54 protein-coding genes and 2 pseudogenes (1 of these 56 only partly in view) are annotated in these 55,533 nt (G+C 66.2%); 32 read left to right on the top strand and 24 right to left on the bottom strand.

Annotation, left to right across the window (positions count from 1 at the left end; genetic code table 11):
* From ACIOSY_RS14045 to ACIOSY_RS14000, 10 genes and pseudogenes are all read left to right on the top strand, one after another.
* Positions 1-310, top strand: a pseudogene (locus ACIOSY_RS14045) (hypothetical protein); the annotation flags it as partial.
* Between the two features lie 125 nt (positions 311-435).
* A complete protein-coding gene (locus tag ACIOSY_RS14040; RefSeq protein WP_400854294.1) occupies positions 436-1,569 on the top strand; it encodes a hypothetical protein in 1,134 nt (377 codons plus the stop codon).
* A gap of 26 nt (positions 1,570-1,595) precedes the next feature.
* Complete coding sequence (locus tag ACIOSY_RS14035) at positions 1,596-2,141, top strand: hypothetical protein (RefSeq protein WP_400854292.1); 546 nt, start codon at positions 1,596-1,598, stop codon at positions 2,139-2,141.
* Positions 2,138-2,719, top strand: a complete 582-nt coding sequence (locus ACIOSY_RS14030) for a hypothetical protein (protein WP_400854290.1) — start codon at positions 2,138-2,140, stop codon at positions 2,717-2,719. Before ACIOSY_RS14035 ends, ACIOSY_RS14030 begins: the two co-directional genes overlap by 4 nt.
* Positions 2,716-3,336, top strand: a complete 621-nt coding sequence (locus tag ACIOSY_RS14025; protein ID WP_400854288.1) for a hypothetical protein — start codon at positions 2,716-2,718, stop codon at positions 3,334-3,336. Before ACIOSY_RS14030 ends, ACIOSY_RS14025 begins: the two co-directional genes overlap by 4 nt.
* A 40-nt stretch (positions 3,337-3,376) precedes the next feature.
* Positions 3,377-3,697 (top strand): hypothetical protein, encoded by a 321-nt coding sequence (locus tag ACIOSY_RS14020; protein ID WP_400854286.1) that lies wholly within the window; start codon positions 3,377-3,379, stop codon positions 3,695-3,697.
* Positions 3,694-5,694 (top strand): hypothetical protein, encoded by a 2,001-nt coding sequence (locus tag ACIOSY_RS14015; protein ID WP_400854284.1) that lies wholly within the window; start codon positions 3,694-3,696, stop codon positions 5,692-5,694. Before ACIOSY_RS14020 ends, ACIOSY_RS14015 begins: the two co-directional genes overlap by 4 nt.
* Positions 5,691-6,065 (top strand): DUF6984 family protein, encoded by a 375-nt coding sequence (locus ACIOSY_RS14010; RefSeq protein WP_400854282.1) that lies wholly within the window; start codon positions 5,691-5,693, stop codon positions 6,063-6,065. The genes ACIOSY_RS14015 and ACIOSY_RS14010 overlap by 4 nt, the downstream gene beginning before the upstream one ends.
* A gap of 67 nt (positions 6,066-6,132) precedes the next feature.
* Positions 6,133-6,285, top strand: a complete 153-nt coding sequence (locus ACIOSY_RS14005; RefSeq protein ID WP_400854280.1) for a hypothetical protein — start codon at positions 6,133-6,135, stop codon at positions 6,283-6,285.
* 204 nt (positions 6,286-6,489) lie between these two features.
* A complete protein-coding gene (locus tag ACIOSY_RS14000; protein ID WP_400854278.1) occupies positions 6,490-7,074 on the top strand; it encodes a hypothetical protein in 585 nt (194 codons plus the stop codon).
* Between the two features lie 70 nt (positions 7,075-7,144).
* On the opposite strand, the gene ACIOSY_RS13995 is transcribed toward ACIOSY_RS14000, so the two are convergent.
* A complete protein-coding gene (locus ACIOSY_RS13995) occupies positions 7,145-8,086 on the bottom strand; it encodes a LysR family transcriptional regulator (RefSeq protein ID WP_400854276.1) in 942 nt (313 codons plus the stop codon).
* 71 nt (positions 8,087-8,157) lie between these two features.
* Here ACIOSY_RS13995 and ACIOSY_RS13990 point away from each other — a divergent pair, with 71 nt between their 5' ends.
* Positions 8,158-9,888: an L-aspartate oxidase gene (locus ACIOSY_RS13990; protein WP_400854274.1), complete on the top strand. Its 1,731-nt coding sequence runs from the start codon at positions 8,158-8,160 to the stop codon at positions 9,886-9,888.
* A gap of 125 nt (positions 9,889-10,013) precedes the next feature.
* Here ACIOSY_RS13990 and ACIOSY_RS13985 read toward each other — a convergent pair whose 3' ends face one another.
* A complete protein-coding gene (locus tag ACIOSY_RS13985) occupies positions 10,014-10,310 on the bottom strand; it encodes a hypothetical protein (RefSeq protein ID WP_400854272.1) in 297 nt (98 codons plus the stop codon).
* Positions 10,311-10,426: 116 nt separating this feature from the next.
* Entirely contained in the window at positions 10,427-11,059 is a 633-nt protein-coding gene (locus ACIOSY_RS13980) for a hypothetical protein (RefSeq protein WP_400854270.1), read from the bottom strand.
* Positions 11,060-11,129: 70 nt separating this feature from the next.
* On the opposite strand from ACIOSY_RS13980, the gene ACIOSY_RS13975 reads away from it, so the two are divergent.
* The 3 genes from ACIOSY_RS13975 to ACIOSY_RS13965 are packed head-to-tail and all read left to right on the top strand — an operon-like array spanning position 11,130 to position 14,207.
* Positions 11,130-12,626 (top strand): L-serine ammonia-lyase, iron-sulfur-dependent, subunit alpha, encoded by a 1,497-nt coding sequence (locus ACIOSY_RS13975; protein WP_400854268.1) that lies wholly within the window; start codon positions 11,130-11,132, stop codon positions 12,624-12,626.
* 55 nt (positions 12,627-12,681) lie between these two features.
* Positions 12,682-13,476 (top strand): ABC transporter ATP-binding protein, encoded by a 795-nt coding sequence (locus tag ACIOSY_RS13970; RefSeq protein WP_400854266.1) that lies wholly within the window; start codon positions 12,682-12,684, stop codon positions 13,474-13,476.
* Complete coding sequence (locus ACIOSY_RS13965; RefSeq protein ID WP_400854264.1) at positions 13,473-14,207, top strand: ABC transporter permease; 735 nt, start codon at positions 13,473-13,475, stop codon at positions 14,205-14,207. Before ACIOSY_RS13970 ends, ACIOSY_RS13965 begins: the two co-directional genes overlap by 4 nt.
* A 31-nt stretch (positions 14,208-14,238) precedes the next feature.
* On the opposite strand, the gene hrpB is transcribed toward ACIOSY_RS13965, so the two are convergent.
* The 7 genes from hrpB to ACIOSY_RS13930 form a co-directional block, all read right to left on the bottom strand.
* Entirely contained in the window at positions 14,239-16,791 is a 2,553-nt protein-coding gene (gene hrpB, locus ACIOSY_RS13960; protein WP_400854262.1) for an ATP-dependent helicase HrpB, read from the bottom strand.
* Between the two features lie 317 nt (positions 16,792-17,108).
* Positions 17,109-18,722, bottom strand: a complete 1,614-nt coding sequence (locus ACIOSY_RS13955) for an SPFH domain-containing protein (protein ID WP_400854260.1) — start codon at positions 18,720-18,722, stop codon at positions 17,109-17,111.
* 116 nt (positions 18,723-18,838) lie between these two features.
* Positions 18,839-19,267, bottom strand: coding sequence for a MarR family winged helix-turn-helix transcriptional regulator (locus ACIOSY_RS13950; RefSeq protein WP_400854257.1), 429 nt, complete (start codon positions 19,265-19,267; stop codon positions 18,839-18,841).
* Between the two features lie 312 nt (positions 19,268-19,579).
* Positions 19,580-20,260 (bottom strand): hypothetical protein, encoded by a 681-nt coding sequence (locus ACIOSY_RS13945; RefSeq protein WP_400854255.1) that lies wholly within the window; start codon positions 20,258-20,260, stop codon positions 19,580-19,582.
* Positions 20,261-20,286: 26 nt separating this feature from the next.
* Entirely contained in the window at positions 20,287-20,736 is a 450-nt protein-coding gene (locus ACIOSY_RS13940) for a hypothetical protein (RefSeq protein WP_400854253.1), read from the bottom strand.
* Positions 20,733-21,956 carry an Acg family FMN-binding oxidoreductase gene (locus ACIOSY_RS13935; protein WP_400854251.1) on the bottom strand — a complete coding sequence of 408 codons (1,224 nt, stop codon included), beginning with the start codon at positions 21,954-21,956 and terminating at the stop codon, positions 20,733-20,735. Before ACIOSY_RS13935 ends, ACIOSY_RS13940 begins: the two co-directional genes overlap by 4 nt.
* Entirely contained in the window at positions 21,956-22,411 is a 456-nt protein-coding gene (locus ACIOSY_RS13930) for a universal stress protein (RefSeq protein ID WP_400854249.1), read from the bottom strand. Before ACIOSY_RS13930 ends, ACIOSY_RS13935 begins: the two co-directional genes overlap by 1 nt.
* Positions 22,412-22,595: 184 nt before the next feature.
* On the opposite strand from ACIOSY_RS13930, the gene ACIOSY_RS13925 reads away from it, so the two are divergent.
* The gene (locus ACIOSY_RS13925) at positions 22,596-23,297 is read left to right on the top strand and encodes a BON domain-containing protein (RefSeq protein WP_400854247.1); all 702 of its coding nucleotides are present in this window, start codon (positions 22,596-22,598) and stop codon (positions 23,295-23,297) included.
* A 64-nt stretch (positions 23,298-23,361) separates the two neighbouring features.
* Here the strand turns inward: ACIOSY_RS13925 and ACIOSY_RS13920 are convergent, their stop codons facing one another.
* Both ACIOSY_RS13920 and ACIOSY_RS13915 read right to left on the bottom strand, forming a co-directional pair.
* Positions 23,362-23,679: a DUF1003 domain-containing protein gene (locus tag ACIOSY_RS13920; RefSeq protein WP_400854245.1), complete on the bottom strand. Its 318-nt coding sequence runs from the start codon at positions 23,677-23,679 to the stop codon at positions 23,362-23,364.
* 150 nt (positions 23,680-23,829) lie between these two features.
* Complete coding sequence (locus ACIOSY_RS13915; RefSeq protein WP_400854243.1) at positions 23,830-24,687, bottom strand: 3-hydroxyacyl-CoA dehydrogenase; 858 nt, start codon at positions 24,685-24,687, stop codon at positions 23,830-23,832.
* A 373-nt stretch (positions 24,688-25,060) separates the two neighbouring features.
* On the opposite strand from ACIOSY_RS13915, the gene ACIOSY_RS13910 reads away from it, so the two are divergent.
* Positions 25,061-26,116 (top strand): polymer-forming cytoskeletal protein, encoded by a 1,056-nt coding sequence (locus tag ACIOSY_RS13910; RefSeq protein ID WP_400854241.1) that lies wholly within the window; start codon positions 25,061-25,063, stop codon positions 26,114-26,116.
* A 66-nt stretch (positions 26,117-26,182) separates the two neighbouring features.
* Positions 26,183-26,917 (top strand): VIT family protein, encoded by a 735-nt coding sequence (locus ACIOSY_RS13905; RefSeq protein WP_400854239.1) that lies wholly within the window; start codon positions 26,183-26,185, stop codon positions 26,915-26,917.
* Positions 26,918-26,995: 78 nt separating this feature from the next.
* Here the strand turns inward: ACIOSY_RS13905 and ACIOSY_RS13900 are convergent, their stop codons facing one another.
* Both ACIOSY_RS13900 and ACIOSY_RS13895 read right to left on the bottom strand, forming a co-directional pair.
* Entirely contained in the window at positions 26,996-27,220 is a 225-nt protein-coding gene (locus ACIOSY_RS13900; protein WP_400854237.1) for a hypothetical protein, read from the bottom strand.
* 126 nt (positions 27,221-27,346) lie between these two features.
* The gene (locus tag ACIOSY_RS13895) at positions 27,347-29,197 is read right to left on the bottom strand and encodes a heavy metal translocating P-type ATPase (protein ID WP_400854235.1); all 1,851 of its coding nucleotides are present in this window, start codon (positions 29,195-29,197) and stop codon (positions 27,347-27,349) included.
* 466 nt (positions 29,198-29,663) lie between these two features.
* Here ACIOSY_RS13895 and ACIOSY_RS13890 point away from each other — a divergent pair, with 466 nt between their 5' ends.
* The 8 genes and pseudogenes from ACIOSY_RS13890 to ACIOSY_RS13855 all read left to right on the top strand — a co-directional run bounded on the left by ACIOSY_RS13890 (position 29,664) and on the right by ACIOSY_RS13855 (position 39,432).
* Positions 29,664-30,170: a DoxX family protein gene (locus tag ACIOSY_RS13890; protein WP_400854233.1), complete on the top strand. Its 507-nt coding sequence runs from the start codon at positions 29,664-29,666 to the stop codon at positions 30,168-30,170.
* Positions 30,171-30,212: 42 nt separating this feature from the next.
* A complete protein-coding gene (locus tag ACIOSY_RS13885) occupies positions 30,213-31,040 on the top strand; it encodes a universal stress protein (protein WP_400854231.1) in 828 nt (275 codons plus the stop codon).
* Between the two features lie 61 nt (positions 31,041-31,101).
* Positions 31,102-32,751 (top strand): GAF domain-containing protein, encoded by a 1,650-nt coding sequence (locus ACIOSY_RS13880; RefSeq protein WP_400854229.1) that lies wholly within the window; start codon positions 31,102-31,104, stop codon positions 32,749-32,751.
* A complete protein-coding gene (locus ACIOSY_RS13875) occupies positions 32,748-33,389 on the top strand; it encodes a response regulator (RefSeq protein WP_400854304.1) in 642 nt (213 codons plus the stop codon). Before ACIOSY_RS13880 ends, ACIOSY_RS13875 begins: the two co-directional genes overlap by 4 nt.
* Positions 33,390-33,472: 83 nt before the next feature.
* Positions 33,473-34,006 (top strand): flavodoxin family protein, encoded by a 534-nt coding sequence (locus ACIOSY_RS13870; protein WP_400854227.1) that lies wholly within the window; start codon positions 33,473-33,475, stop codon positions 34,004-34,006.
* Between the two features lie 59 nt (positions 34,007-34,065).
* Positions 34,066-36,576, top strand: coding sequence for a phosphoketolase (locus ACIOSY_RS13865; RefSeq protein ID WP_400854225.1), 2,511 nt, complete (start codon positions 34,066-34,068; stop codon positions 36,574-36,576).
* A 1-nt stretch (position 36,577) separates the two neighbouring features.
* Positions 36,578-37,614, top strand: a pseudogene (locus ACIOSY_RS13860) (HAD-IC family P-type ATPase); the annotation flags it as partial.
* A 30-nt stretch (positions 37,615-37,644) separates the two neighbouring features.
* On the top strand, positions 37,645-39,432 hold the full coding sequence (locus tag ACIOSY_RS13855; RefSeq protein ID WP_400854302.1) for a cation-translocating P-type ATPase: 1,788 nt from the start codon (positions 37,645-37,647) through the stop codon (positions 39,430-39,432).
* On the opposite strand, the gene ACIOSY_RS13850 is transcribed toward ACIOSY_RS13855, so the two are convergent.
* Both ACIOSY_RS13850 and ACIOSY_RS13845 read right to left on the bottom strand, forming a co-directional pair.
* Entirely contained in the window at positions 39,407-40,003 is a 597-nt protein-coding gene (locus tag ACIOSY_RS13850; RefSeq protein ID WP_400854223.1) for a pyridoxamine 5'-phosphate oxidase family protein, read from the bottom strand. The genes ACIOSY_RS13855 and ACIOSY_RS13850 overlap by 26 nt on opposite strands.
* Positions 40,004-40,352: 349 nt before the next feature.
* Complete coding sequence (locus ACIOSY_RS13845; RefSeq protein ID WP_400854221.1) at positions 40,353-40,541, bottom strand: hypothetical protein; 189 nt, start codon at positions 40,539-40,541, stop codon at positions 40,353-40,355.
* Between the two features lie 209 nt (positions 40,542-40,750).
* On the opposite strand from ACIOSY_RS13845, the gene ACIOSY_RS13840 reads away from it, so the two are divergent.
* Genes ACIOSY_RS13840 through ACIOSY_RS13830 form a run of 3 tightly spaced genes read left to right on the top strand, consistent with a single transcriptional unit; the run spans position 40,751 to position 43,505 of the window.
* On the top strand, positions 40,751-42,172 hold the full coding sequence (locus tag ACIOSY_RS13840) for a ferric reductase-like transmembrane domain-containing protein (protein ID WP_400854219.1): 1,422 nt from the start codon (positions 40,751-40,753) through the stop codon (positions 42,170-42,172).
* Positions 42,173-42,186: 14 nt separating this feature from the next.
* Positions 42,187-42,669 carry an FMN-binding protein gene (locus ACIOSY_RS13835; protein WP_400854217.1) on the top strand — a complete coding sequence of 161 codons (483 nt, stop codon included), beginning with the start codon at positions 42,187-42,189 and terminating at the stop codon, positions 42,667-42,669.
* A complete protein-coding gene (locus ACIOSY_RS13830; protein ID WP_400854215.1) occupies positions 42,669-43,505 on the top strand; it encodes an FAD:protein FMN transferase in 837 nt (278 codons plus the stop codon). The genes ACIOSY_RS13835 and ACIOSY_RS13830 overlap by 1 nt, the downstream gene beginning before the upstream one ends.
* Here the strand turns inward: ACIOSY_RS13830 and ACIOSY_RS13825 are convergent.
* Both ACIOSY_RS13825 and ACIOSY_RS13820 read right to left on the bottom strand, forming a co-directional pair.
* Positions 43,496-44,479 (bottom strand): sensor histidine kinase, encoded by a 984-nt coding sequence (locus ACIOSY_RS13825; protein WP_400854213.1) that lies wholly within the window; start codon positions 44,477-44,479, stop codon positions 43,496-43,498. The two genes, ACIOSY_RS13830 and ACIOSY_RS13825, sit on opposite strands and share 10 nt — an antisense overlap.
* Entirely contained in the window at positions 44,476-45,156 is a 681-nt protein-coding gene (locus ACIOSY_RS13820) for a response regulator transcription factor (RefSeq protein WP_400854211.1), read from the bottom strand. The genes ACIOSY_RS13825 and ACIOSY_RS13820 overlap by 4 nt, the downstream gene beginning before the upstream one ends.
* A 421-nt stretch (positions 45,157-45,577) precedes the next feature.
* Between ACIOSY_RS13820 and ACIOSY_RS13815 the strand changes: the two genes are divergently transcribed.
* Positions 45,578-47,899, top strand: coding sequence for an ATP-dependent nuclease (locus ACIOSY_RS13815; protein ID WP_400854209.1), 2,322 nt, complete (start codon positions 45,578-45,580; stop codon positions 47,897-47,899).
* Between the two features lie 164 nt (positions 47,900-48,063).
* Here ACIOSY_RS13815 and ACIOSY_RS13810 read toward each other — a convergent pair whose 3' ends face one another.
* Genes ACIOSY_RS13810 through ACIOSY_RS13800 form a run of 3 tightly spaced genes read right to left on the bottom strand, consistent with a single transcriptional unit; the run spans position 48,064 to position 51,328 of the window.
* Positions 48,064-49,419 (bottom strand): hypothetical protein, encoded by a 1,356-nt coding sequence (locus ACIOSY_RS13810; protein ID WP_400854207.1) that lies wholly within the window; start codon positions 49,417-49,419, stop codon positions 48,064-48,066.
* Positions 49,416-50,477 (bottom strand): NAD-dependent epimerase/dehydratase family protein, encoded by a 1,062-nt coding sequence (locus tag ACIOSY_RS13805; protein WP_400854205.1) that lies wholly within the window; start codon positions 50,475-50,477, stop codon positions 49,416-49,418. The genes ACIOSY_RS13810 and ACIOSY_RS13805 overlap by 4 nt, the downstream gene beginning before the upstream one ends.
* A complete protein-coding gene (locus ACIOSY_RS13800) occupies positions 50,474-51,328 on the bottom strand; it encodes an MTAP family purine nucleoside phosphorylase (RefSeq protein WP_400854203.1) in 855 nt (284 codons plus the stop codon). The genes ACIOSY_RS13805 and ACIOSY_RS13800 overlap by 4 nt, the downstream gene beginning before the upstream one ends.
* Positions 51,329-51,470: 142 nt before the next feature.
* On the opposite strand from ACIOSY_RS13800, the gene ACIOSY_RS13795 reads away from it, so the two are divergent.
* Both ACIOSY_RS13795 and ACIOSY_RS13790 read left to right on the top strand, forming a co-directional pair.
* Positions 51,471-52,664 (top strand): molybdopterin-dependent oxidoreductase, encoded by a 1,194-nt coding sequence (locus tag ACIOSY_RS13795; protein ID WP_400854201.1) that lies wholly within the window; start codon positions 51,471-51,473, stop codon positions 52,662-52,664.
* On the top strand, positions 52,664-52,888 hold the full coding sequence (locus tag ACIOSY_RS13790; protein ID WP_400854199.1) for a hypothetical protein: 225 nt from the start codon (positions 52,664-52,666) through the stop codon (positions 52,886-52,888). The genes ACIOSY_RS13795 and ACIOSY_RS13790 overlap by 1 nt, the downstream gene beginning before the upstream one ends.
* Here ACIOSY_RS13790 and ACIOSY_RS13785 read toward each other — a convergent pair.
* From ACIOSY_RS13785 to ACIOSY_RS13775, 3 genes are read right to left on the bottom strand one after another with little or no spacing between them, the layout of a single operon-like run.
* Positions 52,850-53,518 (bottom strand): class I SAM-dependent methyltransferase, encoded by a 669-nt coding sequence (locus ACIOSY_RS13785; protein ID WP_400854197.1) that lies wholly within the window; start codon positions 53,516-53,518, stop codon positions 52,850-52,852. The genes ACIOSY_RS13790 and ACIOSY_RS13785 overlap by 39 nt on opposite strands.
* Positions 53,515-54,189, bottom strand: a complete 675-nt coding sequence (locus ACIOSY_RS13780; RefSeq protein ID WP_400854195.1) for a DUF2064 domain-containing protein — start codon at positions 54,187-54,189, stop codon at positions 53,515-53,517. The genes ACIOSY_RS13785 and ACIOSY_RS13780 overlap by 4 nt, the downstream gene beginning before the upstream one ends.
* A complete protein-coding gene (locus ACIOSY_RS13775) occupies positions 54,186-54,848 on the bottom strand; it encodes a glycosyltransferase family 2 protein (RefSeq protein ID WP_400854193.1) in 663 nt (220 codons plus the stop codon). Before ACIOSY_RS13775 ends, ACIOSY_RS13780 begins: the two co-directional genes overlap by 4 nt.
* A 121-nt stretch (positions 54,849-54,969) precedes the next feature.
* Here ACIOSY_RS13775 and ACIOSY_RS13770 point away from each other — a divergent pair, with 121 nt between their 5' ends.
* Positions 54,970-55,533, top strand: partial view of a response regulator transcription factor gene (locus tag ACIOSY_RS13770; RefSeq protein WP_400854191.1) — the 5' portion only. Its footprint extends 156 nt past the window's final position; 564 of the gene's 720 nt are visible here — the first part of the coding sequence; it begins with the start codon at positions 54,970-54,972; its stop codon lies beyond the right edge, outside the window.

Below are 55,533 nucleotides of genomic sequence, written 5' to 3'. Positions count from 1 at the left end.
TCACCCCAATCGAGTTCGAGATAATCAACTCAGAGGCCGCTCACGCGGCCTGAAAACCCCAAACAAGACGAGTCAACCAAACCGTCAGCAGTCCCCTACGACCCTCGTCGCCGGTGTGATGGGGGCAGCTCAAGTGCTGGCGGCGGGAGCGATGTTTCAGGTCTGGTGGAGGCTGATGCGGAAGGACCCGGCTCCACGTGGCGGTGTTTCTGCATACACGCGCTTGAAGACCAGCGCGATCCTCGTCGGGTCGTGTGGAGTCCTCACGATCACCGGCCTCGTCGTCCTGCACACGCTGACTCCAGGTTGAGTGCGTTCGGTGAGGGCGCAAACGTTCGCTCGCGCACCGCGTCTCGTCACTTTCCCGTAACGCATGACCAAACAGCGTGATATTTCGGCGCGATCATCGTCTATCTCAGTAGGAGGGTGTGACGGATGGAATCTGAGGGTGCGGGCGCGAGCCATGCGTTGATGACGGCGCGCCGAGCCTTCGAGGTGGCCGGCGAGTTCGTGTGGCGCTTCGCGAAGCGTGCCGAAGGCAACGATCTGATCCGGCTCATCAGCGACACGTCTCTTGGGGAGAGCTCGGGGCCGCACGACCCTGCCGCCTGGTGGGACTGGGTCTCGAGCGCGGATTGGGTCGACGCGGGCAACGAACCGCAGACCGGAGCCGACCCGGCGGATTCATGGATGAGCGACGACCGCGTGTTCGTGATGCCCGAGCCGCGCGAGGTCGAATACGAAGAACAGGGGTCGACCGAGCTGTCGCTCGCGGAGGCGTTCGTCGTGATGACGGAGTTCGTCGGGCGGTTCATGAGTCGATACGAGCAGAACAGCATCGACGACCTTCTGGAGGTACTGAAAGTCGGGGCAGACGACGAGGTGGATGCTGTCGCCTGGCGCAACTGGGTGTCATCGGTCGGCTGGGTTCTGCACGGCAACACCTTGCGCAAGTGCACGTGGAGTGACGTGCTGAGCTTCTCGCTCTACGTCTTCATGCCTCCGGAGCTCGCTGTACCGAAGTCGTTCTACGAGGTCGACCCGGAGAGCAACGAAGGGGGATACCGTGATGTCCGCGCGCAGTGGGTGCATCTGCCCCAAAAGCGAGGGGTGAGCGATCTCGGGTTGGCACTCGCTCCCTTATTGCCCGATCTGCACGCGTTGTCTGCCGTCGACGGCGTCATCATCGATCTCGTCGTGTGGCTCGACTCTGTGGGCGATCCGGTCGGAATCACAGCGGATGCCGAGGCGCTGTCGGAACTCGTCCCGCTGATCCGCGACATCTGGATCGAGTCAGAGCCGCGTAACGAGCGTGACAAGTCGCTGGTCGACGAGATCGTGGTGCGTTCGAGCATCCGTGGTCTTGCCTCGTTCTTGTCGAACGACGCCGGCGAACGACAGGACATGCTCATCGCCAGCGTGCGGGAGGTCGCCGCGGAGTCGACCGGGGGAGTGATCGAGATCGAGCTGATCCCGCGGTCGGGGAAGGCAGGGCTCGTCGTCTACCGCTCGATCCTGGAAGACGTCGTGGCCGCGGGGCACAGCGTGCGGATGGTGAGTCGGGGATGAGTCAGGTCCCTCCGGATGCAGAACCGATGCGCGGGGCACCTGGGAACGGAGCCGCGCGACGCTTCACACCCGGCATCCGTCTGGCTGCGCGGCAGGTGTTCGCCGTAGTGCTGACGGCGTTCGCGTATCTGGGGTTCGTCTTTTTCGCGCTGACGGTGTCCGTCGCTTCATGGACGCCAGCGCTCGCAGCCGTCTGGGATCAGGTAGAAGAAGAGCAGCGTCAGGCGTTGACACGCAACATCGCAGGGTTCCCGCGTACGTTCCTCGTCGTCGCCGTCTGCATGATCGCGCGGTTCGTTCTTCGAGCCAGCGGAATCCCCTGGCACCTGTTCGCGGGCGGGGTCGTGATCGCGTCGTGTGGCGGATTCACCGTGTGGGCCTCATACCTCGTAGGGGAGCTCCAGCTCCAGGGGTGGGCCGTGGGCGTACCGACCTGCCTGTCCGTCGTGAGTCCCGTGCTCGTGGTGGTCGGTGCGATCTGGCTCGTCATCCGTCGCATTGGAAGGCCCGAGGTGCCGCCATCCGTGTCGTCCGGTGCAGAAGAAGGGATGCTGCCGCGATGGAACCAATGATCTTCGTCGGGTTGGCGATCGGGCTCAGCTCGGCAATCGTCGCTGTCATGCTGCGGCTTCCTCGCGAGTCTCCGGCGCTGCGGACCCATGAGTACGAGCTCGAGCCCCATATGCATCGCGTGCTGCTCGATGGGGTCGGGCGAATACTGGACGAGGCTGCGCACTACCTTCCCGCCGAGAGCCTTGTGCTCGCTCGGCAGATCTTCGAGCGTGGCGAGGGTTCGAACACCCTCGACGAACTTGCGTGGGTGATCGTGCGGCATGAGCAGCCCGTTCCTTCGAGCCTGATCCGGAGCCTTCGAGCCTGCTTCGTTGAACTGGCACCGACTGACGTGCTTCCCGCGGCGCTGGATAAATTCGCGATCGAACGCGCAGACGGCGAAGCCGATGACTCCGCCGCGCTCGTCGAACTCGGAGCCCTCGTCGAGTTCTCTTCAAAGAGCATGATTGCGGTTGACGCACGAGACCAGCCCCACGCGCAGATCGTTGCCGACTATCTCCTCGCCGCCGAGCGTGACTTCGGTGTGGTCTACGAAACGTCGCGGTCTGGCTCGGAATCGGGCGGAGGAGCACGATGACTAAGAATGCTCGAAACCAGGCTGGCTTGCTGGCGGAGTTGGCGCACGCGGGCTATCCAGTCTCCTCGCTCGATGAGCTGCGCACGTCCGGCTGTCGGTATGTCGAAGCCGTGCCCATCCTTCTCCGGGAGCTTGAGCGCGAAACTGAACCTCGTACGAAAGAGTGGATCGTCCGGGCGCTGAGCGTGCCGTGGGCAAAGCCCGCAGCGATTGAGCCGATGCTGCGCGAGTTCCGTGACCATCCGCTGGGGCCCGACCGGCTTGATGGCTATCGATGGGCGGTCGGTAATGCGCTCTGGGTTCTTTGGGATGACAAGTATTTCGATGAGTACATGCGCCTTGGTGCCGACGAACAATTCGGTAGGGCGAGGGAGATGCTCATCCTCGGGTTCGAGCGATCCAAACGTCGTGCCGAGGCGAGTGAGTTTCTGCTCGGCCTCCTGAGCGACGCGGACGTCGAAGGCCACGCGATCTCCGCTCTCGCGAAATTGGCGCAGTCCGCTGCTCGCCCAGCCCTCGAGGAGGCATCCGTTCACCATCCGAAGACGTGGGTGCGCAACGCAGCCAAGCGAGGAGTCGCGAAGATCGATCGATTGGCGGAGGGCAAGAGCAGATGACGGTTATCAACGACCTCCCATTGGAATTCGGGCGCGCAGAATGACGTACGAACTCGAGATTCCGATCGCGACGCTGAGGCGCGCTTCTCGGATACTCCTGCAGCACCTCGAAGATCTTGTGGGCGATTCGGTGACGGTCGGCGACGACTATTTCTGGTCAATCCCAGCGTCCGAGCAGTACGACGTCTCTCGCAGCCCGCAAGAGCTCACGATCGGGCAGCTCTCCGAAACGATGGGGAATCTCGATTCGTTCGTCGCCGACCCGGATTCCTCGATCACCTACGGGCTGGTCTGGCTCTCCGACGTCCTTCGTGCGGTCGGGCAGAAGAGTGGCGAGGCTGCTCCAGGGGGTGCGGGATGATCGACCGCCTCGCGTCACTACGAGCACTCATCGCCCTGCAAGGACCTGTTCCCCAGCTGCTCACCGACGCACACACCTACGACCTTGAGCCCGGCGCTCTGGTCGATCTGACTCTCGCCGATGTGCGGCGAGCGCTCGCCCTCTACGCGTCGAAAGATGTTTCGGCGCGCGAACTCGAGGACTGGGCCGAGGCGATCCACACGGCCGAAGACATCGAGCTCGACGAGACGCATCGGGCGGAACTCGCTCAGATTCTGTTCGAGCTCTCGACGCCGGCGCTGTTCGGTGGGATGGCGGAAGCGGTCGAGTCGATCGGCTGGCGGCTCTCACCCGAACTCCGCTTCTTCGACGCGATCGTGCGGGCGGTCATGCTGGAGGGCGAGGAGTGGAGCACCCGCATCATCAATGCCGCCGTGGATGCTCTCGTCGACGGTCTCGACAGCCCGAGTCTGGCTGAGCTCGCGGGGCAATCCGCCGACGACGACCAGGCAGCGACCGAACGGCTGCTCGTCGCCGCCTGCGAAGAGCGGGGCATTCCCTACCCTCCGCGCCGGGAGCACTGGGAACCCCGTGAGATCGACGGTCGGCGTTGGGCGCGGATTGCCCGCGACAGCATCCGCTTCTCCGTCGAGCCGTCGGAAGACACCCTCAACGATTTCGAGCTGTACATCTTCGTCAATGAGGTCGATGTCACGCTTGGTCTCGGCGCGGGGCTCGCCCCGATCACCGCATTCTGGCCGTCGAACCCGTTCGACGTATCTGATCAGCCTCGCCGTGTTCCGATCGCGATGTGCCCCGGATGCGGTGATATCGGCTGCGACTCGACCTGGGTCGACATTCGGCGCGATGGCGAGGCTGTGCACTGGGACTGGGTCGACTTCATCCCTTACGGAACTGATGCCGGCGCATCCTTCAGCGCCGCGGACTATGATGCGGAGGTCGCACGCATCCGTGTCGACCGTTCGTGGGAACGGCCGCAAGACACCGTCGCGCGCCTTGTTTATGAATCCGTCGACCTCGAACTTCTGCGTCAGAGAGGTCTGAGGCTCAGCTGGGTGGCCGAGCTCTACACAGACCCGACGAAGATCAGCGTGAGCCTGTCATCGCCGCACAGCAGGGGCGAAGCGGAGCATCCGTTTCAGGTGTTCCTGCGCTTCCCGTGGAACCAGGTCGACGCTGAACCGGTGGCCCGCGCGATCCTGCGCACGCTGGCACAGTCGCCGGAGCTGTGGCGCGCGACGTACTCGATGAACCGGCCGGACGACGCGACCTACGTGCCGCCGATCGCCGGAGCGGGGTGGCGACGACGGGGAAGTGCGGATGTTCCCCCAGAGACCGGGACGGAGGAGGCAGTGAGCGCGGCCAAGACGGAGGAGGCAGTGAGCGCGGCCGAGACCGAGGAGCGGTGGGCCCCGTGGCTGAGCGCGTATGTCTTCAACCCCTCCTCGCGGGATGCGACTCTCCGCGAGATCGAGAACGTGGAAATTCGCGCCGACAACGCGAAGATCATCGCGCGTACTGTCGCCACAACGGCGATCGTCGCACTCGGCGCGGGCATACTTCTCGGCGTTGTCGCACTCTCGAACCAGATGGAGGATTCATCCGGGTGGATGCGCCTGCTTTTGCTCACATTCGGACTGCTCGCAATCCTTGGGCTCGGACTGTCCGTGTGGCGAGAGGGCGGCCGGCACGTCGAGGGCGTGGAGGTGACTCGGGCGCGAGCTATGGACGCGCTCGAGAACGACCGCACGAAGATGCTGCCCCGGTCGATCTTCCGCGAGCTCTACGTGTCGAGCCGAGCGAGCGACGAAGACGTGTGGAGTGCGGCGCAGCAACTCCACGCGCTCAACGAGGCATGGGTCGAGTACGCCGAACTCAGCGGCAGCCCCAACCTCACGCTGTGGCAGGAGATCCAGATTCTCGACGCCGAGGAGTCGGCGCGGGCAGTGCTCGACGCGGTGGGCGAGCTGTTGAATCCGGGATCGACGACGTCATGAGGATCGATTTCTGGGATTCCGCGATGCGGGAACGGACGCCCTCAAAGCTGCGCGTGGTCGAAGACCTGGTGAGTCAGAATTTCGCGGGCTCCGCAGAACTCGCGGGTCAGATCGAGGGCTTACGCGTTGCGAGCATCGACTCGAACGGCAGCCTGCGCCTCGCAGTCAGCGGTGGCCCCCCTGCACAGGTGCGATTCCGCGTGCCCGTCGAGGCAGAGTACGACGATCGCGATGGCGTCGTGGTTCATGTGCTCGTGCACGTCGTCAACGGGTATCTCGATGAACTCGAGGTCTATCGCGAAGACGGCGGCAGGGTGGTGATTCCTGTCGTGGATCACCAGGACTGGAGGATTGATTGTGTCTCACGCTAGACATCCCGCACCCGCCTTCCCCGGCTTTCGGCTCATGCTCGCAAGTTCGGTGGGCATACGAGATGGCATGGCGCTGGAACTGTCGCGCGTCGACGGACCCTGCGTCGCCGAGGTCTTCGAAGACAGCGACACGCTCCAGCGTACGGTGACGCTCTTCGAGCCGGGTGTTCCGCTCGACGCAATCGAGTGGCTCTTGGACGAGGCGAGGCGGGGGCTGTGAACGATCGGAGGGGCATCTCCTGCCGCGCACCGGTTCCCCTGTCGTTCTAGCTGAGCCGTCGGCATCGGAAGGCACTCGATGAAGGCTGGCGACGCTGTTCCTGAAGCGCGCATCGTCGACAGCATGCGTCGTGCGGTTGATCGGTTGGGCGTGTGATGGAGCGAAGCCGCAGATGCGGCCAATGGTGAGTATAGGAGAACAACAATGAATGATCAGACGTGGAGTGCTCCAGCGCAGCCGGGGCATCCGGTCGGATACCCGACTGGGAGTCCGACACCGCCTCGCACGTTCCCGCGCGTCGCGGCCGAAACCGACTCCCGTACCATCTGGGTGTGGCTGCTCATCGCGGTATCCGTGCTGGGTCTCGTGCCGTCGATCTGGGTCTTTTACGAGTTCATGCGTGTGATGCTTGCGAGCGCTTCGCTGTCCCCGACTGGCGCGAATTCTGCGGCGATCGATCCTGCGCTCGCCGACGGCTTTGCTCAATGGTTCGTGCTATCGATCGTTCTCGGGTGGGCATCTGTCGCGGTCGTGGCATGGTTCGCTGCGCTGGATGCCCGTGTGCTCAGGCAGCGCGGATTCGTACGACCCTTCCACTGGGCGTGGAGCCTGCTCACGCCGCTCGTCTATGTGATCGGGCGGCACGTCGTCGTCCGTCGACGCGGGGGGAGCGGGGCGGCGCCTCTGGTCGCGACGATCGCGTCTCAGGCGGCGGTCTTTATCGGCGGTAACGTGCTGTTGATGAGCATGATGGCGCGCTTCTTCGCCGACACCATCCCTCAGGGCTAGCTGCCCTCGACGAGGCTGGTGATCAGGTAAATGAGCCCGTGTCCCACGACGGGAAGTGCGCGCATGGCGATCATCCCTCCACGAGACTGGTGATCGCCGGGTCGCGTCGCGCGACCTCGACCGCCGTCGCAACGATCACGCGACGCATCGCCGATACGGCGACCGCGGGGGTCACATCCGACCGGTGCGCGAGGCTGACCGTGCGGGTCATCATCGGGTGCGACAGGCGCATCGACCGCAGCTCCGGGCGATCGAGCAGCACCATGGCGGGCACGACGGCGACGCCGAGACCGCGTTCGACGAACCGCAGCACCGCATCCATCTCCGCGCCGGCGAGCACGGGCACGGGTTCGAGGCCCTCGCTGCGGAACGCGGCATCCGTCGTCGCACGCAGTTCGTAGGTCTCGTCGAAGGTGATCAGCGGCAGGGTCGCGAGCTCGTCGAGACCGATGGCGGATGCCGTCGACAGGGGTGGCTGCGCCGCAGACGACACCACGACGAGTTCTTCGGTGAGCAGGGGCATGCGCGTCAGGCTGACGCCCGCGGGAGGTGGGCCGGCCGACTCGGTGATGAGTGCCATGTCGACGGCGCCGATGGCGACCTGTTCGACCAGTGCGCGAGACCCGGCCTCGGCGAGTTGCAGCTCGATGCCGGGGTGGGCGACGTGGAACGCCGCGAGCGCTTCGGCGACGAGGCTCATGCAGAGCGTGGGCGGTGCTCCCAGACGCACGCGTCCGCGGCGGATGCCGGCGAGTTCGCCCATCTCCTCACGGATCGCATCGGCCTCGGCGAGCATGCGCTGGGCGCGGGGGAGCAGGGTCTCTCCCGCGGAGGTGAGAGCGATGTGCCCGCGCGCCCGGTGGAACAGCTCGGCGCCCAACTCGCGTTCGAGCGTCGAGATCTGGCGGCTCAGCGAAGGCTGCGCCAGATGCAGGTACTCAGACGCTCGCGTGAAGTGGCCGAGGCGAGCGACCTCGACGAAACCGCGGAGCTGCTCGAGGTTCATGGTCATAGCGTACCTACATGGTTCGAAGAGAAACTATGCATTGGAGTTATTAGGATCACCTAACTAGCGTCGAATTCATGAGTACTCGCGAACGTCAGATCTCCACCACGGTCCTCGTCATCGGCACCGGAGGATCCGGGCTGCGGGCGGCGATCGAGGTCGCCGAACACGGCATCGACGTGCTCGCCGTCGGCAAACGTCCGAGGCAGGATGCCCACACCTCTCTGGCCGCCGGCGGCATCAACGCCGCCCTCGGCACCATGGACGCCGAAGACAGCTGGCAGCAGCACGCCGCCGACACCATCAAAGAGAGCTACCTGCTCGCCAACCCCCACACGGTCGAGATCGTCACCCAGGGCGCCGAGCGCGGCATCCGCGACCTCGAACGCTGGGGCATGGACTTCGCCCGCGAAGACGACGGCCGCATCTCGCAGCGCTTCTTCGGTGCGCACACCTTCCGCCGCACCGCCTTCGTGGGCGACTACACGGGACTCGAGATCCAGCGCACGCTGGTCGCCCGCGCCGAGCAGCTCGACGTGCCCATCCTCGACAACGTCTACATCACCCGTCTGCTCGTGCGCGACAACGTGATCTTCGGTGCCTACGGCTTCGACCAGGCCGACGGCACGCGCTACCTGATCCACGCGGATGCCGTCATCCTCGCCGCGGGTGGACACAACCGCATCTGGCGCCGCACGTCGTCTCGCCGCGACGAGAACACCGGTGACTCGTTCCGCCTCGCCGTCGACGCGGGTGCCCGTCTGCGGGACCCCGAGCTGGTGCAGTTCCACCCGTCCGGCATCATCGAGCCTGAGAACGCCGCCGGCACGCTCATCTCCGAAGCAGCACGCGGAGAAGGCGGCATCCTGCGCAACGCCCTCGGCGAGCGCTTCATGCCCAAGTACGACCCCGAGCGCCTGGAGCTGTCGACCCGCGACCGCGTCGCGCTCGCCGCGTACACCGAGATCAAGGAAGGACGCGGCACCCCGAACGGCGGCGTCTGGCTCGACGTGTCGCACCTGCCGCGCGAGACGATCATGAGCCGTCTGCCCCGCGTCTACCAGACGATGATGGAGCTGCAGATGCTCGACATCACCACCGACCCGATCGAGATCGCGCCCACCGCGCACTACTCGATGGGCGGCGTATGGGTGCGACCCGAAGACCACCAGACCGACGTCGACGGCCTCTACGCGATCGGTGAGGCATCGAGCGGCCTGCACGGCGCCAACCGCCTCGGCGGCAACTCGCTCATCGAACTGCTCGTCTACGGACGCATCGTCGGGCAGGCGGCGATGGCGCACGCCGCAGCCCTCGACGCGCAGAAGCGGTCAGCGGATGCCGTCGGCCAGGCGCGAGCCGAGATCGACGACCTGCTCTCCGCCGACGGACGCGAGAACGTGCGCGCCCTGCAGCGCGCCATCCGCAACACCATGACCGAGCACGCCGGAGTCGTGCGCTCGGAGGAGGGGCTGCTGGCCGGCCTCGCCGAACTCGACATGATCGAGGGGCGCACGGAAGACATCGGCATCCACCCCGACATCGCCGGGTTCCAAGACCTCGCGCACGCCTTCGACCTCAAGGCGTCGGCGCTCGCGGCCCGCGCGACCATGGAAGCGGCGCTCGAACGACGCGAGACCCGCGGATGCCACAACCGCAGCGACTTCCCCGACACCGACCCGACGCTGCAGGTGAACCTCGTCTGGTCGCCGACCGAGGGCGTGACGCGAGAGTCGATCCCCGAGATCCCCGAGGAGATCGCCGAGCTCATGCGCGAGGTCGACACCGAGGGCAAGCTCGTCGAGTAGCAGCATCCGCTCGTCGGGCTGTGGCGCCAGCCACGCACCGTGAGGGGTCAAGACACGCCGCAGAGCGGCTTCCAGTGAAGGCGTGTCTTGACCCCTCACATGAGTGGCGAGGGTGACGGAGCGCCTCAGTCGGCCTGCGGCTCCTCGGTGTCGATGACGCCGATGCCGACCGCCTCATGGTCGGGCTCGGGCTCGTCGCGCTTCGGGGCCTTGGGCTCTTCGCCCGGGTCTTTCTCGGTGCTCGGCTCTTCGAGCTCGTCGTTGCTGGGGATCTCGCTCGGGTCGGCGTCTTCGGGTGATTCCGCCTCGGCGGGCGTCGTCACCTCGCCCTCGGAGGTGTCCGACGCCGGCGTGGGAGTGGGCGCCTGCGCCTCGGGCGACAGGTCGTCGGTCGGTTCCGGCTCGGGGGTGCTGTTCGTCATGATCGTCCCTTTCGGCAGTTGTCGAGTCGGCAGTTGTCGAGTCGACAGTGGCGGTTTCGGCGTTGTCGATCAGGATGCCGTGACCGCGGGCCGGTTTGAAGGGGCTTGACGAGCGGTCAGAAGTGCATCTGCTTGAGGGTGCCGTACTTGATGACGATCTCTTCGAGGTCGGAACCGTTCGTGTACTCGAACCGGATGTTCTTGCCACTGCCGTTGGCGAGCACGATGTCGGGCCCGTTCGAGAACAGCAGGGTGGTCCACGGCGAAGTCCAGACGCTCGCGCCCGCAGCATCCCGAGCGGTCACGTCCTGAGCATCCATCGCGATCTCGACGATCTTGTCGGATCCCTTCACGCGGAAACTCGCGGGGAACTCGCTGTTCTCCCACTCGCGGAAGTACGCGGTCATGCCACGCTTCGCCTGCGGCCAGCCCGCCCGAAGGCTCTGTCCGATGCGCGACACGTGCACCTCGTGCGGTGCCGGCTCGCCACTCTCGTCGATCTCGGTGATCGTGAGGCTGCCGCCGATCGGGTACGTCTGCCGGAACAGTTCCTGTTGGCGCTTGTCGTCGGCGGCGAGGTCGGTGCTCGCGAGAAACGGCTGCTCGCCGATCCAGTCGGTGCGCACTGTCCAGGTGCGGGTCGTCGCATTCTTCTTGCGGCGTGAGCTGAGCACACCGAACACGACGATGCCGATCAGCACGAGAACGCCCACGCCGAGGAAGATCAGGATTCCGGTGTCATCGCTCACCCGCTCAGAATAGTGGGCCACTGGTTAACGGCAGTGAACCGGGATCGCGAATCCGGCGTAGCCTGGACGGGTGACAGCGTACGTCTCGGCCTTCGACCTCTTCTCCATCGGAGTGGGGCCCTCGAGCTCCCACACGGTCGGACCGATGCGGGCCGCCCTCGACTTCGCCCAGCGGCTCAGCGCTTCGGGTTCGCTCGGGTCCATCGCCCGCGTGACGTGCACCCTGTACGGCTCTCTCGGCGCCACCGGCATCGGGCACGGCACCCCGGATGCCGTCGTCGCCGGGCTTCGCGGACTCTCGCCCGAGACCTGCGACCCCGCCGACGTGCGCTCGGCCTGGACGACCTATCCCGCAGGGACGCCGCTGCTCATCGCGGGTGAGCACGAGGTGGCGTTCGCGAAGGAAGACATCGTCTTCGCCCCGCGCACCCGCCTGCCGGGGCATCCGAATGCGATGACGCTCACGGCCTCCGGGGTCGACGGTGCCGTTGTCGCCGAGGAGACCTACTATTCGGTCGGTGGCGGGTTCATCCGGCGCGACGGCGAAGAGGCGGCGGTCTCGACCGGCGGGTTCCCCTATTCCTACGCGGATGCCGCGTCGCTGCTCGCACTCTGCGACGAGCACGGACTGTCGATCGCCGAGGTCGCGCGCCTCAATGAGACCTCCCTCCGCAGCGAAGCCGAGGTCGCGGCCGGGCTCGACGCCATCTGGGATGCGATGGCGAGCTGCGTCGAAGCGGGGCTGCACGCCGACGGTGTTCTGCCGGGCATGCTCAAGGTGAAGCGGCGGGCCGGCATGATCCGCGGACAGCTCGATGCTTCGGAAGCTGACGGACACCGCGAGCTGCCGGGCGAGTGGCTCGGCGCCTTCGCGCTCGCGGTCAATGAAGAGAACGCCGCCGGTGGACGCGTGGTCACCGCGCCCACGAACGGGGCCGCCGGCATCCTCCCCGCCGTCGCCATGTACTGGTGGCGGTTCCTCGCCGACTCGGGACTCGGCGCGGGCAACGCGGTCACCCCCTACGGCGAGCTGGTCGGCAGCGCACTGCTCGGATTCGGACCGGATGCCGTCGCCTCCGACATCGCGAGCGGGCTCGACGAAGAGCACACCGCCGAAGCGAACCGCCGCCGCGGCATCCGTCGTTTCCTCTTGACGGCCACCGCGCTCGGATCGCTGTTCAAAGCCAACGCCTCGATCTCGGGAGCCGAAGGCGGATGCCAGGCCGAGGTCGGATCGGCCTGTGCGATGGCCGCGGGCGGACTCACCGCCGTGATGGGCGGCACCAACCGCCAGATCGAGAACGCCGCCGAGATCGCGATGGAGCACCACCTCGGACTCACCTGCGACCCGATCGGCGGACTCGTGCAGATCCCCTGCATCGAACGCAACGCGATCGCCGCCTCGACGGCCGTCACCGCCACGCGGCTCGCCCTGCGCGGCGACGGCAGCCACTACGTCTCGCTCGACGCGGTCGTCGAGACCATGCGCCAGACCGGCCTCGACATGTCGACCAAGTACAAGGAGACCAGCGAGGGCGGCCTCGCGGTCAACGTCATCGAGTGCTGAGGCTGCCCGCTCGAGAGGCCTGTCTTCGGCCGTCGGGCGGGAGCATAATCACTGCATGGGCGACGACATCGCGGTCGAGATCGCGCAGCTTCGCGTGCGGCGTGGTGCGGCGCAGGTCTTCGACGGGATAGATCTCACGATCCCTCGCGGTCAGATCACTGGTCTTCTCGGGCCGTCGGGATGCGGCAAGACCACGCTCATGCGCTCGATCGTCGGCGTGCAGCAGATCGCGTCGGGTGACGTCACCGTGCTGGGAGAGCCGAGCGGGTCGCCCCGACTGCGCCGCCGCGTCGCCTACGGAACGCAGGGCGCGGCCGTCTATCCCGACCTCAGCGTGCGGCAGAACCTCGCGTACTTCGCCGCGCTGCTGCAGGCGCCGAAGGGCGATGTCGAGCGCGTGCTCGGCGAGGTCGGGCTGCAGGCGCAGGCCGCGCAACGCGTCGAATCGCTCAGCGGCGGGCAGCTGAACCGGGTGTCGCTCGCGATCGCGCTGATCGGATCACCGGAAGTCGTGGTGCTCGACGAACCGACGGTCGGGCTCGACCCGGTGCTGCGCGCTGAACTGTGGGAACTCTTCCGCGCACTCGCCGACCGCGGGGTCACCCTCATCGTCTCGAGTCACGTCATGGACGAAGCCCTGCGCTGCGACCGACTCCTGCTCATGCGCGACGGACGCATCATCGCCGACACCACCCCGCGCGGTCTGCTCGCCGACACCGGCACCGACGACGCCGAGGCCGCCTTCCTCGCGGTGATCGAACGTGACACGGCGGCGACGGCATCCGCCCCTCCTCCCGTCGGCGAGACGCGACGTTCCCGACGCGCGCACCGCGCGGAGGCGGCCGAATGAACGGGCGACGGATGCTGGCGACCGCGGGCCGCGTGCTCGGTCAGCTGCGCCACGACCCGCGCTCGATCGCCCTGATGCTCGTGGCGCCGAGCTTGCTCGTGGGCCTGTTCGCCTGGCTGTTCAGCGATCAGAGCGGGGTGTTCGACCAGTTCGGCGGGGCGATCCTCGCGCTTTTCCCGTTCATCGTGATGTTCCTGATCACCTCGATCACCACGCTGCGCGAGCGCCGGTCGGGCACCCTCGAACGTCTCATGACGACGCCGCTCGGCAAGGCGGACTTCATCGTCGGATACGCGCTCGCGTTCGGACTCATGGCGGTGCTGCAGGCCGTCGTGACCGTGGCCTTCGCGGTGGGCGTGTGCGGGCTCGATGTCGAAGGGGCGCTGTGGCAACTCGGACTCGTCGCCGTCGTCGACGCCCTGCTCGGCACGGCGCTGGGGCTGCTGGCGAGCGCGTTCGCACAGACCGAGTTTCAAGCGGTGCAGTTCATGCCGCTGCTGGTGTTTCCGCAGATCATCCTCGGCGGGCTCTTCATGCCGCGCGACCAGATGCCCGATGTTCTCTTCGCGATATCGGACTGGTTGCCTCTCAGTCACGCGATCGATGCGATCAACGCCGTGACGGCGGGCGACGAGGGGTGGGACGTGTTCGGCCCGCTGCTCATCGTCGTCGCGTTCGCCATGGGAGCGCTGGTTCTCGCGTCGCTGACGCTGCGCCGGCGCACGCGCTGACCGGCGCGGCGCTGACCGGGGCGGGGTGAGCTCAGCGCGCGGCGCGGTTCTTGGTGTGCCGGGTCGGTGCCGTGGCCCAGGGATCTTCCGGCCACGGATGCTTCGGGTAACGGCCCCGCATCTCGGCCCGCACCTGCGCATAGGGTCCTGACCAGAACGAGGTGAGGTCATCGGTGACGGCGAGCGGGCGTCCGGCGGGGGAGAGCAGGTGGAAGAGCACGGGCACACGGCCGTCGACCAGCCGGGGAGTCTCGGCCCAGCCGAAGCACTCCTGCAGCTTCACGGCGACGACGGGCCGGGCATCCGGATCGTCGGGGTCCGGATACGCGATGCGGATGCGGGAACCGCTGGGCACCTCGAGTCGCTCGGGCACGAGCTCATCGAGGTGCGCCGCCTCGGGCCACGGCAGCAGCCGCCGCAGCGCGGAGGACAGGTCGAGCCGTGACGCGGGGGTGCCGCCCGCCAGAGCATCGAGCTCCGGTGCGAGCCAGGTGTCGAGGGCGGAGAGGAGTCCGGCATCCGAGACATCCGGCCACGGCGATCCCAGCTCGCGGTGCAGCAACGCCAGCCGGCTCCGCAGCTCGGTGGCTGATGCCGACCAGGTGAACATGCTCAGCCCCTCGCGCTGCAGCGTGCGGCGCACGGCATCCCGCCCCTCGGCAGCCGACGCCCGCACCGGCGCCGAGGAGCGCAGGATCGCGCCCACGCGGCGCTCGCGACGAGCCTGGATGCGACCCCCGACGAACTCCGCCTCGACGCGGTCCGTGAGCAGGTGGCTCGCCGCCCGCTCCATCTGCTCCTCCGAGAGCATCGCTGCCGACCGCACGACGGCACCCGAGCCGGCTGCGGCGCGCCCCGACGCACGCGTGACGTCGGCGATGGCCAGCCACTCGACGGCCGCGAGCGAACCGCTCACCCCGGCGCGGGTGCCGGACGCGAGCAGGAACGTCGCCCCATTCGCCGTGCTGTCGACGCGGCGGGCGATCCGCTCGGGGAACGCCAGCGCGATCACCAGGCCGACCCCGTCGAGGTCGGAGCGCACGCCCGGTGCAGACGCGGTCATGCGCTCGAGGCGATCCGCATCGCTGCGCCAACGACGTGCCTCCGGCGTTCGCCCGCCTCGCAGTGCGATCAGCGCCTGAGCCACATCGGAGTCCGCGGTGCGCACGTCTCCGCCCAGCAGCGCGACGACCTCGGCGGCGAGTCGGGAGCCCACCACCGGACTCCCGTCACGCAGAGCGCGGGCGAGCCGCGGATCGGTCGGGATGCGAGCCAGGGCGCGGCCCTCGGAAGTCGCACGGCCCTCGTCATCGATCGCGCCCAGGCCGTGCAGCACCGTGATGGCATCGGCCAGGCTGTCGGCGGGCAGCGGATCGATCAGCCGCAGACCCGCCCCGCCCGGCGCTCCCCAGCAGGCGAGCAGCAGTGCTGCGTCCGCAAGGTCGCTCGAGGCGATCTCGGGAGTCGGGCGAGCGGGGGCCGTGGCGTAGGTGCGTTCGTCGACGCAGCGGACGACGGTCCCCGGCCCCTGTCGGGTGGCGCGACCGGCACGCTGCACGCTCGACGAACGGGAGGCCACGGCGGTCACGAGCCCCGTCATCCCGCGCGCCGCATCGCGCTGCGGAGAGCGGGCCAGGCAGGTGTCCACCACCAATCGCACACCCGGAACGGTGAGCGACGATTCCGCGAGCGAGGTCGTGACGATGATGCGGGCAGGTTCCTCCGGGCGGCGGCCGCGGATCACCGCATCCTGCTCGGCTGCCGGCATCCGACCATGCAGCTCCCGCACGTCGAACACGTCGGTCGCGTCGCGGATGCGGCGGGCGATCTCCGACACCTCGCGTGCGCCCGGCGCGAAGACCAGCACATCGGCCGCAGGATCGTCGCGGTGCAGATCGAGAGCAGCGGATGCCGTGGTGCGAGCGACGTGATCGAGGAACGCCCAGGTGACTCCGCGTTCGTCGAGGCGCGGTGCGGGACTCGGGGCCCACCGCTCGGTGAGCGGGAAGGCGGGAACATCGTGGTCGACGATCGGAGCAGGCTCGTCGTCCGTGCCGATCGCGGCGGCGATGCGCTCGGCATCGAGAGTCGCCGACATGGCGATGAGTACGAGGTCGTCGCGCAGCTCGCGCACCTCTGACAGCAGTCCGATCAGCAGGTCGGTCTCGAGCGCGCGCTCGTGCACCTCGTCGATGATCACCGCATCCACTCCCGCGAGGCCGGGGTCATCGAGCAGGCGGCGCAGCAGCACACCCGCCGTGACGAATTCGACCCGCGTCTCCCGGGTGACCGCGCGCTCGCCGCGCACGGTGAAACCGACGCGCGTGCCGAGCGGTGAGCCGTCGAGCTGGGCGAGCCGGCGCGCGGCGGCCCGGGCGGCGACGCGGCGCGGCTGGGTGACGATCACGCGGCCGGAGGAGCGCGACGCGAGCAGCGGCGGGACGAGCGTGGTCTTGCCCGTGCCGGGCGGGGCGCTCACGACCACCGAGGTGCTCGTGTCGAGCACAGCCTGGAGTTCATCGACGGCCGAAGCGAACGAGAGCCCCGCGCCGATCGTGGCGAGGTCGAAGGCAGCGGGCGTCATGCTCCCAGTCTGCCCGGGTGGGAGACGGTGGTGTGGCGGCGCGGGCGTACCCAACTCAGGAAAAACACACGGGATCGGGCCGGATCGGGGCGCAAACGGGGTGCGCGGCGGCGTCTGTCCTGAGTTGGGTACGCGGTCGGCGCGGGAGTCTCGGCGGGGAGCGGTGCATAACTCCTCAGAATGGGGTCGCCAGGGCCCGAAACCCCGGGAACGGGGGTCGGCGCGTCGGTTCTGAGGAGTTATGAAACCGACGCGGCGACGAAAAAGCGGATGCCGCGACCGAATCGGCCGCGGCATCCGCTGGGAACTGCTGTCGACTACTCCGCGTCGTCCGCCGCGGGCGGCGGCGGAGTAGTCGGAGCCGGCACGCGCGGTGCGGCGGCGGGTGCCGGAGCGGATGCTTCGGCCGAACCTGCACCGAAGGCGCGGCCGACGGCCTGGCCCTGGATGATGCCGGCGAGGTCGAGCCCGGTCGCCGAGTGCACGGTGTCGAACACCGAGCGCATCGCCACGGCACTGTCGGCGCCGATGACCTGCGAGGCGCCATCGTCGGACGAACCGCCGATGATCGACACGTTGCCGATCGCGGCGTAGCCCTTCGAGAACTCCGCCATGATCGACGGCAGAACGTCGAGCACACGCTGCGACAGGAACGCTTCCTGGTTCGAGGCGATGGCCTTGGCCTCTGCCTCGAGCGCGGCCGCACGGGCGTCACCCTCGGCGCGGATGGCGTCGGCTTCGGCGTTGGCGCGCAGGCGTCGGGCTTCGGATTCGGCTTCGGCCTGCGAGCGCAGAGCGTCGGCGTCACCGGTCGCCTTGGCGACGGCAGCCGCAGCTTCACCGTCGGCACGGGCCTTGTCGGCCTGGGCCTGCTGCTCGGCGATGCGGGTGCGCGCCTCGGCCTGCTTGACCTGCTCGATCGCAGCGGCCTCTGCGGCCTTCTCACGCGTGTACAGCTCGGCCTGGGCGCGGGTCTCGGCCTCGTACCGCTGCGCGTCGGCGACGCGCTTGACGTCGGCGTCGAGCTGAGCCTGCTTGTTCTCGGCCTGCTGCTGCAGAACGGCCTGCTGAGCCTGCTCGCGGGCGAGGTTCTCGGCCTGCTCGGCGGCGGCACGGGCACGGCCGATGCCGGCGTTCGAGTTGGCCGTGTTCGTGTCGAGCGCGGTCTGCTCGATCAGGTTGGCTTCCTGGTTCGCGATGAACTTCTGGTTGATCGCACGGTCGGCGTTGGTCTGCGAGATCTCGGCCGACTGACGCTTCGCCTGGATCTCGGGTGCACCCAGCGACTGGATGTAGCCGACCTTGTCGGTGATGCCCTTGATCTGGAACGAGTCGAGGATGAGTCCCTGCTCGGCGAGCTCCTGCGAGACGTCGGCGGCGATCTGGTCGGAGAACTTCTTGCGCTCGCGCATCAGTTCGACGACCGAGAGGGTCGCGACGATTCCACGCAGGGCACCTTCGAGCTGCTCGGTGGTGAACTGCTCGATGGCCTTGTCCTGCGAGGCGAAACGCTCGGCGGCACGACGCACGTACACGGGGTCGGAGCCGATCTTCACGATCGCGACGCCGTCGACGTTCAGCGTGACGCTGTCGAGCGACTGGGCTTCGGCGTTGAGGGAGACCTGGCGCGAACGCAGCGAGATGATCTCGTGGCGCTGCGTGATCGGGTTGACGAGGGATTTGCCGTTCACGATGACCGTGACGGGAGATTCCTCCATCTCGGGGCGGGTCGATGCGGTGCCATCGGGCAGGACGGTCGCGATGGTGCGTTGCACCTTCTGCTTGCGTCCTGAGATGACGAGCGCTTCATCGGCGCGGGCGACCTTGATCCAGCTGCGTGCGAACAACAGCAGGATGAGCAGTACGACGACGACGATGACGACGGCGATGCCGACGATGACGAGGATGCCGACGATTCCGGCGATCTCCATGGATGACCTCCCTGATTCCCCCCCGTAAGGGGAAGTCTGCGTTCCCGCGACGTGCGGGACTCAGCACCCACCCTGCCAGATCACAGGGCCGGATGCCTCGGGGAGAACTCCCCGTGTCAGGAGTTGCGGAGCTTCTCGGCGAGCGTTCGCAGCGTGCGCAGCTCCTCATCGTCGAGCGAAGACATGCGCTCGGCGATCGATCGACCATGCACGGTGGCCAGGGCGCGGAAGGCTCGGGCTCCGGCATCCGTCGCCGTGATCAGCGAACCGCGACCGTCTTCGGGGTCGGGGCACTTGGTCACGAGTCCGCGGGCGACCATGCGCTCGACGAGGCGCGAGACGCTCGGCTGGCTGATGAGCATGTTCGCCGTGACGTCGCGCAGACGCGCCGTGAGGTCGGGGGAGCGGGTGACCGTGAGGAGCACGTCGTACTCGGCCTGCGCCAGGTCGGAGCCTTCGAAATCGGCGAGCATGTCGTGGAACAGCTCATGCTGCGCGCGGAACAGGCTCTCCCATGCTGCCAGGGCGAGCTTGCGATCGGTCATCCTTACAGAATACCGGGACGAAGGGCAACAGTAAGGGCCGATCGGAGAGGCTCCCGACCGGCCCTTGTCCCTTGCACCAAGAGTGTCCTGCAATCACATTCGGTGAGTGCCACAGCAAACATTCACCGTGTGATCAATCTATAACGGCGAGGTAACGAATGCAACGGTTTGGTTACGGAAATTCTGATCCACGTGCCTAACGCCGCTGTCGATCGCCAGCGCACATGTCAGTACGCCGCCTGTACGAGACCAAGGACCTTCGTCTCGCGACGCATGCAAGCCTTACTGCGCTCTCTCCCCGGGGCTGATTCCTCAGATGATGAACATGACGAGCAGGATCGGAAACGTGATGAGGAGGCTTCTTCCGGCCAGCAGGTAGACAACGCCCATCATCAAGGACAGCGCCATACCGTAAACACCAGTGGCCGCGTCTTGGGTGAGGAAGTGAACGAGTCCCCACGTCGACGCCAGAATGACGCCTCCCCAGGGAACCCGCGGGTGGTGGAACCACCCCTCTCCCGCTCGCTGCCCGAATCCGATGATGAGGGCGACCACTGCGACCTCGACGATGTAGTAGGCGACCTGAACTAGCCACGCGGTCATGCCCGCCTCGCCGAAGCGAGCGGAGAGCGCGGCGTACTCGGCAATCGGCGGCAGGACGCCGCCGCGCAGGAGCCACTGGCTTGCCAATGTCAACGCCACCAGGCCCACGACGATGATGCTCCGTGTGGGGGCGTGTGCAGCGGCAGATCCGCGTAAGGAGAATCCGGTGTGGCGAAGCGACCATGCGAGCAGGCCGAGTGCTCCGCCCGTCCAAAGGACGATCGTGACAATCCAGTGCAGCATCGCGGCCTCGACACTCTCGACCCTTGTCGGGATCGCAGGCTCAACGAACGGCACTAGCAGTTCGAACCCCAGAAGGGCGAACGCGAACAGCGCGAGAGTGAGGTAGGTCGATGGGTGGGTGACCGCGGGCGCGGGACGGCCCTTCACGGGGTGCTGCACGATGGGAGACGCACTCATGGTCTGCTCGCAAGTGGTCCAGAGTTCGGCTGGGGTGAACGTCGCGGTCCAGGCCGAGCCACTTTGAGTAAGACCCCCAGTTGAAGGAGCACGAGCATCACCTCGCCGAGGCCTAGGGCGAAGTAGAAGGTCTGGAGCCAGGAATATCCGGTGATGGCCAGTTCGACGAAGATCCAGATGATCATGCCGAACCCGGCAACAGTGGCGGCCATCATGCTGTACTCGTCCCGTCGCAGCGCGCCGATCGCAGCCACGCCTTGGGTGCCCCCGATCACGACTCCGAGGATCAGTCCAGGCGCGAGATAAGACGTGAAGGGGGTGCCCTGCAGGTATTCGAGGGGGACGCCGGCACCGTTGAAGAAGACACCGAGGATCCCGCCTGCAATCGCTGAGATCGCCCCGAAGGACAGCAGGAGTATGAGTGTGCGGCGAGGGAGATCGGTCATGGTGTGTCCACCAGGCTGTTCGCATCTCGTCTCATCGTCACGGGGTACTCCCTGGTGGGCGTTCCTACACGGACGAGCATCTGAATGGTCGCTCCATCCGGCGCATATTGCTCGTGAATCGCCTTGTAGGGTGCCGCCATGGTGGGGTACTCCTGCAGCACCTGGCTGAGGGGCTGCATGACTAATCCGATTGTTCGCGCGTGCAGGGAGAGCCGAGCGTAGAGGATCCCCGCCTCGACCTGTTCCACGCGGGTGTTCCCCGGGGTGCTGATCATCGCGTACGCGGCAGTGTTCTCGACGCCGGCATCAGTGAGTGCGATCGCATTCGCCGCTGCAGAAGCATCATCATTGATGGAAGGGACGATCGTGATGAGACCTTGCAGGAGGTACTTCATGAAGCCGCTGGTTCCCTGGCCCTCGACGGCGAAACCCGATAGGGCTTCGTTCTTGGATTGCTCGGTGCTGTGGAAGACCGCGTTGCTCTCCTCGGTCGCCGGCAGGTATTCGGTTTCGATCAGCGTCCCCTCGATCGCGAGGTCCCCGAGCGTGGTCATATTCTTCGTGTCGCTGAATACCGACAGGGTCGCCAGTGCCGACGTGTCGGCGAGATCAGTCAACGTTGTGGCCTGCGCGTCGGTCAGCGGTGCTGACGTGTAGGGCGAGCGATTGGTGTCCGAGAGGAACATCGAATCGTAGTCGTCTGTCGAAGCGGAAGGTCTGTCACTGAGGGTGATCTTGGCGACAGGGAGCTCACTCATCGAGACCTCAAGACCCGTCTCGTCATACGTGCCGCCGGGGAAGAGCTCGAGCGACGCCGTGTACCCGAGGTGTTCCGCCGCCACCTGCGCATATCCCAGAAAGGCCCCTTGAGATACGAGAGCCTGCCGGGCGAGAGGATCGACGGCGGGCGAAAGTCGTGTCGGGTCTGCGTACAGGTAGAGCACCTTGGGATCGACCTGGTCAAGCCGGATGGTCCATGGCTGCATGTTGTGACCGCTGGGGGCGAGCACTGCCTGCGAGACGACCTTCATGCGTGGGTCGACGAACGCCTGCGAATACGTCTCACTCCACGGCTGAAGGTACGCAGCGGGAACGAAGACGCCGCCCACGGTGACGACAACGCCGAGCCCGAGCGTGAGCAGGCTGACGACGGAGCCGAGAGTGACGAGGACCACCCTTCCGGCGCGATGGTTCTTGACATGCCCGCTGTGATCGTTCATCAGGCGGAGTCCCCGGGCGAGTCATGGGTGTGCACGATCAAGACCGGACATGTGGCGTGTGCGGCGCAGGTGGCGCTCACTGAACCGAGCAGCAAGCCGGCGAACCCGCCGTGCCCCCGGCTTCCGAGCACGAGCATGGTCGCATCTTCGCTTTCTCGGATGAGGACGCGGGCTGGTGCGCCCTGAAGAACAGTCTGGGTGAAGTTGCGGGGGAGATCCGTTTCGAAGGCCTGCGCGATGGCCGCCTTCATCGCTTTTGCCGTCTCGGTCTCCGGTGACCAGGATGCGCCCGAATAGTACGGGTCGTAGAAGACCGGGTACTCCCACGTCATGATCGCCTCCAACGAAGCATGGAGTTTTGCGGCCAAATCCGCGGCGTGTCGGAGCGCTGCTATGGAGGATTCAGACCCATCGAGGCCAACGATGATGTGCTTTGGAAGTGAGTTCTTTCGCATCCTCTCAAGGTGCGCTTCCGTTGGCTTACCGCACAGGGCCAAAGGTCATATCCTGCGCTGCTCGTGGTTGCTCGAGCGCTCCCACCGGATATCCGACGGGACCAATGCCCCTATGAGCGTTCCCGGCCGAGGATCAGAGTGAACACAGCGTGCAGTCGCGCGTTCAGATGGAAGGAACCTCGTAATGGACTCTGCATCATCAAGCTTCAGTGACCACGACATTCAGAATGCCGTGCAGGAGGAACTCGACTGGACCCCGGACGTCAACGCCGCAGGTATCGGAGTGAGTGTTCACGCATCGGCCGTGACCCTCTCCGGCGAAGTGGTCGACTTCTCGGAGCGCCTCGCCGCCAAGCATGCAGCCCTTCGAGTCCGCGGTGTCTCCACGGTCGTCGATGACATGACCATCCATCCGAACGCGGCGTGGCCGGTCACTGAGACCGATATCGCCAAGGAGGTCCAGAGCGCGCTCACGTGGGCATCGACTGTTCCGGACACGGTCAAGGCTGAGATCACCGGGCATGTCGTGACGCTCACCGGTGAGGTTGCGTGGAACTATCAGCGTCAGGCAGCCAAGGGCGCGATCCAGCATCTGCGGGGTGTGTTCGACGTCGAAAACCGCATCACACTCGCTGCCCGCCCGTCTGGGCCGGACACCGAAGAACGAATCACGAATGCGCTGGGTCGTCACGCGCAGCTCGACGCAAGGGACATCCTTGTGATCGTCCGCGGCAACACCGTGACCCTCACTGGACAGGTCCGGTCCTGGGCGGAAAAGCAGCAAGCAGGCGATGCCGCATGGTCTTCGCCGCACGTGATGCATGTGCAGAATCGTCTCGAGGTGCGTGAAGCCCACATGCCAGTTCCGCAACTGAACACGTACTGAGTGGCTTCACAACACGCCGACCGGTCTGAACTCAGGCGGGTCGGCGTTGATGCGGGGGGCGATCTCATTTTTCGGTGGGTGCTCCGAGGGCTCTCAGCTCACGGATGAGTGTGAGCTGAAGACGGTTGATCTCCATCAGCTCCTCCAACTCCTGCTTGGCGGCGACGTTCGTTTCATAGTCGTGTTCTGCGAGCGCGGCGGCGATCCCGTCTTGACGCTTTGCCGCGATGAGGAGGATCGCGCCTTGCAGGCCAGCGAGCATGCTGAGGAACAGATTCAACAGGATGTAGGGATACGGATCCCAAGAAAAGGCCATCAGGTTCACGGCTGCCCACACGAGCATGAAGGCGAGGAAGCCGCCGATGAAGCCCCAGGAGCCCATCCCGTTGCGGAGTCTGTCGGCCGCCCGTTGTCCTGTAGTCAGGGAGCTCGAGTGCTGGACATGCCAATTCGTCACAGGCCTGCCTACGACGGGACGTTCTGCGGTCACTGTTCTCCCCGTCCTATGTGCTGCATCTTTGAGAGCAGTCCGTCAGTACCGGTAGAAGCCCTCGCCAGTCGCGGTGCCGAGCTTGCCTTTGTCGATGTAGTTGGCCTTGAGGTAGGCCGCCCATGCCTGGGATCCGGGTTCCGGGTTTGCTACCGCAACGTTGTACGCCGTCTTCAATCCGATGACGTCGTAGATCTGGAAAGGTCCTGTCGGCGCACCAGTCGCGATGCGCCACGTCTTGTCGATCGTCTCCGGGGCGGCGATGCCTTCCAGAAGGAGCTCCGCTGCGGCGTTGAGGAGGGGGACAAGTAACGAGTTCAATACGTACCCTGCTTTTTCCTTCTTCAGTTCGATCGGCTCGAGGCCGCTACGGCGGGCAAAGTCCACCACAGCCTCATACACGGCCGGATCGGTATCCGTAGTGCCCATGACTTCAGCTGTGTTCTGCCGCCACACATTGTTGGCGTAGTGCAGTGCGAGGAAACGATCGGGGCGCCCGGTGAAATCCTTGAGGTCGCTGGGGAGGAGGGTGGAGGAATTCGTTGCGAAGACTGCGCCCGCCGGGGCGAGGGCGGAGAGCTTCTCGTAGAGCGCGCGCTTGATCCCGATGTCCTCCGGCACTGCCTCGATGACGAGGTCGGCTTCGGAGACAGCGTCTGCGAGATCGGTGGAGAACCGGATCCTGTTGAGCGCCGTCGTCGTGCTCTCGGCGGTCGCCCCCACAACGTCATCTGCGACGTAGACAGCGGCGAGCTTCGTCAGGCGTGCCCGGGCATCTGAAACAGCATCGTTCGTGAGGTCATACGCGATGACGTCGAACCCGTGGAACGCTGCCTGATAAGCGATCTGGGAGCCCAAGACGCCCGTTCCGAGAACTGTGAGATTTCGAATGCTGTGCATGAGGGGAACTTTCCTGAAGCGATTGATGCTCGGAGGTGTCGCTCAGCGATGGCGCCGGAACCTCTGGCCTGATCTGGGGAGATATCGACGACGCTAGGCGAACTTCGCGCTGACTTGCAGGGTCAAAGGTCCCGGCGTGCGTCCGTGGGAGGACCTTAGGCCCTACATCTGCGGTGAAATGCGGGCAAGCATCGGTACGAGGAGGAGGACCCATCCTTCACATCCGGTCTGGCGAGAGCTCGACCCTCATGATCTGAGAAAAGGCGCCACAATGAGTTACCGTCCACGCACTCTCCGTTACGCTTTCACGCTCGTTGCTGTCGGGTTTCTGGTTCTCAGCACAGGAGCGGGAGCCTCTGCCTCTGTCTCCGACTTGTCACCCGCCGCTCCCTCCGCCACAGAAGCCCAGGAGGGGTCCCAGTTCTATGCCGACGCGATCGTCGACGTGTCGGGAGATATCGACGGCGACGTGTACGCGGCTGGTCAGTCGGTAACCATCAGTGGAAACGTGACGGGCGACGTCATCGCCGCCGCGCAGACGATCACCATCACCGGAACCGTGGATGGTGACGTGCGCCTCGCCGCGCAGACGGTCACCATCAGCGGAGAAGTGACGCACAGCGGCACCATCTTCGCCGCAGACATCAATGTGGCCGAAACGGGGTCGTTCGGCGACGACCTGGTTGGTGCGTCAAGCACCTTCGCGATCGCCGGTGACGTCGGCCGCGATGTCTTGGTCAGTGTCGACAGCCTCACCATCAACGGTTCGGTCGGCGGTGACCTCTCATACGTCAGCGACAGCACCGCTGTCATCGAAGACGGGGCGGTCGCCGGCTCCGTCGAGCGGGTTGAGTCTCCCCAGGCGCCCGCTGTCGAGGTGTCGCCGTGGGCCGCGATCGTCGGGTGGCTCCTCGGGTTGCTCTACGCGCTCGTCGCGTTCAGCATGGTGACACTTGTTGCGGGGCTGCTCATTCCCCGGTGGTTGCAGCGCGTGACCGATCACCTCGTTCCCTCCCCCTGGAAAGCGATGTTGGTCGGGTTCGTCGCATCCCTCGCCATCCCGATCGGGCTGTTGGCGCTTCTCGTCACCGTTGTCGGCGCGCCGTTGGTACTTGCCGGACTGCTCGTATGGGCTGTGCTCACACTGTCGACGTTCGTGTTCGCGTCCTACTACATCGGTCGACTGCTCCTGCGAGGCGGTCAGCACCCGCTGGCCAAGTCGCTGATCGGCGGACTGATCCTCATCGTCGCACTCCAGATTCCTTGGCTGAACATCCTGGTGTGGTGCGTGATGGTGTTCATCGGCCTCGGCGCACAGCTGCTGACGTTCCGCAGTGCGCGACCCTGGCGTTATCGCTCAGCCACGGACTCCGAGCCCTCGCCGCTCGCCCCTCGAATGGCCGACGAGCAGCCTTCTCTCGCGCTATGAACCACACAACGGGTCGAAGACGCAACTCGACCCGTGGACCCTTCGAGTGAATGGTTGGATGCTCTCATGATCTCCTCGCCTCAGTCCCCGTCCGGCGCTCATCCGAATGAACCGCACCGAGGCGACATCGCCGGGCGACTGAACTGGCTCCGCGCGGGAGTTCGCGGCGCCAATGACGGCATTGTCTCGGTGGCATCGCTGGTCGTCGGTGTGGCCGGTGCCACAACCGATTCGGCCGCGTTGCTCGCCGCGGGCGTCGCGGGCCTTGTCGGTGGTGCGATCTCGATGGCGCTCGGTGAGTACGTGTCTGTCAGCAGCCAGCGGGACAGCCAGCGGGCCCTGATCGCCAAGGAGCGCGGGGAGTTGGCTGACGAACCAGCGGCGGAGCTCGAGGAGCTCGCCGGGATCTACGAAGCGAAGGGACTGCGACCCGCGACGGCGCGTCAGGTCGCGGAGGAGCTGACGCTGCATGATCCGCTCACCGCCCACCTCGAGGCCGAACTCGGCATCACCGAAGACGCCGTTGTCAGTCCATGGGCTGCCGCAGGTGCGTCGGCCTTAGCATTCACGCTCGGAGCGCTCCTCCCTCTGCTGGCGATTCTCCTTCCACCGCAAGAGGTTCGCGTGCCGATCACTTTCCTCGTCGTACTCCTTGCGCTCGCGCTGACGGGGTTCACCAGCGCGAAGATCGGTGGCAACCCCGCTGCGAGACCGACGATCCGAGTCGTACTCGGCGGAGCGCTCGCACTCGGTGCGACCTTCGCACTCGGAACGTTCCTGGGGACAACCGGAGTCGTTTGAGGTTCCGGGTTCTAGACGTGGACAACGCCCATGCGATGGGCGAACTCGTAAGACGACGTGCCCGGGAGGACTAAAGCCTCAGTGCTCGCCGTTCGCTGATTCCTCGATCCAATCGATCGCCGCGTCGGAGAGGAGGATCCCGTCGGCCCCTGACTCTCCGGCCCACCATGAACCATTGGGCGGACCGCCACCGGCATTCGTGATCTCGCTCACAACAGAAGGTGGCACCACCTCGCCATTATTCGCCGCCAGCCATTCGCGCGCTTCCGCGGTCAGCCTTGGCCACCACCGCTCAATATCCATGGACACAGTCTCGCGCTAGAAGACTCGGCCGGACAGATGATCTCCAGCCCGGGCATCCCGCTGGTCTCAGACCGAGCCGACGTTTCTCACGGCACACTGTGCGAATCTCCTCATGGCCAATCCTCGTCAAACACGCCCCAGCCCTGTAGTACGCCCTCCGAGTGCGCGGAGAGCGTACAGGATCGTTGCGAGGTCAACGCCCTCCTGGATGAGGGCGCCGGCGACCGCGGGGATGACCCCCGTCATCGCGATGACCATAAGTCCCACGCTCAGCCCGATTCCGATCCAGATCGCGGTGAGCGCGACGCGAAGCGTATGGCGCCCGATCGAGACCGCATCGACGACCTTCGCCAACGAGTCGACGAGGATGACGACGTCGGCAGCGTCGCCTGCGGCGGTCGCGCCTCTCGCGCCCATCGCGACCCCGATATCGGCCGCCGCCAGCACGGGAGCGTCGTTGACGCCGTCGCCGACCATCATCATCGGTCGTGGGCGCAGGTCAGCCGCGAGTTCGACTTTCTGGGCGGGGAGGAGGTCGGCGTGGATGTCGTCGATCCCGACGGCGCGTGCGATGGATTCCGCGGTCGATCGCGCATCACCAGTGAGCATCGTCAGGCGGTCGACGCCGTTCGCGCGCAGCCAGGAGACCACCGCCTCTGCCTCGAGCCTCGGAGCGTCGGCGAGGACGAGGACGCCGCCGAATCGACCGTCGATCGCCACGTACGCTGCGGCTTCGCCGATGCCGAGTGCCGCGAACATCGTGTCTGGGGCGAGCGAAGCGACATAGGCGGGCTTGCCGACGACTATCGTTCGACCGTCGATCACAGCCATGACCCCGTTGGTCGCGACCTCACTGGCATCGTCGGACGGGCGAAGGACGAGGTCGCGTTCGGCAGCAGCACGACGGATACCGTCGGCGAGCACATGCGACGAGTACTGCTCGGCGGAAGCGGCGAGCATCAGGAGCTCGTCCGCTTCGCAGCCCGCGGCGGGTCGGACAGCAACCAGGTCGGGTCTGCCCTGAGTGAGCGTCCCGGTCTTGTCGAAGGCCGCTGACCGCACACGCGCCAGCTGCTCAATCACCGCGCCGCCTTTCATGATGACGCCCGTCTTGGCGGCGCGGGAAAGCCCACCCAAGAACGCAACCGGAGCGGCGATGAGGAGGGGGCACGGGGTCGCCAGCACGAGCACTTCAGCGAACCGAGTGGAATCGCCCGAGATCGCCCAGGCGGTGCCGGCAAGGACGAGCGCGACAGCGGTGAACGGAATCGCGAAGCGATCGGCAAGGCGCACGACCGGCGCATGCGACTCTTCGGCGGCGTGGACCAGCGCCACGATCTGCTGATATTGACTGTCGGCGCTGGCGCGCAGCGCCCGGATCCGAACAGCTCGCGCACCGTTGATCGCTCCGGAGAGCACCACGCCACCGGATTCGCGGCTCACCGGCATGCTCTCCCCGGTGAGCGATGATTCGTCGAACGTCCCGGATTCCGTGAGCAGGATGCCGTCCACGGGCACGATCTCCGCTGGGCGCACGAGCAACGTGTCACCGATCGAGACATCTTCTACAGCAACGTCTTGCACCTCCTCGGAGGCCGAGTCGTGTGGGCCGATCAGAACATGCGCGATGCGGGGCGAGCGATCCAACAGTGCCGAGAGGTCTCGCCTCGCTCGGCGTCCTGCGAAATCCTCGAGCGCTTCACCGCCCGAGAGCATCAAGACGATGATGAGCGACGCGATGTACTCCCCGACCGCAAGCGTCGCGACCATCGCCACGACGGCGAGAAGGTCGAGACCGACGTGCCCGCGGAGCACGTCCCGAATCATCCCGATCAGTGTCCACACCACGAACGCCCCGACGTAGGAGGTGGCGATCCATCGGCCGGGGAGGCTTTCGCCGACGGCGTGGAGCGCGAGCACTCCCGCGAGGATCACGGCTGCGATGGCGATCGCTGGGTACCGCCTGACGAAACGCATACTGTCACCTTTCTCGCCGCGCTGCTCGGGTACCCAGCGGTCGAGGCGACCGCGACGCCAGCGTCAACAGATCGAATCGATCAGCGGGTTCTCGGGAGACCCATCGTCGATGAGCGCCTCACTCTGATGTGGCGAGACCAACACGGCGGCTCTGCTCGTTGCCGTGGTGGGTTCGCAGCAGTTTCGTCGAGTTTCGATGGTGCCCGTATTCGTCTTCATGGTGTGTAGCCCCTTTTCGATCCACTGCACAGTATCCGAGCCGTCACTGGCAAGGTCGAAGGTCCCGCCGCTCGCACAGGGACCTTCGACCCTGGCATCCGCAGTTCCTACCCCGGATGGTGGGAGTATCCCGTCGCGACATCTGTCCGCGGCTCAACGTGAAGGAATTGCCATGACTGCTCTGCAGACTCCACCCGTGCGCTCGACTGACCCCCCGGAGGCCGCGAAAGGGGAAGAGACACGCATCGTGACCACCGCGAGCGGGCGCCGCTGGCTTGCCATCCTGAGGCTCGCGACCGGCTTCATCTTCTTGTGGGCTTTCCTGGACAAGACGTTCGGTCTCGGTTACGCCACGCCGCCCGAGCGAGCATGGATCGCCGGTGGCACGCCGAGCCAGGGTTTCCTCAACAGCGACTCGGTCATCGGACCGCTGAAGCCTCTCTTTGCCGCGATCGCCAGCCCGGTGAGTGACGTGCTCTTCATGATCGCGATGCTCGCGATCGGACTCGCCGTGCTTCTCGGTGTGGGGCTGCGCATCAGCGCCGTCGTCGGCGCGATCCTCATGGTGGCGATGTACCTCGCCGAGTGGCCCTTCGGTGCCAACGCGGCCTCCACCAACCCGCTGGTCGACTATCACATCATCTACGCCCTCGCCCTCATCGTCATCGCTGCCCTCGCGGCCGGAGACACCTGGGGATTCGGTCGGCAGTGGAAGTCGCTCGGCCTCGTCCAGCACAACCGCTGGCTCGTCTGACTCAAGGTACGGCCGTGAGGCCGCGCAGAAAGGACCGGCCCCATGAAGACCATCGTCGTGGGTTTCGACGGAACCAATGCGTCACTGGTGGCTATGGACTGGGCGGCCGAACGGGCCGCCCATGGTTCGACCCGGGTCGAGATCGTGACTATCGGCGGCACGATCCTTTCGGATGAATCGCAGAGCGGTGCGTCCCTCCGTACGGCCGAGCTCCGCGTGCGCGACAGCGCGCCGGATTGCGAGGTCACGTCGCGGCTCGTGGAAGGCACCATGCCGGCGGCCCTGCTCGAGCAGGCGGCGGCCGCGGATCTGCTGGTCGTCGGTGCACACCGCAACGGCGCGGCGAGTTCGATCATGTCCGCTCGATTCCTGCGACTCGCCGCGGAATCCGCGGTCCCGATCGTCGTGGTTCCGGATCACTGGTCGCCCTCGGATGCCGCGGTCGTGGTCGGTCTATCCGGTCACGAAGCGTCCTCGCATGCCGTCGAGGTGGCCGCCGGCGAAGCCGACGCAACCGGAGCATCGCTCGTGATCGTGCGCGCCTGGGAAATGCCCGTTCCGCGAGTCGAGGGGCCGATCTCTCTCCGGGCGTCGCCGATTCAGGTGCGAGCACAGCACGCGAAAGTGCTCCGCGACGCCAACCAGAGGTTGCGCGTCGCGTATCCTCGCCTTCTTATAGAGCAGGTCTTGTCTCACGGAGACACGGCAGGCGTGCTCTTGGAGCGTGCGCGGAATGCGTCGCTGCTTGTCATCGGTATGGCTCATCGGGGAGTCCTCGCCGACACGCTGCTCGGGCCGGTCACGCACGAGTTGCTCACCCACTCCACGGTTCCTGTGTGCATCGTGCCGAATGCTGCCCTGGCCGACTGAGCGCTCGATAGACTCGCGACGACGGAAGGCAGTGATGTCCGATCGTTCAGGGCCGTCCGATGTGGCGGCCGATGCGGCACTCGCCCAGCGCAGGCTCCGAGACCTGCTCGACGCGAACGCGTCGATTGTCGAGCGTCTGGATCTCGAAGTCGTGCTGCGGCGCATCGTCGAAGCCGCGATGAGTCTGGTCGATGCGCCTTACGGTGCTCTCGGCGTCATCGCGCGGGAGGGCGGAATCGAGCGCTTCATCCACGTCGGGATGGATGCCGCCACCGTCGAGCGGATCGGGCACCCGCCCGTGGGGCACGGGCTTTTGGGCGCAGTGATCACCGAACACACGCCGATCCGAGTCACGCACCTCGCCACGGACTCCCGTTCCGCAGGTTTTCCTGATCACCACCCACCGATGGATGCTTTTCTCGGCGTCCCGGTGCGGGTTGGCGACCACGTCTACGGCAACCTCTATCTGACGTCGGGCGACAGGGGCCCATTCAGCGACGAGGATGAGAAGCTGGTCATCGCCTTGGCCGCCACGGCGGGGATCGCCATCGAGAACGCACGGCTGTACGACGTCGCGAAGACTCGTGAGATCTGGAGCGAGACGACGGCTGACGTGATGGCCGCGATGCTGGAGGTATCTGACGAGAGCGTGCTTGAGGTGATCGCCGAGCACGTCGGCGCCCTGATTGACGTCGATCTCGTGGTCGTCGCCGTGCCGCACGGCGACGACGATTTCCGCGTCACGACGGTCCATGGTCGCGATGCGGCGTCTCTGCGTGGTCGCATCTTCCCCGCGGCTGGAACACTGGCGGCTCGAGCCCTGGCGACGCAGCAGGCGGCAAGCGTCGTCGGCGATGCCGAGGGTGGTGCTGATGCCGACCAGGCGCCGGTCGACTGGCAGCCGGGATCGGGCCCCACGGTTGCGATCCCGCTCTACAGCGGTTCGGAGCCGCTGGGTGTGCTCACGCTCGCTCGACGTTTGGGAGCTTCTGCCTTCACCGACGCGGATCTGGATCTGGCGTTTGCATTCGCCGGTCAGGCGAGCGTTGCGATCGAGGTGGTTCGGGCGAGAGAGGACCGACGGCGCCTGGAGACGAATCGAGATCGCGCTCGGATCGCGCGGGACCTGCACGATCATGTCATCCAGCGCCTCTTCGGTGCGGGGCTGTCGCTGCAAGCGGTGTCGGGAACGGTGGATGCCGCGACATCGGCGGTGCTCGAGACGCAGGTCGACGCGATCGACGCCGCGATCAAGGACATCAGGACGGTCGTCTTCGCGCTCGGCGCGGGCGAGCGCGGCAGCCAGAAACGGACCCGCGATCGCCTCCTGGACACGATCGCCGAAGTCTCCGCCGGTCTGCCGTCCACCCCTCGCATCACGTTCTCCGGGCCGCTCGACTCGCTTGTTCACCCCTCGCTGGCAGATGAACTCGTCGGCGTGCTGCGCGAGTGTCTCACCAACACCGTCAAGCATGCCGGCGCCCATCGCGTCGAAGTCGCCGTCGAGATCATTGACGGAGCCGTCGTTCTCACGGTGACCGACGACGGCCGTGGTATCCCGGAAGGATCGCGCTTGAGTGGCCTGGCGAACATCACCGAGCGCGCACTGCTTCGCGGCGGTCTGTGCACCATCACCTCCGAGTCGACCTCGGGGACGCACATCGAATGGTCGGCGCCGGTCGCCGACAGCAGCCCGTCAGGAGAATCATGATTCGCGTTTTCCTCGTGGACGATCACGAGATCGTGCGGCGCGGGATCGCGCAGCTGATCGATGCCGAGGCCGATCTCGCCGTGATCGGCGAAGCGGGCACTTTTCGCGAGGCCGTCCGGCGCATCGACGCCACGCTGCCTGACGTCGCTGTGCTCGACGTCCGGCTGCCCGACGGGGACGGGGTCAGCCTGTGCCGCGACATCCGATCCACCCATCCCGAGATAGCCTGTCTCATCCTCACGGCCTACGACGATGATGACGCCCTTCGCTCGGCGATTCTGGCCGGCGCCAATGGATACGTCCTCAAAGACATCCGCAGCGGGGCACTCATCGACGCTATCCGACGCGCCGCTGCGGGAAGCACGATCCAGTCCACCGACGTGCTGCGCAGAGCGGTGAACGCCATCCGGCCCACCGTGAACATCGACGAACCCGCCGACCTCGACCTTACGATGCGAGAGAACCAGGTTCTCGATCTGATCACCGGCGGCCTGACCAACCGCGAGATCGGCGCAAGACTCGGTCTCGCCGAGAAGACGGTGAAGAACTATGTGAGCGGGCTGCTCGCCAAACTCGGCATGGAGCGTCGCACTCAGGCGGCGGTCTACGGTTCCGAGCGAAAACACACCTCGCTCTGAGCGGATCCGATGGGACTTTCGACTCTGTCTTCGCAGCGACTCGCGCGTGAGACTTTCGATACACCCATCGAAGGAGCACGATCATGCGCGCACTCGTCGTCTACGAATCCATGTTCGGCAACACGCGAGCGATCGCCGAGAGCATCTGTCTCACGCTGGAGCGCAGCGCCGTCGACGCGACGCTCACGACCGCGGCAGTGGCCCCGCACTCGACCGCCGGCTTCGACCTTCTCGTTGTCGGAGCCCCCACACACGCCCACAGTCTTCCCCGGCCGTCGTCTCGGCTCGAGGCCGCCAAATGGGCGGCAGACCCGGCGAGGACACTCACGCTCGAGCATGCGGACGTCGATCACGGCGTCAGGGAGTGGCTCGATGAGCTGGCTTTCTCCGATCGCACCCATCTCTTTGCCGCCTTCTCGACGCGGGCAGACATCATGCGTGCGTTGGCCGGTGATGCAGCCGTCGCCATCAAGCGCCGGCTGAAGGGGCACTCCGCCAACCACGTCGAGATGGAGTGCTTCATTGTGGACTCGAAGAATCGGCTCGTCGAAGGCGAACGGGATCGCGCGGAGGACTGGGGACTCAGCCTCGCCGGCGCTGCCGCCGTCGCAGCGTGAGCACCACGCCCCGCGCAGCGGGGGCCGCAGGCATCGAGCATGAGCGAAACGAGAATCCGATGAGCGATCGCGAACCGACAGCATCCATCTCCGATCGCGGAACCGCCGCGTTCTCTTATCGAGATGGGCCCGGAGTCGGCAATGAAACCCTTGCCCAGCTCGACGCATGGTGGCGCGCAGCGAACTACCTGTCCGTCGGCCAGATCTACCTGCTCGACAACCCGCTTCTCCGAGAGCCGCTCACGCGCAAGCACATCAAACCTCGGCTGCTCGGTCACTGGGGCACAACGCCCGGGCTCAACTTCCTCTACGCACACCTGAACCGGGTGATCCGGGAGCGAGAGATCAGCACCATCTACATCACCGGCCCTGGGCACGGCGGGCCCGGCATGGTCGCCAACACCTACCTGGACGGCACCTACTCGGAGCTGTACTCCAATATCGATCAGAGCGCGGACGGCATGCAGAAGTTGTTCCGCCAGTTCTCGTTTCCCGGCGGCATCCCCAGCCACGCCTCGGCGGATACACCGGGTTCGATCCACGAAGGCGGAGAGCTCGGCTACGCCCTCTCGCATGCGTACGGAGCTGTGTTCGACAACCCGGATCTGCTGGTAGCCGCGGTGATCGGAGATGGTGAGGCGGAGACGGGCCCCCTGGCGACGAGCTGGCATTCCAACAAGTTCCTCAACCCGCTGACCGACGGGGTGGTGCTGCCGATCCTGCACCTGAACGGGTACAAGATCGCGAACCCCACGGTGCTGGCGCGGATCCCCGAGGAAGAACTTTTCAGCCTCATGCGCGGCTACGGTCACACGCCGTACCTCGTGTCCGGTGGCTTCGACGGCGAAGATCCGAAGGCCGTGCATCGCCGGATGGCCGAGACGCTCGACGCGGTGCTGAACCAGATCGCGGAGATCAAGGCATGGGCCGCGGCGGGAACCCTGCAGGAACGGCCCGCGTGGCCGATGATCATCCTGCGCACACCGAAGGGCTGGACGTGTCCGAAGGAGATCGACGGACTGCCGGCGGAGAACAACTGGCGTTCCCACCAGGTTCCGCTCGCCAGCGCGCGCGACACCCCGGAGCATCTCGACGTTCTCGACGGGTGGCTCCGGTCCTACCGGCCGGAGGAGCTGTTCGACCAGTCGGGCGCGCCGATACCGCTCATCACCGATCTCGCACCGGCGGGAGATCTGCGGATGAGTGCCAACCCCGTCGCAAACGGTGGTCTCCTTCGACGCGATCTCGTGCTCCCGGATTTCCGTGACTACGCGGTAGACGTCCCCGCTCCGGGCGCGACGGTGAACGAGGCCACTCGTGTGCTCGGCGGATGGCTCACAGATGTCATCCGAGCGAACCCCGACAACTTCCGGATCTTCGGACCCGACGAGACCGCGTCGAACCGCCTCGGCGCCGTGCTCGAGGTCACCGACAAGCAATGGAACGCCGACTACCTGGCCTCCGACGAGCACCTCGCTCGTGCCGGCCGAGTCATGGAGATGCTCAGCGAGCACCAGTGCGAAGGGTGGCTGGAGGGCTATCTGCTGACCGGGCGGCACGGGCTCTTCAACACCTACGAGGCATTCGTGCACATCGTCGACTCGATGTTCAATCAGCACGCCAAGTGGCTGAAGACGAGCAAGGAGATCCCCTGGCGCCGCCCGATCGCCTCGCTCAACTACCTGCTGTCGTCACACGTGTGGCGGCAGGATCACAACGGCACTTCCCACCAGGACCCCGGGTTCATCGATCACGTGGTGAACAAGAAGGCCGACGTCGTGCGCGTGTATCTGCCGTTCGACGCGAACACGTTGCTGTCGGCGTACGACCACTGTCTGCGGAGCGTCGACTACGTCAACGTCGTCGTGGCAGGCAAGCAACCCACCTTCAACTGGCTCAACATGGACCGGGCCGTCGAACACATGACCCGCGGCGTCGGCATCTTCGAGTGGGCCGGCACCGAAGTGGGAGGGGAGAAGCCGGACGTGGTGCTCGCCTGCGCCGGAGACGTGCCCACGCTCGAAGTGCTGGCGGCGGCATCCCTTCTCCGTGAGGCGATCCCCGACCTCAAGGTCAGAGTCGTCAACGTCGTCGACCTGATGCGCCTCGTCAGCGAGGGCGAACACCCGCACGGCATGAGCGACCGCGAGTACGACGCCATCTTCACCACCGACCGCCCGGTCATCTTCGCCTACCACGGCTACCCGTGGTTGATCCACCGCCTGACGTACCGGCGCGCGGGACACGCTGATCTGCACGTTCGCGGATACAAAGAGGAGGGCACGACAACCACGCCCTTCGACATGGTCATGCTCAACGACATCGACCGCTACCGACTCGTCATGGACGTTCTCGATCGCGTTCCAGGGCTCGGCGAACGATACGCAGGACTCCGCCAGCGGATGCAGGATGCGCGAGTGCGTGCCCGCGCCTACACCCGGGAACACGGTGAGGACATCCCCGAGGTCGCCGACTGGACCTGGACGGCGGGACCCGAGTCGCAAGCGCGCGAGGTGAACACCGGCGTCGGAAGCGCGAACGCCGACGCCGCCGATCCCCGCAAAGGGTGAAGTGAGCACCGACACTCTTGACGCTGATCTCGATGAGGCATTCCGCCTCGACGTCGCAACCGTCGCGGCCGAAGCCGATGTCGACCCGGCGATCGGTCTTTCAGATGAGGAAGCCGCCCGCCGGCTCGAAGCAGACGGCCGCAACGAACTGCGGGGCCTGCCACGAGTCCCGGTCTGGCGGAAGATCGTGGCGCAGTTCCAGAGTCCGCTCATCTATCTGCTGCTCGCCGCCGTCGCCGTCTCGCTGGTCGCGTGGATCTTCGAGGGCGCAGAGGGCCCTCCCGTTGACGCGCTGGTGATCGCCGCGATCGTCCTGCTCAATGCGGTGCTCGGATACACACAGGAAGCCAAAGCGGAGGATGCCGTCGCCGCGCTGGGCACGATTACCGCGGCCGCATCGACCGTGCTCCGGGGCGGTGCGCTGAAGACCATTCCCTCCGCGGATCTGGTCCGTGGGGATGTCCTCGTGCTCAGTGAGGGGGATGCTGTCGGCGCGGATGCCCGGCTGTCGACGGCGAATGCGCTGCGGATACAGGAAGCGTCTCTGACCGGTGAGAGCGAGCCGGTCACGAAGGACCCTGCGACGCCGACGGGCCCTGCGTCTCTCGGCGACCGGCTGAACATGGTCTACAAGGGAACTGCCGTCGCCCAGGGCAACGGGCGTGCCGTGGTCACCGGGGTCGGGATGTCGACGGAGGTCGGGAAATCGCTGAGATGCTCGACGCCACCGTCGAGGCGCCGACCCCGCTGCAGATCGAAATCAATCGCATCGGACGGGTGCTCGGCATCATCGTCGTGATCATCGCCCTGGTCGTCATGATCACCATCGTCTTGCTTGAGGGCATCACGTCGCTCAGCGGTCTGGTCGTCGTGCTGCTGCTCGGCGTCTCGCTCGCAGTCGCGGCGGTGCCGGAGGGGCTGCCTACGATCCTGTCGGTCGTGCTCGCGATCGGCGTGCAACGGCTGGCCAAGCGGAACGCGGTGGTGAAGAAGCTCAGCTCGGTGGAAGCTCTCGGCTCTGCATCGGTGATCTGCACCGACAAGACGGGCACGCTGACTCGCAACGAGATGACCATCCAGAGAGTGATCACAGCTTCGGGGAATGCCGACATCACCGGTGTCGGCTATCGGCCTGAAGGTGCGGTGACGCGGGATGGAGGTGAGCTTCGCGACGATGTGCGGTACGAGGTGCAACTCGTCCTCGGCGTGGGCTCCCTCGTCAACAACGCTCAGCTGACCGAAGAGAGCGGGGAATGGCGGATCCAGGGCGACCCTACGGAAGCGGCATTCCTTGTGGCGGCCCGAAAACTCCAAGGAACGACGGAGCGCATGGATCGCTTCGAGCGGCGCGACGAGATCCCGTTCACTTCGGACCGCAAGATGATGTCGACGCTCCACCAGGCGAAAGACAACGGGCGCCGGTTCCTGTTCAGCAAGGGCGCTCCCGGCGTGCTTCTCCGCCTGTGCACCCATCGCCAGGTGGGAGAGACGATCCAGCCACTCACCGACAAGTTCAGAAAGCAAGCACTCGCTGACGTGGAGGGGCTCTCCGCAGAGGCCTTCCGCACGCTCGGCATCGCCTACCGACCGCAGAACGATGTCGATACCGCTGTCGACGAGGCACTCGAGCGTGCTCTTGTCTACGCCGGGGTGGTCGGAATCACTGACCCGCCGCGCGCGGAAGCCGCTGTAGCGATACTCGAAGCACATCGTGCCGGCATCCGCATAATCATGATCACTGGAGACCATCCCACCACTGCTGCGCGGATCGGTGTCGACCTCGGCATCGTCGACTCCTCCGCTCGTGTTGTGACCGGAGCAGAACTCGACACTCTCGATGACATCGGACTGCGAGACGTCACCCGCACGGTTTCGGTCTATGCCCGGGTCTCGCCCACGCACAAGCTGCGCCTCGTCGATGCGCTGCAGCAGGACGGCAACATCGTCTCGATGACGGGGGACGGCGTGAACGACGCGCCAGCCCTCAAGTCCGCCGACATCGGGGTCGCCATGGGAGTGACGGGCACCGAAGTTACCAAAGAGGCAGCGCGCATGATCCTCACGGACGACAACTTCGCGACCATCGTGGCGGCGGTCCGCGAGGGGCGAGTGATCTTCGACAACATCAAGAAGTTCCTCCGTTACCTGCTGTCATCGAACTTCGGCGAGGTGCTCACGGTCTTCCTCGGCGTAGTCTTCGCCGGCGTGATCGGCCTCACCGATGCAAGCACCGACGCGATCGTCCTGCCCCTGCTCGCTACTCAGATCCTGTGGATCAACCTGCTCACCGACTCCGCCCCCGCGTTGGCGATGGGGATCGATGCCGAAGTCGATGCCGAAGTCGATGACGTGATGGCGCGGCACCCGCGCAAGCTGAGCGACCGGGCGATCGACGGACGCATGTGGGGAGGCATCCTTTCCATCGGCTTCGTGATGGCGCTGACCACGTTGTTCACCATCGACCTGTTCCTTCCGGGCGGCATCATCGAGGGCAACGACACCCTGGAAGTCGCTCGCACCGCCGGATTCACGACCCTCGTCTTCGCGCAGCTGTTCAACGCCTTCAACGCCCGGTCAGAGACAGCCAGCGCATTCCGGTCCCTGTTCACCAACAGGTGGCTCTGGGGCGCCATCGGGCTGGGCATCGTCCTGCAGATCGCTGTCGTCGAAGTTCCGTTCCTGCAGGTGGCATTCGGAACCGCGCACCTGGACCTCGCGCATTGGGCGACATGCGTCGCACTCGCGTCGCTGGTGCTCTGGTACGACGAGATCCGCAAGATCGTTCTGCGTGCGTCGGCGAAGCGGCGCGCACCGAACGACAAGGGGCTGATCAGCTCAGCGGAGGGAAGTGGCTGATCGGCAGGCGGCGCACAGCGTCCCGAGAGTGACGGTGCGTTCTCATTACCGTGTCATCCGCCGGACGCGTCGGCCCCTGTGCGCCCTCAGACCTGTCGATGAATCGGCGTCCGGAGACTGAGGTGGGTTCGATGCAGACGTAGTTGTACTTTGCCGTCGGGCTCTGGGAGGCCAAGAATTTGACACCCGAATCGTGGATCTCCGTGTCGCTGTCGAGGCGACGCAGCCCACCATGGACGACCACACTCCACTGGAACCCCGATTCTTCGCCGTCGATCTCCAACGCGACCACCGGATGAAGGATGATCGCGGCGAGCTTTGCACCTGGCGCAGACCGAAAGTAGATCGATTTTCCATAGACCGTGTAGTTCAGGGGGAAGATGTCCGGGGCCCCGTCTCGTCCAATGATGGCGAGGCGTCCAAAGGACTCGGCCTCGATATGGCGCCAGCAATCCTTCGTCAGCATCTTTTCGACGCCGACAGACACCTCCACGCTGGCCGTGCGCGAGCTTGATCCTGCGACAGCAGTCGTGTTCGCGTCCAGTTGGACGTCGTCGCTAGGTGAAGTCATGATTCGCCCCTCTGTTTCTTCTATTCGAGACCGACTACTAACGAACCGGCAGTGCCGAAGGTCCCACCGCAATGCAGAACGCCACCGCGCGCCGCTGGGTCCGATACGCGCGCTGGCTGGGGATCTGCTGTTTGGTGAGATCGCTCGCAACCGCGGAGGGTTAGTCCTCAATCCGCTCTATGGCTGAGGCGATTCCGTACACATCCTCGAGCGGGAGCCCTACGAATTTATTCGGCCGCACCACGAATGAAGGAACTTCCGTCATTCCGGTCAGGCGTCGTGCAGCATCCACAGGGGCACTGTCGTCTGCCCAGATGAACAGAGGGGCTCGCAGCACGGACGTACGAGATCAGACTTGGTCATGAGGCCAGGTCGTCAGCCACGCGATGTCGATATCCGAACCCTCGACGAGCGCGTCGAGTGCATCGACCACCTCATCATCGACACTCATCCACGAACGCCATCCCGGGTCGTTTTGATGCAGAACGCGCTCCTCGTCTCGGAAGATCCGAGAAATGGTCCCATCGACGTCGAGCACCAGAAGCCTGCGGAGGGTTCAGATCTATCGAATCCGCCAGTGGCGAGAGTTTCGGTCCCGATGTTGCTCGTATCAGGCACCGGCTTCGGCGGGAGCGCAGCAAGGGACGCTCCTCGGGACGACCGGTGTTGCTTGAGAGATTGCTATGAGTCGTCTATCGGGCGCACTTCCTTAGACCTGTCTCAGAGTCGGGGCATCACGCTTCCCCTATGACCACTCTGACGACGAGACCTCGTGCTTCCGTCCTCGCTGCGTCCCCGAGCCGAGAGCAGGCGACACATCGCCGCGCGAAGGCCTGGCGTGCGGCGGCGATCACGGTGATCTGGGCGACCAGCCTGTTCGTGGTCGCCCTCTGGGTCGCCGGCGGCGGGGTGACGGCCGTCCTCGGACTGAACGCCGAGACCGTCGCGACGTTCGGGCGCCTCACCGGGCTGGTCGCGGCGAACCTGCTGCTCTATCAGGTGCTGCTGATGGCACGCGTCCCGCTTTTCGAGCGCGGATTCGGTCGCGACGGGATCACGCGGCTGCATCGCTTCGTCGGATTCTGGTCCTTCTGGTTGATGGGCGCACACATCGCGCTGCTCGCGGTCGGCTACGCGATGGCCGCCGGCATCAACCCGTTCGTGCAGCTCTGGTCGTTCATCTGGGACTACCCGGGGATGCTCCTGGCCACGGCGGGCGCGCTGCTGATCCTGCTCGTCGTCGTGACCTCGATCCGCCGTGCCCGTCGGCGCCTGCGCTATGAGTCCTGGCACCTCCTGCACCTCTACGCGTATCTCGGCGTCGGACTCGCGCTGCCGCACCAGCTGTGGACGGGCGCCGACTTCCTGTCCTCCCCGATCGCGACCGGCTACTGGTGGTCGATCTGGGCACTCGCCGCCGGGTCCGTGTTGCTCTTCCGCATCGGGATGCCGCTGCTGCGCTCTTCGCGTCGGGGCCTGCGTGTCGCGGGAGTCGAGGTGGACGGCGCGCGGGGCGTCACCATCCGAGTCGCGGGTCGCGATCTTCCGACGCTCGGTGCCCGGGCTGGTCAGTTCTTCGTCTGGCGGTTCCTCGATGGACCCGGCTGGACCCGCGGGCATCCGTTCTCCCTCTCCGCTGCGCCGGGAAGTGAGCTGACGTTGACCGCCCGTGTGGTGGGCGACGGCACGCAACGCCTCACCGCGCTGCTCCCCGGCACCAGGGTCATCGTGGAAGGACCATACGGGGAGATGACCGGCGAGCGTCGGACCGGGACGAAGCTGCTCATGATCGGCGCAGGCGCAGGCGTCGCACCGCTCGTCTCGCTGCTCGAGACGGAAGGCTACGGACCGGGAGACGCGATGCTCATCACCCGCGAGTCTGCGGCCGAGGACGCTCTTCGGCAGGAGGCCATCGCCGACCTCGTCCGCACCCGCGGTCTGAGCTACCTGCCGTTCGTCGGCCCGCGATCGTCCGGCGCGTCGAGCTGGATCCCCGCCACGCACGAGGCGTGGTCCGGCGCAGAGCTCCTCCGTCATCTGATTCCCGACCCGGGGGTCTACGACGTGTTCCTCTGTGGCGCGGAGGCCTGGATGTCAGACCTCAAACGAGACCTCGTCGAGGCGGACTTCGCTCCTCATCGCATCCATTCCGAGTCGTTCACGATCTGATCAGGGAGACCCTCATGAAGAAGATCCTCTACACACTGCTCGCCACGGTCAGCGGCCTGGTGCTGCTGTTCAGCTACCGCACGTCTCTCGACGCGGTCACACCGACGGACGCCAGTGCGGCGACAGCTACCACGGGCGGTGCAGCGACGACCACCGACACCGGAGCGAGCGGCACGGGAACCACGTCGGGCACCAGTTCCACAGCGGGCACCGGCCTCGCCGACGGAACCTACACCGGCACATCGTCCCAGACGCGCTACGGGCCGGTGCAGGTGCAGATCACCGTCTCCGGCGGACAGATCACGGACGCGCAGGCGGTCGATTACCCGAACAGCAATGGCCGGGATCGGCAGATCAACGGCACCGCGATCCCGAGGCTCGTCTCGGAGACGATGCAGGCGCAGAGCTCGAAGATCCAAATGGTGTCCGGCGCCACCTACACGAGCGGTGGTTACCTGTCTTCCTTGCAGAGCGCGATCGACCAGGCGCAGAGCTGATGCGTATCGCGAATGAGGTGACGCGGGTCTGGGTCGAGGAGATCATGGGCATCCCGATGAGCATCCACCTGATCGGTGTGAAAGAGAAGACCGATGTGGGCGCCGATCGGGCAGTGCGTGCGTGCTTCGACGAACTGCGCGAGATCGACCGGGTGTTTTCGACATATCGCACCGATTCCGACATCAGCCGCATCCGTCGCGGCGAGCTCGCCATCGCCGACGCTGACAGCAGGGTCTCGCTGGTCGCGGATGCCTGCGAACGCGCCGAACAAGAGACTGGGGGCCTGTTCTCTGCTCGGTGGCGGGGGTGGTTCGACCCGACGGGATACGTCAAGGGATGGGCTGTGGAAGCTGCTGCCCGTCGGCACCTCGAGCCGCTGCTGGATGCGGCGACCGCGGTCGGGATCAACGCCGGAGGAGACCTGCAGCTGTTCACGGCCGAGGGAGCCGACTGGCGATGGCCGGTGGGAATCGCCGACCCGCACGACCGCGGTCAGTTGATCGCGGTGGTCGACGTGGTGAACGGCGCGGTGGCGACCTCGGGTACGGCGGAGCGCGGGCTGCACATCCTCGATCCGCGCACCGGCCGACCGGCGACCGGTATCGCGTCGGCCACGATCATGGCCGACGGTCTCACGCAGGCGGACGTCTGGGCGACCGCCGCTGTGGTGGCCGGTCCAGCAGACCGTTCATGGATCGCGGCTGCGGGGTCCCGGACCGGCATCGTCATCGACGATGATCGTCGCGTGACCCGCTGGCTCGGCACGACGATCGTGGACGTGCAGACGACGGCTGGTTCGCCGCCGATCGGAGGATACGCACTCGTTCAGGGATGAGCCGGGAGTGTCAGCAGGAAGGTCGTGCCGGATGTCGTCGACCGTTCGACCTCGATGGACCCTCCGGCACGGCGAGCGACATCTCGCACGAGTGAGAGCCCGAGACCGAAGCTACGGGGGCGTCCACTCTCGCGCGGACGCGCGAAGCGCTCGAAGACCTGCTCGGGCGAGATGCCTTCGATCCCCGATCCCTCGTCGATGACGCGCACCGTCGCGTTCCGCGCATCCCGCGCGATGCGGATCGAGACATTACCTCGCGCCGGGGAGTGCTGCACGGCGTTGTCGAGCAGCGCGACCAGGATGCGCACGAGCGTGACTTCCGGCAGCTGCGCCTTCACCTCCTGATCGACCGTGATCGTGAGCGAGACCTCGGAGTCCTGTGCGCTCGCCGTCATCGCTGCGATGGCTGCGGCTGCCGCTGCCGCTGCCGCGACGTCCGCGGTCCCGTCGGCAAGCGATTCGCCTTCCGCAGCGATCAGCAGATCGTTGAGCACGTCGGCCATCATGTCCGCATCGTGCCGGAGGTCGGTGAGGCCCGCTCCGAGGTCCTCACCGCGATCATGACGGCGCTGCAACACCTGGATACGGCTCGTCAGGGTCGTCAGCGGCGTGCGGAGCTCGTGACTCGCGTCGGCCACGAAGTTCCGCTGCCGACGCAGCGCCTCGCCCAGCGGGCGGACCGATCGGCGAGCGGCGACCGCGGCGACCACCCCAAGCAGCACCACGCCGATCACTCCGAGGACGATCACGGCCGGAACGATCACGTCGATGTCGACGATGAAGTCGTCCCCCGTTCCGGCAGGGCCGCCGAACCAGCCGCCGCCGTGTTCCTCGCCTTCGCGGCGCGACGTCGAGAGGATCACCGCGATCAGCACCCCGATGCCGATCGCTACGATCACGCCCGACGAGACTCCGACCCAGAGGCCTATGGACAGCGCGGCACGGCGCACGCGTCGAGTGTCGGCGTCGCTCATGACGGTGTTCCCGCGCGGTAGCCGCGTGCGCGGACGGTCTCGATCATGTCGGGGGACGTCTTGCGCCGCACATAATGCACGTACGTGTCCACCGAGCTCGTCGTGTCTCCTTCATGGAACACGGCCCGGAGGATCTCATCCCGACTGAACACGTGTTCGGGGCTGGTGCTCAACAGCTCAAGGAGCGCGCTCTCGGTCGCCGTCAGTGCCACTCGGATTCCGGACGGATCGTACGCGGCCTGGGCGTCCGGCGTGAACACCCACTCGCCGAGGCGCCGACGTACCCCATCAGCGCGGAACGCGCGTCGCAGCGCCCGAAGACGTGCCAGTAGTTCGTCGTAGTCGAAGGGCTTCACCAGGTAGTCGTTCGCTCCGCCGTCGAGACCGGTGACGCGATCGTCCACGGTACCGAGCGCGGTCAGCATCAGGATGGGGGTCGTGATGTGCGCGGTACGCACGGCACGGATGAAATCGACGCCGTCCATGCCGGGAAGTCGTCGATCGACGAGCATCGCTTCGTACCGCCTGCTCAGCGCGAACCGGAGTGCGGTCTCGCCGTCCGCGGCGTGCTCAACGTCGTACACGTCTTCCAGCACTTCGACGGTCAAGGCGGCGATCTCCGCGTCATCCTCCACGTAGAGCAGCGAGCCGCGCGGTCCCTGTGCCGAGTCACCCATGGTCGCCGTCCTGTCGTCCGCGATCGAGACCATCAGCGTACGCCCGGCCTAACCCCGGTTGGGCTACGCGGACTGACCTCCGCATGACGTCGGCCAGACACGATCGTTTTCGGTGGACGCGAGATCGCGATCCGGCTGTGTGATCGGCAACCACTCGGGGATGACCTCAGATGAATCGCCGCGTTCAGTCCCCGACATCCCTATGCAGCTAGCGCAGAAAGAGCCCGATCAGGCGCTGTATGTCGGCGGTCGCTTGTACAGTTCGCTAGTAGGACAATCTGACAGGGGGCTCTCGGTGAAACTCACGCGCGTCGACGTACGGTTCTTCCGCTCGTTTAACCATGACTACGAGGCGCGGGCACGCGGCAATCGAGCGCGGCCAACGTGGGACACCCTGGAACCGTGGCTACCTTTTGTGCGCGTGCTCATCGACGAGGAGATCACCGCGGTGGTCGGTGCGAATGAGTCGGGAAAGAGCCAGCTGCTGACCGCGATCAAGGCACTCCTCACCGGCGCCCCGATTGAACGAGCAGACTTCTGCCGCTACAGCGAGCTGTACTCCGTGAAGTCAGGGGAACTGCGGCTTCCCGAGTTCGGCGGCGAGTTCACGATTGAGCCCGGCGATGACCTCGCTCTCGCATCAGTTCCAGCGCTATCTGGGGCCAAGAGCTTCGAGCTTTACAGACTCGGCTTGGAGGCCCCGTTCATCGTGGTCAACGGTGAACGAGCGTCGCTCACCTCTGAGTCACTCCATGCACTGGAGAGGGCGCTTCCCTCGTTGTATGAACTCGAAACTGGCCTCGCGATTCCCGACAGCGTTTCGATCGCCGAGTTGGCCGGAGAAACGAGAACACCTCTTCACGACCGCCGCAAGCGGGCAAACCTCCTGGCAAGTGTTTCGACGATGGTCGCGAGTGCCGACTACACAACGCTCGCGCCGCAGCTCTCAGTTCTGCTTCAATCGAGCGTGGATCCAGACGCCGCCGCGGCGGAGATCCGTCGGCAGGCCGAGTTCGGGCTTGCTCGGCGACTCCTAGTAGAGGCCGCCGGAATCGATACTGCGGCCTTCGTCGGTCTTCGTAACGCGATTGGGGAAGGCCGTGAAGGCGAAGTCGAAGCGATCATCGGTGCGATGAACTCTGCCATCAAAGAAAACCTCAACATCCAGAGGTGGTGGACTCAAGACCGAGACTTCGACCTCCTAGTGGAAGCGCGCGAGCATGAGCTCGCGTTCACAGTCCAGGACCGAACCGGGGCGAAATACTCGTTTGCCGAACGCAGTCAGGGCCTGCGTTACTTCCTCAGCTATTTCGTTCAGTTGACAGCTCATCGCATTAGGCAGGCCGGGGAGCCGGATCTCCTGCTCCTCGACGAACCAGACGCCTTTCTCTCCAGCACCGGCCAACAGGATCTCCTGAGGGTCTTGCACGACTATGCCTTCCCGGAGTCGGGGGGACCGGGAAGTCAGGTCGTTTACGTTACTCACTCGCCGTTCCTGATCGACAAGAATGCCCCGCATCGTATCCGCGTCCTCGACAAGGGCATCGAAGCTGAAGGCACCCGAGTCGTCCACGACGCCGCGAACAATCGATACGAACCGCTCAGATCATCGCTGGGAACATACGTCGCAGAAACCGCATTCATCGGCGGCCAGAACCTGTTCGTGGAGGGTCAAGCGGACCAAGTTCTGCTCGCCGGGTTGTCTAACAGCATGATTGCCCCTGCCGACCAGGAAGCCAAGGGCTTGGACCTGAACAAGGTGACGATCGTTGCCTGCGGAGGGGCAGACTCGATCCCCTACATGGTCTATCTCGCCCGGGGCCGGGACACAGTGAAACCGCCCTGCGTCGCGTTGCTCGACGGGGATCCCGCAGGCAAACAGGCCGAAACCGTGCTTCGGCGCGGTGAGGCGAGGAAGAAACGGATACTCGCGGACGAGTACATCGTCAGGCTCGACCTTTGGGCATCTGAGTCGGGACTTGACTTCGGCCCCATCAAGGTTGTGGAGATTGAGGATCTGCTCCCGGTGTCAATTGTTCATCGAGCGGCGATCAACTACCTCTCTCGCTTCTCTGCGCTCACCACAGAGGCCGTTGCTCAGTTCACGGTGGAAGCAATCACCGCGGCTTCGGCTAGCAGGGGAGGACGCCTCTGGGACTCTCTCCATGAGACCTACAAACTTGCATTTGAGGGCGAGCACCTTGAAAAGGTCGGCCTTGCGCGGGAGGTCGTCGCGCTGATCACCGGAGATCCGCAAGTCGAAGGCGCTGATGAGTTGCGTGTCAGGTTCGGCTCGCTCCTTCGATACCTCGGCGAAGTCTTAAACATGGCGACTGCGGTGGAAGCCCAGTCGCGGGGCAACGACCGGCTTGAGCGCATCGTTCACGCCTTTGAGAAGGACTTCCCCAATGGAATCAAGAAGCACGACGCCAGACGGATCTTGCTAGAGGTGCGAGCTACATTGTCCGGAGCGGACTTTCCCGACGAGCTTCACGGTCGAGTGGAAAGACTACAGCGAGAGTTCCAGCTCAGCGATCCCGCTGAACCGCGTGTGCCCAGGTTCGGTGAGTTCCGCCAGCAGCTCCTTGAACTTCGCCTCAACGACCGACTCCAGTATCAAGACGACGCTGCGCTGGACCCGGCTTCGGAGGTCTTGGGCGCGCTCAGCAATGAGGAAAAGGTAGAGCCCAAGAAGGAAGCGAAATCGGCCAAGTCGTCTCAAGAGCACGCGATGCGGTCGTGATCCCGCCGTCGCTCAGATCCGCCGAACTTCTGACAACTCTCGTGAGACAAATCGCCCCGCGAGCCTGATTGAACCGTCGCGGAATTCCGGTTCACTGCCGTCTCACTTCATGACAACTCTCGTGAGATCGGACACTCCGTTGCTGATCCGCAGCTCCTGCTGATTCACCACCCGGTGCTGAGGACTGACTGAACAAGGATTGCGAATCCGATCTGTGCGCCCAGCAGCCACCGCAGCGTCGTCGGTCCAAACAGGGCGATGCCGATAGTAACCCAGGGTGCGAACGGCAGCCAGATGCGTTCGACCTCTGCGCGGCTCATGTTCGAGAGATCGGCGAGAATCACCATCGCCCAGCCGGCGGCCGCGAGCAGCAGCAGCACCGCGCGGGGGTTCCACCCCAGGAGGCTGCGGGACCGCACAGTCGCGACCGCTCCCGCACCGACGGCCGCGATCGACGCGCCGATCGCCGGTCCGGCACTCACCCCGAACGCCGCGAGATTCCCCCACAACCAGTACCCGGGCGGGCGCCGCGAGGCCACGCCGTCCCAATAGCGCTCCTGCAGCACCGGGAACGCCTCCCACCAGGCAAAGCCGTTCACCGCGAACAGGCCCACCACGAAGAGTGCCGTGGCACCGGCGATCGGCAATGGCACCCAGGAGCGTCCTGCCACAAGGATCGCAACCGCGAGGACGCCCAGCAGAGGGAGCCCGTAGGAGAGCATCACGCAGTAGCCGAGCAAAAGACCCGCGAACCCGGACCAGGCGATCCGGGCGATACCGTGCGCTCGCGTCGCGAGCGCCAGCGCGCAGATGCCCCAGGCGGCAACGGACATGAATAGGCCGTCGCCCGATACGGCCACCCAGATGGCCGAGGGCGTGAACACGAGGAAGGGCGCGGCCCGGCGTGCGAGCCCCTCGGCGGAAAGCGCGCGGAGGGTGATCATGGCCGCCACCGCGGTGGTCGCCCCCAGAAGCAGCACGACCGTGCCCGCGGCGAGAGCGCTTCCCAGACCGACGCGGACGAGGACGACGAAGAAGAGCAAGGCACCCGGTGGGTGGCCGGCGATGTGCACGGGCCAGTTGTCGGGGTGGTCGTAGGGGATCCGTTCGACGTATTCACGCAGCGTCATGCCGAAGTCATCCACCTCGCGCGCGGTGCCGAGGTATTCATAGCGGTGATCGAGGATGGTGCCGATCCCGTCGAGACCATCGACCGTGGCGAGCGCGAAGAGCCACAGCGCCGATGCCGCGAGCGAGATCATCAGCAGTCGCCCCCATCGCGCCGCGGTCGCGAGTCTCGGACCCCAGAGGACGCCGGCGAGACCGAGCAGCACTGCGAGTGGCGTCCCGGGTCCGATGCGCGGCATCCATTCGGCGTGGAGCGGCGGGAACGACTTCACGTGCACGTTCCACCCCGTCAACACGGGGATGGCAATCGCAGCGGCGATGAGCACGAGCATCGCCGCCATTCCCCAAGCCGCCAATCGCGGACCCGGTGGCGACAGCGTCGTGCGGCTCATCCTTCGACCTGTGGGCGCAGCGGCTCGAGCGCGAACTCGCGCACGCCCTCGTCGAACGCCACCTGCGCGTGCCAGCCCAGTTCCTCGCGGATGCGGACGGCGGATGCGGTGATGTGCCGCACGTCTCCCATCCGGAACTCGCCCGTGCGCGGGGGTATCGTGCTGCCGAAGGCGGTGGCGAGGCCGTCGGCGAACTCGCCGATCGTGTGCGGCTCTCCGGTCGCGACATTGAACGCTCGCGCGGCCTCCGGCGGAGCTGTAGCGGTCCAGCCCAGTGCCGCGATGTTCGCCCGCGCGATGTCGTGAACGTGGATGAAGTCGCGCCGCTGCCGGCCGTCCTCGAAGACTCGAGGCGCGTCTCCGCGCTCGAGAGCGGACCGGAACAACGACGCGACGCCCGCGTACGGCGTGCCATGAGGCATCCGAGGTCCGTAGACGTTGTGGTAGCGCAGCATCGCAGCACGCCCGCCGCCGTGCACCCAGGCGCGTGCGAGCAACTCCTGCTCGAGTTTGGTCGCCGCGTAGACGTTGCGTGGATCGCAGGGCTGATCCTCGGGGATGGTGATCGCGCGAAGAGGTTCGCCGGTGCGCTCCGAGATCGGGTCGAATCGACCCGCCTCCAGATCCTCCCGGCTGCGTGGCGGAGGCTGCACCCGGCGATCGCCGTCGAGGTAGAGCCCCTCGCCGTACACGACCATCGATGACGCCAGCACTAGCCTCGCGACGCCTGCCTCAGCCATTGCGGCGAGCAGCGTGGCAGTGCCGAGGGAGTTCGAAGAGACATAGTCCGGCGCATCCCGGATGCCGAGCCCGAGCCCGACCTTCGCCGCCTGGTGACTCACCGCATCGACGCCGCGCAGCGCCTGACGGACGGCGGAGTCGTCGCGCACGTCGCCGAGGACGAATTCCGCCTCTGGGTGGACGGGATTGGTTCGCCCGTGCACGTCGGCACGCAGCGAATCCAGCACGCGCACCCGCCAGCCCGCGGCGAGCGCTTCCTCGACCACGGCCGCGCCGATGAATCCGGCTCCGCCCGTGACCAGGAGCGTCCCGCTCATCCGCGCCGCCTCAGCAGCACGTCTACCACAGCGGTGTCGAGCCGGTCAGCGGGCGCGTATCCCACGGGGACCGCGGTGATGATGGCTGCAACGGCGGCGTTGAGTCGCGGTTGCGCCGCCGCCATCACCGCGAACACGCGCTCGGCCGTCACGGAGGTGTCCACTTCCGCTGCACCGCGCTGGGTGTCGGTGTCGGTGACGATCGCGAGATTGACGTGCGCGAAACCGACCTCGGCGGCGAGCGCGGCCTCTGGCAGCTGCGTCATGTTGACCAGGTCGGCACCCATCGCGCGATGCCAGTCGGCCTCCGCCGCTGTCGAGAACCGTGGGCCTTGGATCACGACGCTGGTTCCCGCCGCATGCACCCGCTCGCCCAGGTCCTGCAGCGCGCGCAGCGCGATCCCGCGCAGCGGCGCGTCATAGGGCTCGGCGAACGGCAGATGCTGCACGCCCCCGACTCCGGACCCGTCGAAGTAGGTGTCGACTCGACCGTGGGTGCGGTCGATGAGCTGATCAGTGAGCACGAAATCCCCCGGAAGCAGCGGATGCCCCAGACCGCCGACCGCGTTGGTGGACAGCAGCACGCGCGCGCCGAGGCGTCGCAGCGCCCAGAGCAGGGCGCGCGGATCGACCAGGTGCGGCGGGATCCTGTGCCCCGAGCCGTGACGCGGAGCGAACCCCACCCGACGTCCACTCACAGAGCCCGTTACGATCTCCGGGGTCGCACCCCAGGGCGAGGGCTGCGGTGGAAGCACCACTCGTTCGTCGACCTCGATCGTCTGGAACCCCGACCCGCCAATCACGGCGAACTCGATCTCTGCTCCGGCAGTGCTGCGTAGTGGATCCGTCATGGACCCAGATTGCGGGAGGCGTCGGCAGCGCAATCGCCGATTTCCTTACACTGCGGTGACATCTCGCCGGGAGCGCGACACCGTCACCGCTCTGTAATCTCATCCGCACCGCCGGGGACCCGCTCATTCCCATACTGAACCCATGGGTGAAGACGGCACAGCGACGACTTCCGTCACCGAGCGACTCTCGACGGTGCTGGGCGAACGATTCGAACGGGTGCGGCGAACGCTCGGTTCCCCACTCCGCACGACGCGCACGGCGGTCGTCGTCGGCCGCCTGCTCGGCGCGGCCTTCGTCATCTGCTTCCTGACCGGTGTTTACAGCCACCTCCTGCAGGACCCGCTGCCCTGGCTTCCGCTCGCCGTCGGACCCGAGCATCTGTATGGGTGGACGCAGGGAACCCACGTCGTCGTGGGGTCGCTCCTGGTGCCCCTCTTGCTCGCGAAGCTCTGGGTGGTGTTCCCGAAGCTCTTCACATGGCCCGCGATCCGTAGCCTGCCGCATCTGCTCGAGCGGGTGAGCCTGGCCGTGCTCGTCGCGACCGCACTGATGGTGCCGATCACGGGCATCCTCAACACTCTGCAGTGGTACCCCTGGGTCTTTTCGTTCCGCCGCACCCACTTCGCGCTCTCTTGGGTGCTCATCGGCGCGCTCGCGGTACACATCGCGGTGCACCTGCCCCTGATTGCGCGGCAGTGGCGTGCAGATGCCGAGGAGAAGACCTCGGCCGAGGACGGGCGCGACATCTCGCGACGCGGCTTTCTCTGGGGAGTCGGCGGTGCCTCGGCCCTCTTCGGCGTCGCGGCCGCCGCGCACACCGCGACTCCGATCGGTCCATTCAGTCTCAAGGAGCCGCGATCGCGCATCGGCAGCCCCCAGGACCTGCCGGTGAATCGCTCGGCCCGCCAAGCCGATGTAACCCCGGCGTCCGTGGACGCGACATGGCTGTTGACCCTCGGCACCGGTGCCACCGCGCTCGCTCTGTCGCGCACCGATCTGGAGGCTCTGCCGCAGCACAGCGAAGTCCTTCCGATGTCGTGCGTCGAGGGGTGGACGGTCGACGCGACCTGGACCGGGGTGCGACTCCGCGATCTCCTCGCCCTCGTCAGCGCTCCGAAGGACGCGACGGTCCGGTTCCGCAGCCTGCAGCGCCGCGGCGCGTTCGGCGCGACGACGATGCCGGCGGCCTACGCGCAGGACCCTCGGACCCTCGTGGCCCTGCGCCTCAACGGCGAAGAGCTCGACCTCGATCACGGCTACCCTGCGCGCGTCATCGCCCCCGGAAGACCTGGGGCGCTCCAGACCAAGTGGCTGACATCCATCCAGGTGGCCTGATGCGCGGCATCCGCATCGCTCTCGTCGTCGGCGGCGTTCTCCTTCTCGGTTGGGGGGCCTGGCTGATGCTCTCCCGCCAGGACGTCGCACAGCTGCTCAGCGCAGCCCTTTGGCTGGGCGCGGTCGTCGTGGTGCACGACGGGCTCCTCGCGGCCGCGAGCGCGGCGCGGCATCACCTGCGTCGATCAGTCCCGACGTCCGAGACGCACGAACGCCCGTCCTGACGCCGTCCACTCCTCGACGATCTCGAGCGCCGTGCCCTGAACGCGTTTCCGCACGGCCGCGGCGCCGATGTCGTACCAGGGGAACGGGGAACTCGAGCGCCCGTCATCGTCGACGACGGTGGCCTCGTAGCCCCGATCGGCGTCGGGATCGGGATCGACCTCGGCGCAGATGCTGCCCCAGGGTGAGATGATCTGCGCACACCGAGCGAGCAGAGCGATCGGCTCCCCGCCGATGCCGATGTTGCCGTCGAGCAGCAGGAGCGTCTCCCATGCCCCCTCCTGCGGAAGCGGTTCGAACACCGACAGCTGCAGAGCAGGGAGCCCGCGTTCCCTGGCATGCTCGACAGCCGTGCGCGACACGTCCACGCCGAGGCCGAGCAGACCGGCACGGATCGCGGCGTGTAGCAGGCGTCCCGGACCGCAGCCCACGTCCAGGACCGGTCCACGGATCCTTTCGACCACGGATTCGTCCGCCGCATCCGCCGCGGCGAGGAACCGCGCGATCTCGATGCGTCTCCCTCCGTCCGCGGCCTGCTCGATCAGCCGGAGCGTGCCGCCGCCGTTGCGGAGCGCGACGTCGTAGGGCGCATCGCCGCCGGCGCCGAAGTGCGCGGTGACCGGACTGCTCATGAAGCGGCTCCTTTACCGAGAAGCACGCCGAGTTCGGGCAGCAGCCGCGCGAGGCGTCCGGCCGGAGGAAGCAGAGCGGCTACGTCGCGAAGGGAAGCGATGTCGTCGATGTCGGTGAGCGGTGCCGCATCCGCGATCGCCAGACCCGCGGTCTCGAGGCGCTCGCGTTGCCGACGCCCGGTCTCGGACGACGACATCGGCACACCCCTCACCAGGTCGCCGCGCCGCTGTCCGCCGAGCGTCTCAGGCCCCAGCTCATCGAGCCCGAGCAGCCAGAAGCCTCCGTCCGTGGCAGGTCCGAACCAGGCATCCGCGCCCTCCGGCCACTCGTCCGCGAACGATCGGAGCAGCCTCGGATTCACCTGCGGCGTGTCCATGCCGATGAGCAGCACTCGCCCTCGGCACTCGTCCAGCGCCGCGCCGATGCGCTCATCCAATCCGCCCTCGACCTGTGGGATCGTGCGCACCCCTACAGGCACGGCCACGGCGCCCTGCGCGCACACGATCACCGGCAATCCGGTCGCCTGGACGGCATCCAGCGTGTCCGCGAGGCTCGCCGCCGCGACCCGCGCAGCATCTTCGAGTGACAGAGGCGGATGCAGGCGCGTCTTCACGCGCCCGGGGATGCACTCCTTCGCCATCACCACGATCGTGGTGGGTGCCGCGCTCACGCGAGCCTCCGCAGCATCCGGCGCATGTCGAGGACGGCCGTGATCGTGCCGCGTACCGTGCCCGTGACCTTGGACCGCCCGAGGCGGGGGTGGTAGTCCACATCGACTTCCTCGATCCGCAGCCCGCCCCGCCATGCGCGCAGCAGCAGCTCGAGCGGATATCCGCTGCGCCTGTCCTCCATGCCGAGGGCGAGGAGCTGCTCACGTCGGCCCGCCCGGAATGGTCCGAGATCCTGCAGTCGGAGTCCGGTGCGCCGCCGCACCATCGCGAGGAGCGCGGTGTTCGCGAACCGTGCATGCAGCGGCCAGGCCGTGGCGCTCACAACTCGGCGCCTGCCGAACACGAGATCGCTCTCGCCGCGGAGGACGGGGCCCGCAACTCGATCGAGCTGGGTCAGATCGAAGGAGCCGTCCGCGTCGCAGAAGGCGACCACCGGTGCGGTCGCGGCACACAGGCCCGCGTGCACGGCCGCCCCGTACCCGCGACGCGACGCTTCGACGACCAGGGCTCCGGCCGCGCGTGCGATGTCGGCGGAGCCGTCGGTCGAGCCGTTGTCCACAACGATCGCCCGCGCGCCCGCCGGCAGCGACCGGAGCACACTGGGCAGTGCTGCCGCCTCGTTCAGACATGGCAGGACGACGTCGGTGCGGATGGTCATACCCCGAAGCTAAGGAAGCGGAGGCCGCCGCACCCCCGCGAACTCCTTACGAACCGAGGAAGGATGTCCTGGCGGCACGTTTTTCCGCGCAGCGGCGAAACCCCGAACCTACGATGGGAGCATGTCGCAGGCATCGGTGGATCCCCGCGAGCTCACGGACCGTCGTGTGCTCGTGATCGAGGACGACGCCACTGTGAGCGAGATCCTGGACACCTATCTGCGCGCGGCTGGCTACCTCGTGGACTGCGTCGGCGACAGCTTCTCCGGCCTCGCCGCGTTGACCGAAACCTCCCCGGACCTCGTCGTGCTCGACAGGATGCTCCCCGGCATCGACGGTGCAGAGGTGTGTCGACGTATCCGTGCCGAGTCCACGGTGCCGATCATCATGCTGACGGCGCTCGGCTCTGAGGACGACCGCATCGACGGCCTGGAGGCAGGGGCGGACGACTACGTGGTCAAGCCCTTCTCGCCGAGAGAGCTCGTACTCCGGGTCAACTCGGTGCTGCGACGGAGTCTGCCGGAGTTCGCGCGTGAAGCGCCCTTCGATCTCGGACCGTTCCACCTCGATGCGTCCGCGCGCACCGTCACCAAGGCCGGGCTGCCGCTCGATCTGTCCGTGCGCGAGTTCGATCTGTTCGCCTTCTTCCTCAAGCATCCGCGACAGACGTTCGACCGATCGACCCTG

This window comes from Microbacterium sp. NPDC087665, assembly GCF_044743285.1.
Lineage (GTDB): Bacteria > Actinomycetota > Actinomycetes > Actinomycetales > Microbacteriaceae > Microbacterium.
This window is presented reverse-complemented; position numbering and strand designations above follow the sequence as displayed.

What these genes read in the sequence shown, in the direction of transcription:
- ACIOSY_RS13965 (WP_400854264.1), top strand. Translation starts at nt 13,473, where the DNA reads ATGAACGGGCGACGGATGCTGGCGACCGCGGGCCGCGTGCTCGGTCAG.
- ACIOSY_RS13900 (WP_400854237.1), bottom strand. Translation starts at nt 27,220, where the DNA reads ATGGATATTGAGCGGTGGTGGCCAAGGCTGACCGCGGAAGCGCGCGAA.
- ACIOSY_RS13785 (WP_400854197.1), bottom strand. Translation starts at nt 53,518, where the DNA reads ATGAGCAGTCCGGTCACCGCGCACTTCGGCGCCGGCGGCGATGCGCCC.
- ACIOSY_RS13970 (WP_400854266.1), top strand. Translation starts at nt 12,682, where the DNA reads ATGGGCGACGACATCGCGGTCGAGATCGCGCAGCTTCGCGTGCGGCGT.
- ACIOSY_RS14000 (WP_400854278.1), top strand. Translation starts at nt 6,490, where the DNA reads ATGAATGATCAGACGTGGAGTGCTCCAGCGCAGCCGGGGCATCCGGTC.
- ACIOSY_RS13905 (WP_400854239.1), top strand. Translation starts at nt 26,183, where the DNA reads ATGATCTCCTCGCCTCAGTCCCCGTCCGGCGCTCATCCGAATGAACCG.
- ACIOSY_RS13990 (WP_400854274.1), top strand. Translation starts at nt 8,158, where the DNA reads ATGAGTACTCGCGAACGTCAGATCTCCACCACGGTCCTCGTCATCGGC.
- ACIOSY_RS13805 (WP_400854205.1), bottom strand. Translation starts at nt 50,477, where the DNA reads ATGAGCGGGACGCTCCTGGTCACGGGCGGAGCCGGATTCATCGGCGCG.
- hrpB (WP_400854262.1), bottom strand. Translation starts at nt 16,791, where the DNA reads ATGACGCCCGCTGCCTTCGACCTCGCCACGATCGGCGCGGGGCTCTCG.
- ACIOSY_RS13995 (WP_400854276.1), bottom strand. Translation starts at nt 8,086, where the DNA reads ATGACCATGAACCTCGAGCAGCTCCGCGGTTTCGTCGAGGTCGCTCGC.
- ACIOSY_RS13985 (WP_400854272.1), bottom strand. Translation starts at nt 10,310, where the DNA reads ATGACGAACAGCACCCCCGAGCCGGAACCGACCGACGACCTGTCGCCC.
- ACIOSY_RS13790 (WP_400854199.1), top strand. Translation starts at nt 52,664, where the DNA reads ATGCGCGGCATCCGCATCGCTCTCGTCGTCGGCGGCGTTCTCCTTCTC.
- ACIOSY_RS13920 (WP_400854245.1), bottom strand. Translation starts at nt 23,679, where the DNA reads ATGGGCTCCTGGGGCTTCATCGGCGGCTTCCTCGCCTTCATGCTCGTG.
- ACIOSY_RS14035 (WP_400854292.1), top strand. Translation starts at nt 1,596, where the DNA reads ATGCGCGGGGCACCTGGGAACGGAGCCGCGCGACGCTTCACACCCGGC.
- ACIOSY_RS13950 (WP_400854257.1), bottom strand. Translation starts at nt 19,267, where the DNA reads ATGACCGATCGCAAGCTCGCCCTGGCAGCATGGGAGAGCCTGTTCCGC.
- ACIOSY_RS13830 (WP_400854215.1), top strand. Translation starts at nt 42,669, where the DNA reads ATGCGTATCGCGAATGAGGTGACGCGGGTCTGGGTCGAGGAGATCATG.
- ACIOSY_RS13810 (WP_400854207.1), bottom strand. Translation starts at nt 49,419, where the DNA reads ATGAGCCGCACGACGCTGTCGCCACCGGGTCCGCGATTGGCGGCTTGG.
- ACIOSY_RS13955 (WP_400854260.1), bottom strand. Translation starts at nt 18,722, where the DNA reads ATGGAGATCGCCGGAATCGTCGGCATCCTCGTCATCGTCGGCATCGCC.
- ACIOSY_RS13870 (WP_400854227.1), top strand. Translation starts at nt 33,473, where the DNA reads ATGCGCGCACTCGTCGTCTACGAATCCATGTTCGGCAACACGCGAGCG.
- ACIOSY_RS14020 (WP_400854286.1), top strand. Translation starts at nt 3,377, where the DNA reads ATGACGTACGAACTCGAGATTCCGATCGCGACGCTGAGGCGCGCTTCT.
- ACIOSY_RS13800 (WP_400854203.1), bottom strand. Translation starts at nt 51,328, where the DNA reads ATGACGGATCCACTACGCAGCACTGCCGGAGCAGAGATCGAGTTCGCC.
- ACIOSY_RS13935 (WP_400854251.1), bottom strand. Translation starts at nt 21,956, where the DNA reads ATGAACGATCACAGCGGGCATGTCAAGAACCATCGCGCCGGAAGGGTG.
- ACIOSY_RS13865 (WP_400854225.1), top strand. Translation starts at nt 34,066, where the DNA reads ATGAGCGATCGCGAACCGACAGCATCCATCTCCGATCGCGGAACCGCC.
- ACIOSY_RS14030 (WP_400854290.1), top strand. Translation starts at nt 2,138, where the DNA reads ATGATCTTCGTCGGGTTGGCGATCGGGCTCAGCTCGGCAATCGTCGCT.
- ACIOSY_RS13940 (WP_400854253.1), bottom strand. Translation starts at nt 20,736, where the DNA reads ATGACCGATCTCCCTCGCCGCACACTCATACTCCTGCTGTCCTTCGGG.
- ACIOSY_RS14015 (WP_400854284.1), top strand. Translation starts at nt 3,694, where the DNA reads ATGATCGACCGCCTCGCGTCACTACGAGCACTCATCGCCCTGCAAGGA.
- ACIOSY_RS13820 (WP_400854211.1), bottom strand. Translation starts at nt 45,156, where the DNA reads ATGGGTGACTCGGCACAGGGACCGCGCGGCTCGCTGCTCTACGTGGAG.
- ACIOSY_RS13850 (WP_400854223.1), bottom strand. Translation starts at nt 40,003, where the DNA reads ATGACTTCACCTAGCGACGACGTCCAACTGGACGCGAACACGACTGCT.
- ACIOSY_RS14010 (WP_400854282.1), top strand. Translation starts at nt 5,691, where the DNA reads ATGAGGATCGATTTCTGGGATTCCGCGATGCGGGAACGGACGCCCTCA.
- ACIOSY_RS13840 (WP_400854219.1), top strand. Translation starts at nt 40,751, where the DNA reads ATGACCACTCTGACGACGAGACCTCGTGCTTCCGTCCTCGCTGCGTCC.
- ACIOSY_RS13915 (WP_400854243.1), bottom strand. Translation starts at nt 24,687, where the DNA reads ATGCACAGCATTCGAAATCTCACAGTTCTCGGAACGGGCGTCTTGGGC.
- ACIOSY_RS13775 (WP_400854193.1), bottom strand. Translation starts at nt 54,848, where the DNA reads ATGACCATCCGCACCGACGTCGTCCTGCCATGTCTGAACGAGGCGGCA.
- ACIOSY_RS13925 (WP_400854247.1), top strand. Translation starts at nt 22,596, where the DNA reads ATGGACTCTGCATCATCAAGCTTCAGTGACCACGACATTCAGAATGCC.
- ACIOSY_RS14005 (WP_400854280.1), top strand. Translation starts at nt 6,133, where the DNA reads ATGGCGCTGGAACTGTCGCGCGTCGACGGACCCTGCGTCGCCGAGGTC.
- ACIOSY_RS13875 (WP_400854304.1), top strand. Translation starts at nt 32,748, where the DNA reads ATGATTCGCGTTTTCCTCGTGGACGATCACGAGATCGTGCGGCGCGGG.
- ACIOSY_RS13835 (WP_400854217.1), top strand. Translation starts at nt 42,187, where the DNA reads ATGAAGAAGATCCTCTACACACTGCTCGCCACGGTCAGCGGCCTGGTG.
- ACIOSY_RS14040 (WP_400854294.1), top strand. Translation starts at nt 436, where the DNA reads ATGGAATCTGAGGGTGCGGGCGCGAGCCATGCGTTGATGACGGCGCGC.
- ACIOSY_RS13885 (WP_400854231.1), top strand. Translation starts at nt 30,213, where the DNA reads ATGAAGACCATCGTCGTGGGTTTCGACGGAACCAATGCGTCACTGGTG.
- ACIOSY_RS13795 (WP_400854201.1), top strand. Translation starts at nt 51,471, where the DNA reads ATGGGTGAAGACGGCACAGCGACGACTTCCGTCACCGAGCGACTCTCG.
- ACIOSY_RS13895 (WP_400854235.1), bottom strand. Translation starts at nt 29,197, where the DNA reads ATGCGTTTCGTCAGGCGGTACCCAGCGATCGCCATCGCAGCCGTGATC.
- ACIOSY_RS13825 (WP_400854213.1), bottom strand. Translation starts at nt 44,479, where the DNA reads ATGAGCGACGCCGACACTCGACGCGTGCGCCGTGCCGCGCTGTCCATA.
- ACIOSY_RS13855 (WP_400854302.1), top strand. Translation starts at nt 37,645, where the DNA reads ATGACCATCCAGAGAGTGATCACAGCTTCGGGGAATGCCGACATCACC.
- ACIOSY_RS13930 (WP_400854249.1), bottom strand. Translation starts at nt 22,411, where the DNA reads ATGCGAAAGAACTCACTTCCAAAGCACATCATCGTTGGCCTCGATGGG.
- ACIOSY_RS14025 (WP_400854288.1), top strand. Translation starts at nt 2,716, where the DNA reads ATGACTAAGAATGCTCGAAACCAGGCTGGCTTGCTGGCGGAGTTGGCG.